The sequence below is a fragment of the Ruegeria sp. CDSC079 genome (assembly GCF_059610505.1).
On record NZ_JBXWNT010000010.1, the window covers coordinates 111,034 to 162,709 of the forward strand.

The 51,676-nt window shown below is 56.6% G+C and carries 52 protein-coding genes, 1 tRNA gene and 1 pseudogene (1 of these 54 cut by a window edge); 21 read left to right on the forward strand and 33 right to left on the reverse strand.

Annotated features, from left to right (window positions below):
- Positions 1-1,075 carry the 5' portion of a sensor histidine kinase gene (locus AC2FIC_RS17765; protein WP_142635991.1) on the reverse strand. The gene continues 329 nt to the left of window position 1, outside the view, so only the first 1,075 of its 1,404 coding nucleotides appear in the window; it begins with the start codon at positions 1,073-1,075; its stop codon lies off the left edge, out of view.
- A gap of 103 nt (positions 1,076-1,178) precedes the next feature.
- Positions 1,179-1,577: a MerR family transcriptional regulator gene (locus AC2FIC_RS17770; protein ID WP_496692733.1), complete on the reverse strand. Its 399-nt coding sequence runs from the start codon at positions 1,575-1,577 to the stop codon at positions 1,179-1,181.
- Between the two features lie 99 nt (positions 1,578-1,676).
- Between AC2FIC_RS17770 and AC2FIC_RS17775 the strand changes: the two genes are divergently transcribed.
- Positions 1,677-2,000 carry a hypothetical protein gene (locus AC2FIC_RS17775; RefSeq protein ID WP_496692734.1) on the forward strand — a complete coding sequence of 108 codons (324 nt, stop codon included), beginning with the start codon at positions 1,677-1,679 and terminating at the stop codon, positions 1,998-2,000.
- A gap of 4 nt (positions 2,001-2,004) precedes the next feature.
- Complete coding sequence (locus AC2FIC_RS17780) at positions 2,005-2,223, forward strand: GDCCVxC domain-containing (seleno)protein (RefSeq protein WP_496690570.1); 219 nt, start codon at positions 2,005-2,007, stop codon at positions 2,221-2,223.
- 365 nt (positions 2,224-2,588) lie between these two features.
- On the opposite strand, the gene AC2FIC_RS17785 is transcribed toward AC2FIC_RS17780, so the two are convergent.
- The 5 genes from AC2FIC_RS17785 to AC2FIC_RS17805 form a co-directional block, all read right to left on the reverse strand.
- Entirely contained in the window at positions 2,589-3,416 is an 828-nt protein-coding gene (locus AC2FIC_RS17785; protein ID WP_496689851.1) for an alpha/beta hydrolase, read from the reverse strand.
- 3 nt (positions 3,417-3,419) lie between these two features.
- Entirely contained in the window at positions 3,420-4,301 is an 882-nt protein-coding gene (locus AC2FIC_RS17790; protein WP_142638241.1) for a tryptophan 2,3-dioxygenase, read from the reverse strand.
- Between the two features lie 63 nt (positions 4,302-4,364).
- Positions 4,365-5,393 carry an L-threonine 3-dehydrogenase gene (gene tdh / locus AC2FIC_RS17795; RefSeq protein ID WP_496692743.1) on the reverse strand — a complete coding sequence of 343 codons (1,029 nt, stop codon included), beginning with the start codon at positions 5,391-5,393 and terminating at the stop codon, positions 4,365-4,367.
- A 14-nt stretch (positions 5,394-5,407) separates the two neighbouring features.
- Complete coding sequence (locus tag AC2FIC_RS17800) at positions 5,408-6,592, reverse strand: glycine C-acetyltransferase (RefSeq protein ID WP_496692735.1); 1,185 nt, start codon at positions 6,590-6,592, stop codon at positions 5,408-5,410.
- Between the two features lie 110 nt (positions 6,593-6,702).
- On the reverse strand, positions 6,703-7,266 hold the full coding sequence (locus AC2FIC_RS17805) for a helix-turn-helix domain-containing protein (RefSeq protein WP_271950762.1): 564 nt from the start codon (positions 7,264-7,266) through the stop codon (positions 6,703-6,705).
- Between the two features lie 118 nt (positions 7,267-7,384).
- Here AC2FIC_RS17805 and AC2FIC_RS17810 point away from each other — a divergent pair, with 118 nt between their 5' ends.
- Positions 7,385-8,560 carry an acetyl-CoA C-acyltransferase family protein gene (locus AC2FIC_RS17810; protein WP_496692736.1) on the forward strand — a complete coding sequence of 392 codons (1,176 nt, stop codon included), beginning with the start codon at positions 7,385-7,387 and terminating at the stop codon, positions 8,558-8,560.
- A 98-nt stretch (positions 8,561-8,658) separates the two neighbouring features.
- Here the strand turns inward: AC2FIC_RS17810 and ubiB are convergent, their stop codons facing one another.
- Both ubiB and ubiE read right to left on the reverse strand, forming a co-directional pair.
- Positions 8,659-10,188: a 2-polyprenylphenol 6-hydroxylase gene (gene ubiB / locus AC2FIC_RS17815; RefSeq protein ID WP_282022492.1), complete on the reverse strand. Its 1,530-nt coding sequence runs from the start codon at positions 10,186-10,188 to the stop codon at positions 8,659-8,661.
- Complete coding sequence (ubiE, locus tag AC2FIC_RS17820; RefSeq protein WP_496689847.1) at positions 10,188-10,940, reverse strand: bifunctional demethylmenaquinone methyltransferase/2-methoxy-6-polyprenyl-1,4-benzoquinol methylase UbiE; 753 nt, start codon at positions 10,938-10,940, stop codon at positions 10,188-10,190. The genes ubiB and ubiE overlap by 1 nt, the downstream gene beginning before the upstream one ends.
- An 86-nt stretch (positions 10,941-11,026) precedes the next feature.
- Here ubiE and mutM point away from each other — a divergent pair, with 86 nt between their 5' ends.
- From mutM to recF, 6 genes are all read left to right on the forward strand, one after another.
- Positions 11,027-11,878, forward strand: a complete 852-nt coding sequence (gene mutM / locus AC2FIC_RS17825) for a bifunctional DNA-formamidopyrimidine glycosylase/DNA-(apurinic or apyrimidinic site) lyase (RefSeq protein WP_496692737.1) — start codon at positions 11,027-11,029, stop codon at positions 11,876-11,878.
- A 65-nt stretch (positions 11,879-11,943) separates the two neighbouring features.
- Positions 11,944-12,720, forward strand: a complete 777-nt coding sequence (gene acuK / locus AC2FIC_RS17830) for an acryloyl-CoA hydratase (protein WP_142638228.1) — start codon at positions 11,944-11,946, stop codon at positions 12,718-12,720.
- Positions 12,721-12,947: 227 nt separating this feature from the next.
- Entirely contained in the window at positions 12,948-13,211 is a 264-nt protein-coding gene (rpsT, locus tag AC2FIC_RS17835) for a 30S ribosomal protein S20 (protein WP_142638226.1), read from the forward strand.
- A gap of 549 nt (positions 13,212-13,760) precedes the next feature.
- Positions 13,761-15,146, forward strand: coding sequence for a chromosomal replication initiator protein DnaA (gene dnaA, locus AC2FIC_RS17840; RefSeq protein ID WP_142638224.1), 1,386 nt, complete (start codon positions 13,761-13,763; stop codon positions 15,144-15,146).
- Positions 15,147-15,373: 227 nt separating this feature from the next.
- Positions 15,374-16,495 carry a DNA polymerase III subunit beta gene (dnaN, locus tag AC2FIC_RS17845; RefSeq protein WP_142638222.1) on the forward strand — a complete coding sequence of 374 codons (1,122 nt, stop codon included), beginning with the start codon at positions 15,374-15,376 and terminating at the stop codon, positions 16,493-16,495.
- A 39-nt stretch (positions 16,496-16,534) separates the two neighbouring features.
- Positions 16,535-17,629, forward strand: a complete 1,095-nt coding sequence (gene recF, locus AC2FIC_RS17850; protein WP_496692738.1) for a DNA replication/repair protein RecF — start codon at positions 16,535-16,537, stop codon at positions 17,627-17,629.
- Here recF and AC2FIC_RS17855 read toward each other — a convergent pair.
- Positions 17,626-18,192 carry a carboxymuconolactone decarboxylase family protein gene (locus AC2FIC_RS17855; RefSeq protein ID WP_496692739.1) on the reverse strand — a complete coding sequence of 189 codons (567 nt, stop codon included), beginning with the start codon at positions 18,190-18,192 and terminating at the stop codon, positions 17,626-17,628. The genes recF and AC2FIC_RS17855 overlap by 4 nt on opposite strands.
- 99 nt (positions 18,193-18,291) lie before the next feature.
- On the opposite strand from AC2FIC_RS17855, the gene AC2FIC_RS17860 reads away from it, so the two are divergent.
- Positions 18,292-18,864 carry a TetR/AcrR family transcriptional regulator gene (locus AC2FIC_RS17860; protein WP_496870198.1) on the forward strand — a complete coding sequence of 191 codons (573 nt, stop codon included), beginning with the start codon at positions 18,292-18,294 and terminating at the stop codon, positions 18,862-18,864.
- A 101-nt stretch (positions 18,865-18,965) separates the two neighbouring features.
- Entirely contained in the window at positions 18,966-21,383 is a 2,418-nt protein-coding gene (gyrB, locus tag AC2FIC_RS17865) for a DNA topoisomerase (ATP-hydrolyzing) subunit B (protein ID WP_142638216.1), read from the forward strand.
- Between the two features lie 111 nt (positions 21,384-21,494).
- Here the strand turns inward: gyrB and AC2FIC_RS17870 are convergent, their stop codons facing one another.
- The 3 genes and pseudogenes from AC2FIC_RS17870 to AC2FIC_RS17880 form a co-directional block, all read right to left on the reverse strand.
- Positions 21,495-21,785, reverse strand: coding sequence for an HNH endonuclease (locus AC2FIC_RS17870; RefSeq protein ID WP_496692744.1), 291 nt, complete (start codon positions 21,783-21,785; stop codon positions 21,495-21,497).
- A 36-nt stretch (positions 21,786-21,821) separates the two neighbouring features.
- A pseudogene (locus AC2FIC_RS17875) lies at positions 21,822-22,629 on the reverse strand (IS5 family transposase).
- Positions 22,574-23,167 (reverse strand): DUF6512 family protein, encoded by a 594-nt coding sequence (locus AC2FIC_RS17880; protein WP_496703745.1) that lies wholly within the window; start codon positions 23,165-23,167, stop codon positions 22,574-22,576. Before AC2FIC_RS17880 ends, AC2FIC_RS17875 begins: the two are co-directional and overlap by 56 nt.
- A 322-nt stretch (positions 23,168-23,489) precedes the next feature.
- Here AC2FIC_RS17880 and AC2FIC_RS17885 point away from each other — a divergent pair, with 322 nt between their 5' ends.
- Together AC2FIC_RS17885 and AC2FIC_RS17890 are read left to right on the forward strand one after the other, a co-directional pair.
- Positions 23,490-23,828, forward strand: coding sequence for a c-type cytochrome (locus tag AC2FIC_RS17885; protein ID WP_496693116.1), 339 nt, complete (start codon positions 23,490-23,492; stop codon positions 23,826-23,828).
- 417 nt (positions 23,829-24,245) lie between these two features.
- On the forward strand, positions 24,246-24,662 hold the full coding sequence (locus AC2FIC_RS17890) for a c-type cytochrome (RefSeq protein WP_496693115.1): 417 nt from the start codon (positions 24,246-24,248) through the stop codon (positions 24,660-24,662).
- Between the two features lie 140 nt (positions 24,663-24,802).
- Here the strand turns inward: AC2FIC_RS17890 and AC2FIC_RS17895 are convergent, their stop codons facing one another.
- Positions 24,803-25,171, reverse strand: a complete 369-nt coding sequence (locus tag AC2FIC_RS17895) for a hypothetical protein (protein ID WP_282022420.1) — start codon at positions 25,169-25,171, stop codon at positions 24,803-24,805.
- 621 nt (positions 25,172-25,792) lie between these two features.
- Between AC2FIC_RS17895 and AC2FIC_RS17900 the strand changes: the two genes are divergently transcribed.
- Both AC2FIC_RS17900 and AC2FIC_RS17905 read left to right on the forward strand, forming a co-directional pair.
- Positions 25,793-26,389, forward strand: a complete 597-nt coding sequence (locus tag AC2FIC_RS17900) for a TetR/AcrR family transcriptional regulator (RefSeq protein WP_496693114.1) — start codon at positions 25,793-25,795, stop codon at positions 26,387-26,389.
- A gap of 122 nt (positions 26,390-26,511) precedes the next feature.
- Positions 26,512-27,618 (forward strand): alkene reductase, encoded by a 1,107-nt coding sequence (locus AC2FIC_RS17905; protein WP_496693113.1) that lies wholly within the window; start codon positions 26,512-26,514, stop codon positions 27,616-27,618.
- 471 nt (positions 27,619-28,089) lie between these two features.
- Here AC2FIC_RS17905 and AC2FIC_RS17910 read toward each other — a convergent pair whose 3' ends face one another.
- The 7 genes from AC2FIC_RS17910 to AC2FIC_RS17940 all read right to left on the reverse strand — a co-directional run bounded on the left by AC2FIC_RS17910 (position 28,090) and on the right by AC2FIC_RS17940 (position 35,624).
- A complete protein-coding gene (locus AC2FIC_RS17910; protein WP_496870199.1) occupies positions 28,090-29,601 on the reverse strand; it encodes a mannitol dehydrogenase family protein in 1,512 nt (503 codons plus the stop codon).
- Positions 29,601-30,374, reverse strand: coding sequence for an L-iditol 2-dehydrogenase (locus AC2FIC_RS17915; protein WP_496693111.1), 774 nt, complete (start codon positions 30,372-30,374; stop codon positions 29,601-29,603). Before AC2FIC_RS17915 ends, AC2FIC_RS17910 begins: the two co-directional genes overlap by 1 nt.
- Positions 30,371-31,375, reverse strand: coding sequence for an ABC transporter ATP-binding protein (locus tag AC2FIC_RS17920; protein WP_142639543.1), 1,005 nt, complete (start codon positions 31,373-31,375; stop codon positions 30,371-30,373). Before AC2FIC_RS17920 ends, AC2FIC_RS17915 begins: the two co-directional genes overlap by 4 nt.
- 12 nt (positions 31,376-31,387) lie before the next feature.
- Entirely contained in the window at positions 31,388-32,218 is an 831-nt protein-coding gene (locus AC2FIC_RS17925; protein WP_142639541.1) for a carbohydrate ABC transporter permease, read from the reverse strand.
- A 12-nt stretch (positions 32,219-32,230) separates the two neighbouring features.
- Positions 32,231-33,097, reverse strand: coding sequence for a carbohydrate ABC transporter permease (locus AC2FIC_RS17930; protein ID WP_142639539.1), 867 nt, complete (start codon positions 33,095-33,097; stop codon positions 32,231-32,233).
- A 107-nt stretch (positions 33,098-33,204) separates the two neighbouring features.
- Entirely contained in the window at positions 33,205-34,506 is a 1,302-nt protein-coding gene (locus AC2FIC_RS17935) for an ABC transporter substrate-binding protein (protein WP_271951885.1), read from the reverse strand.
- Positions 34,507-34,598: 92 nt separating this feature from the next.
- Positions 34,599-35,624, reverse strand: coding sequence for a LacI family DNA-binding transcriptional regulator (locus tag AC2FIC_RS17940; protein WP_271951883.1), 1,026 nt, complete (start codon positions 35,622-35,624; stop codon positions 34,599-34,601).
- A 113-nt stretch (positions 35,625-35,737) separates the two neighbouring features.
- Between AC2FIC_RS17940 and xylB the strand changes: the two genes are divergently transcribed.
- Positions 35,738-37,174: a xylulokinase gene (gene xylB / locus AC2FIC_RS17945; protein ID WP_496693110.1), complete on the forward strand. Its 1,437-nt coding sequence runs from the start codon at positions 35,738-35,740 to the stop codon at positions 37,172-37,174.
- An 8-nt stretch (positions 37,175-37,182) separates the two neighbouring features.
- On the opposite strand, the gene AC2FIC_RS17950 is transcribed toward xylB, so the two are convergent.
- From AC2FIC_RS17950 to AC2FIC_RS17985, 8 genes are all read right to left on the reverse strand, one after another.
- Positions 37,183-37,701 (reverse strand): GNAT family N-acetyltransferase, encoded by a 519-nt coding sequence (locus AC2FIC_RS17950; protein WP_496693109.1) that lies wholly within the window; start codon positions 37,699-37,701, stop codon positions 37,183-37,185.
- Complete coding sequence (locus tag AC2FIC_RS17955) at positions 37,698-38,252, reverse strand: helix-turn-helix domain-containing protein (protein WP_496693108.1); 555 nt, start codon at positions 38,250-38,252, stop codon at positions 37,698-37,700. Before AC2FIC_RS17955 ends, AC2FIC_RS17950 begins: the two co-directional genes overlap by 4 nt.
- 112 nt (positions 38,253-38,364) lie before the next feature.
- Entirely contained in the window at positions 38,365-39,381 is a 1,017-nt protein-coding gene (locus AC2FIC_RS17960) for a Fe(3+) ABC transporter substrate-binding protein (RefSeq protein ID WP_496693107.1), read from the reverse strand.
- Between the two features lie 247 nt (positions 39,382-39,628).
- The gene (locus AC2FIC_RS17965; protein ID WP_271951874.1) at positions 39,629-40,195 is read right to left on the reverse strand and encodes a hypothetical protein; all 567 of its coding nucleotides are present in this window, start codon (positions 40,193-40,195) and stop codon (positions 39,629-39,631) included.
- Between the two features lie 20 nt (positions 40,196-40,215).
- The gene (locus AC2FIC_RS17970) at positions 40,216-40,737 is read right to left on the reverse strand and encodes a hypothetical protein (protein WP_142639525.1); all 522 of its coding nucleotides are present in this window, start codon (positions 40,735-40,737) and stop codon (positions 40,216-40,218) included.
- A complete protein-coding gene (locus AC2FIC_RS17975; protein WP_271951870.1) occupies positions 40,727-41,113 on the reverse strand; it encodes a hypothetical protein in 387 nt (128 codons plus the stop codon). The genes AC2FIC_RS17970 and AC2FIC_RS17975 overlap by 11 nt, the downstream gene beginning before the upstream one ends.
- A gap of 185 nt (positions 41,114-41,298) precedes the next feature.
- The gene (gene ykgO / locus AC2FIC_RS17980) at positions 41,299-41,424 is read right to left on the reverse strand and encodes a type B 50S ribosomal protein L36 (RefSeq protein ID WP_008562923.1); all 126 of its coding nucleotides are present in this window, start codon (positions 41,422-41,424) and stop codon (positions 41,299-41,301) included.
- 90 nt (positions 41,425-41,514) lie between these two features.
- Positions 41,515-41,589 (reverse strand) — tRNA-Val (locus AC2FIC_RS17985).
- Positions 41,590-41,737: 148 nt separating this feature from the next.
- Between AC2FIC_RS17985 and AC2FIC_RS17990 the strand changes: the two genes are divergently transcribed.
- Complete coding sequence (locus AC2FIC_RS17990) at positions 41,738-42,598, forward strand: N-formylglutamate amidohydrolase (protein ID WP_496693106.1); 861 nt, start codon at positions 41,738-41,740, stop codon at positions 42,596-42,598.
- A gap of 2 nt (positions 42,599-42,600) precedes the next feature.
- On the opposite strand, the gene AC2FIC_RS17995 is transcribed toward AC2FIC_RS17990, so the two are convergent.
- On the reverse strand, positions 42,601-43,854 hold the full coding sequence (locus AC2FIC_RS17995; protein WP_496693105.1) for a DNA polymerase IV: 1,254 nt from the start codon (positions 43,852-43,854) through the stop codon (positions 42,601-42,603).
- 359 nt (positions 43,855-44,213) lie between these two features.
- Positions 44,214-44,918, reverse strand: a complete 705-nt coding sequence (gene pyrF / locus AC2FIC_RS18000) for an orotidine-5'-phosphate decarboxylase (protein WP_496693104.1) — start codon at positions 44,916-44,918, stop codon at positions 44,214-44,216.
- Positions 44,919-45,057: 139 nt separating this feature from the next.
- Between pyrF and AC2FIC_RS18005 the strand changes: the two genes are divergently transcribed.
- The gene (locus tag AC2FIC_RS18005) at positions 45,058-45,390 is read left to right on the forward strand and encodes a hypothetical protein (RefSeq protein WP_496693103.1); all 333 of its coding nucleotides are present in this window, start codon (positions 45,058-45,060) and stop codon (positions 45,388-45,390) included.
- 125 nt (positions 45,391-45,515) lie between these two features.
- On the forward strand, positions 45,516-48,134 hold the full coding sequence (clpB, locus tag AC2FIC_RS18010) for an ATP-dependent chaperone ClpB (RefSeq protein WP_496693102.1): 2,619 nt from the start codon (positions 45,516-45,518) through the stop codon (positions 48,132-48,134).
- 53 nt (positions 48,135-48,187) lie between these two features.
- Here the strand turns inward: clpB and AC2FIC_RS18015 are convergent, their stop codons facing one another.
- Together AC2FIC_RS18015 and AC2FIC_RS18020 are read right to left on the reverse strand one after the other, a co-directional pair.
- Positions 48,188-48,811, reverse strand: coding sequence for a class I SAM-dependent methyltransferase (locus AC2FIC_RS18015; RefSeq protein ID WP_496693101.1), 624 nt, complete (start codon positions 48,809-48,811; stop codon positions 48,188-48,190).
- A gap of 46 nt (positions 48,812-48,857) precedes the next feature.
- Positions 48,858-49,673 carry a cyclase family protein gene (locus tag AC2FIC_RS18020; protein ID WP_496693100.1) on the reverse strand — a complete coding sequence of 272 codons (816 nt, stop codon included), beginning with the start codon at positions 49,671-49,673 and terminating at the stop codon, positions 48,858-48,860.
- A gap of 254 nt (positions 49,674-49,927) precedes the next feature.
- Here AC2FIC_RS18020 and msrP point away from each other — a divergent pair, with 254 nt between their 5' ends.
- Together msrP and msrQ are read left to right on the forward strand one after the other, a co-directional pair.
- Positions 49,928-50,830 carry a protein-methionine-sulfoxide reductase catalytic subunit MsrP gene (gene msrP, locus AC2FIC_RS18025; protein ID WP_282022431.1) on the forward strand — a complete coding sequence of 301 codons (903 nt, stop codon included), beginning with the start codon at positions 49,928-49,930 and terminating at the stop codon, positions 50,828-50,830.
- A gap of 4 nt (positions 50,831-50,834) precedes the next feature.
- Entirely contained in the window at positions 50,835-51,458 is a 624-nt protein-coding gene (gene msrQ, locus AC2FIC_RS18030) for a protein-methionine-sulfoxide reductase heme-binding subunit MsrQ (RefSeq protein WP_271951856.1), read from the forward strand.
- Positions 51,459-51,676: the final 218 nt, after the last annotated feature.

Consider the following 51,676-nt stretch of genomic DNA (forward strand, 5'->3'; position numbering starts at 1 on the left):
GGCTACCCAAAAGTGAAATATCCGGTCGCAACGGGCTGTGTTCGACGTGATCCTCTACGGCTCTCTTCACAACATCGACGAGTGACAAGCTGTCGATATCTGGCGCAGAAAGCCCTCGCGATATTGCACGAATTTCAGCCAGAGATTTTTGCAAAGACTGCTGAATTTCCTCTGCCTCTTTAGAACTTTCGGACTCTTTGGAAAACGCCGCCTCCAGTCTAAGGGCGGCGAGCGACAGATATTGCGCAGGACCATCATGTAGCTCGGCACCGAGATTTTTGAGGAACCGATCTGTTTGCGTGGCATATCTTTCTGACGCATCTACTACACGCGACCGCAGCCGGGCATTCTGCTCGGCCATCCTCTCACTTTCTGTCAGGCGCTGTTTAAGAAGAGCCCCCTGTCGTCGAATAGTTTTGTCGCCAATTGCGACAATGGAATACAGAACAATAGTACTTGCCAGAAATGCGGAACCGACGACCAACCAACTTGTTCGCCTGGCCTTGGCTAAGTCTAACTCAAGCTGATCAGCTCTTTCGTAGAACTCCGCAACTGCGATGATTTCGCCGGACCAAAGTTCGCGGATGGGGCTGTAAACTTCAAGTAGTGGTATCCCCAAAGCCGCCTCGGCGGCGCTCTCGGCATGATCAAGCTCTTTGAAAGAGCCGGAGATGTCACCGCTCCACGCCCGCCTTAAGTCATCCGTTGGATTGAAACGGTTTCCAATGATGTCTGTATCAGAGGCATGTACAATCACACCGCCTTGCTTCCAGAATTTGTAGGAGACAATGCGGTCACGCATTGGCTGGGTCATGAAAATCTCGTCCAGCGCCAGGCTCGCCTGCTCAGAAAGATGGTTGCCATGTGCCAATTCCTGGCTGAGCGGGGATACTACGCTTTCCATATATAGCGCAGCGGAATTGGCGGAGTTTTGCACGACTGCGTTCTGGATTCGATTTGACACCCAGACCCCGACGATTGCGGTAGCAGTACCCATCACGAAAATGCTGGCCGCAAGAAAGACTCGCGACAGCGACCAATTGCCAATCGTCAGGTCAGTTACTTTCGCTCTCATCGTGAAATCGACTATGAACTACAATCTGTTATCGCACCACAGACCTTGGTCTGACGTGATCTGGCTAAATCTCAGATCCTGCGCTTCCGTCCAGTGGCCAGAGTCAGATATCGTCCATCGTTCTCAGTCTTTGCAGCATCGGGCATTGAACGTTTCCGCTATCACAATTGGCCGTAAGCTCACTCAAGGCGTGCTCCAGGCGTCTGAGCTCACTAATCTTGCTTTGAACGCTGGCAATGTGTGCCTCGGCCAGTTCTTTCACTGATCGGCAGTCTTCGGCACTTCCTTCTGACAGCTCCAAAAGCGCCTTTGCGTCAGATAGAGGAAACCCCAGGTCACGGCACTTCTTCAAAAATCGAAGTCTTCCAACATCGCTTGCCGAATAGAGGTGACGATTGTTCAGAGCTCGTGCGGGTCTTGGTACGATACCTTCGCGTTCGTAATAGCGGATAGTTTCTATGCCGACCCCGCATTGCCGGGAAGCCTCGCCTATCGCAATCATGTGAAGTGCCTCCACTTGATCCTGTAGTTACTACAGGAGTTATACGCATTGAATGCTAGTGCCTCAACACAATCAAATCGCCTACCCAGGGAGCGAAAGATGAAAAAATATTTGACCCTCAGCTACCTGGGATCGGTTTCCGCTCTGGGGGTCGCGACATGCTGTGTTCTTCCAATGGCCATGATGTTGCTCGGCTTGGGTGGCAGTTGGTTGGCGATATTCGGAAAAATAGCGGCAGCAAGCTACTATGTTCTCGCCATCTCAACAGTGTTGGTCGCAGTTTCGTGGTTCGTAGCGCATCGAAACGGGACGTTGGCAAATCTGAAATGGTGGCTTGTCGGAAACACGGCGACTACCGCGTTGGCATGGGTCATCGTGTTCAATGAGGCTCAAATCAACGATTATCTAATCATGCAAATGTGAGACAATGACAAAACAAACTGTGGTGCTGGATAGCACTTTGACCTGCCCTCGGTGTGGGCACGTTGAAACCGAGAAAATGCCAACTGACTCGTGCCAGTGGTTTTATGAATGCAAATCATGCAAGGCAGTCTTGAAACCGTTAGAAGGCGATTGCTGTGTTTTTTGTTCCTACGCAACTGTCCCGTGCCCGCCAATTCAGTCAGGTGACTGCTGTTGTGGATAAGCGGGCCGCAACCGCAACATCAAAGAAAGGTTTTGATTGTCCGCATTGGCTCGTCGGCCAAAGTTTGCAAAGTCTGGTTTCTGCGCATCGCGACCATCAAACTCGCACAACTCTGCGCCATGGCTAACGGTAGCAAAGTCCGCGTCTCGCGAATTGCCTGACAAAACCTCGCTGCGCCCGGCACCAATAGCCGCTCTTTACGCCGCACTGCCGTGTTCAAGATGATGCCCGCGCAGCAATAAAATCAAATTCACAGATTGGCGCTCAAACCGGACACTTGCGGTACCGCCACAAATGCAGGGATATGGCGACTTGCGCAGTGCATGACGCAAAGGTCAGAATATTCTATCGCCCAACACCTATGATTACCGAGGAGCCGGCAGGAACGTGCTTGCGTGCATGATGATGTCGAAATGCTGCATCCCTTTCTGCAGATCAAAACTGACAGAATGCCCGCCTTTACGCAGCAATTCCGCATAGTCCCGGCTTTGACGAATGAATTCGGGTGTGTCGCGCTCGGCGACGGTTATATGGTAACGCGGACCGGGGGCGGGCAGGTGCAGAATGGGTGAGAGATCGTGTATTTCGACCGGGGTCAGTTGCAGCGGGTCATTCACCGGCGTCAGGCTGATCGGTTCAAGATCATAGACGCCGCTAATCAGAATCACCTCTCGTACCCGCAAGCCGGCGCGGGCTAGCGCATCGGCTGAAGTCGCCATCATCATGGCCGCCAGATGTGCCCCGGCGCTGTGCCCCGACAAGGTGATCTGCGCCGGATCGAACCCAAGGGCCGTCGCCTGTGATCCCAGCCAAAGCAGGGCATCGCGGCACTCTTTGATCATCTGATCCAGTCGGGCCTCAGGTGCGAGCGTATAGTTCAGCGTTGCAAAGGCTTGCCCGTTTTCCACCAGTGTAGGGGCCATCATCGCCGACTCACGCTGACTGAGCGCCTGCCAGTAACCTCCGTGAATAAAGACATGCAGCGGAGCGTTGGCCGTCGACGCAGGAAAGAAGTCGAGCACCTGTTCAGATGTTTCGCCGAAGGGCAGGTTTTCCCGGCATTCCATCCGGGCGCGGTTCTGCGCACTCAGCGCGGCGTAGCTTTCAAGATAGGGTGTCAGATCGCCGCCAACCATCGAACTGGGAGAATACTCCTGCTCCAGCTCTGTCTGAGTGAAACCACGATACAGCATCGCCTACTCCTGCCCGCTATACATCAATTCGGTGCGCACATCGTAGAGATCGTGAAAGAACCGCAAGTCCAGCGCTTTGCGCAGGAACGACACACCGCTGGACCCGCCTGTACCTGGCTGGTTGCCAATAACTCTCTCGACCGCTGTGACATGGTCAAACCGCCAGCGCTGGAACAGAGATTCAACGTCCATCAGCTTTTCGGCCAGCGCATAGAGGTCCCAATACTGATCGGTATTGTGAAACACCTGAGCCCAGATTTTCACCACGCGCGGGTCGCCGGAATATGGTTGTGCAAAGTCACGGTTCAGCAGGTCATCAGGCACGTCAAACCCTTGCCGGGCCAGCATGTGCAGCACTTCGTCGTAAAGCGAAGGCTTGGTCAGTGCGGCATCCAATAATTCCATGACTTCGGGATCATGCTGGTGAACCTTCAGGGTCGAGGCATCCTTGTTGCCCAGAATGAATTCAATCTGACGATAGCCATAGCTTTGAAATCCCGAGGAGCTGCCAAGTGCTTGCCGAAAGGTCATGTAATCGGCGGGGGTCATGGTCAGAAGCGTTTCCCACGCGGAAATCAACTGCCGCTGGATTGCTTTGACCCGGTCGAGATTCTTCATTGCCGGGCCAAATTCGTCCTCTTGCAGAAAGCGGCGCACTTCGACCAGCTGGTGATGCATCAGCTTCAGCCACAGCTCGCTGACCTGATGGATGATGATGAACAGCATCTCATCTGGTTGCGCGGGATCCTGAAACGTCTTTTGCAGATTCAGTAGGGTTTTGAGCTGCAGGAAATCGCCATAGCTCTTGCGGTGGGTTTCGGCGAAATCCGTGACCAGAGTGTCCTCGATCCCGCGTTCAAGATACCGGTTGTCCTTGTCGCTCATCTGCGCCTCCAAACACCTGAGTTCCCTCCTGTTTAGGGGGTGAAGCCGTTTAACGCCAGAGGGTTAGGTCCAATCCAGAACAACCTTGCCGGATCGACCTGATTTCATCTCGCCAAAGCCCTTGGCAAATTCATCAACCTTGAAACGGTGCGTGATCACTCGGCTGACATCCAAGCCGTTTTGTAACATGGCAATCATCTTATACCAGGTCTCGAACATCTCGCGCCCATAGACACCTTTGATGGTGATGGCCTTGAATACGATGCGGGACCAGTCCACGGGGGATTTTCCAGGTGGGATGCCCAGCAGAGCGATCTTGCCGCCCATCACCAGTGCCTCGACCATCTGGTCCAGTGCAATTTGTGAACCTGACATCTCAAGCCCGACGTCAAAACCCTGCTGCATGCCCAGTTCGGCGATCACGTCCTGCAATTCTTCTTTGGTCACATCGACAGGGCGCAATGTTGGCACGACATGCGCAGCCAGCGTCAAGCGGTCCGGATTGATATCGGTGATCACCACATGCCGCGCGCCTGCATGGCGGGCCACGGCGGCGGCCATGATGCCGATGGGGCCTGCACCGGTGATCAGCACATCCTCACCCAGCAGATCAAAGCTGAGTGCGGTGTGCACGGCATTCCCCAACGGGTCGAGAATGGCTCCGATTTCGTCGGGAATGTCATCGGGCAAAGGCACCACGTTGAAGGCAGGTAGTTTCAGGTATTGCGCAAAGGCACCCTGTTCGTTGACGCCGATTCCGCGCGTGCCGGGATCCAGATGGAACTTGCCAGCGCGGCTTTGGCGGCTGTCGGTTGTGATCAGGTGCCCCTCGCCGGAGCAGCGCTGGCCGATCTCAAGCCCGGTCACGTTGCGCCCGATCTCAACGATTTCACCGGCAAATTCATGGCCGGTGATCATCGGGGTGGGCACCGTGGCGGCGGCCCAGTCGTCCCAGTTCCAGATGTGGATATCGGTGCCGCAGATGCCGGTCTTGTTGATGCGGATCAGCACTTCATCAGGGCCGATCTCGGGCACCGGGGCCTGCACCATCCACAGCCCCTCCTCGGGCTTGGATTTTTCCAGCGCTTTCATCGTATTGGGTCGCATCAGATAATCCCCAGCTCTTTGCCGACCTTGCCAAAGGCGGCCAGCGCACGGTCCAGCTCATCCTTTGTCAGCGTCGCATTCATCTGCGTTCTGATCCGTGCCTTACCGCGCGGGACGACGGGGAAGAAAAAACCCGAAACATAAACGCCTTCGTCAAACAGCTTTGCGGCCATGTCCTGCGCCAGTTGTGCTTCGCCCAGCATTACCGGGATGATCGGGTGTTCGCCCGGTAGAAGGTCAAAACCCAACTTTTCCAATCCCGCGCGCCAATACTTGGCGTTGCCGAACAGTTGCGCGCGCAGCATGTCGCCCTCTTCGACCAGACGGATGGCTTCGATCCCGGCAGCAACGATTGAAGGCGGCAGCGAATTTGAGAACAGATAGGGCCGCGCCCGCTGCCGCAGCAGGTCGATCACTGGCTGCGGCCCGGCGATATAACCGCCGATTGCCCCCCCAAGTGCCTTGCCCAAGGTTCCCGTCAGAATATCCACAGCGACACCGAAATGATCCGGTGTACCAGCCCCGTTCGGACCCATGAATCCGGTGGCATGGCAGTCATCGACCATAACAATGGCGTCATATTTGTCCGCCAGTTCGCGGATTTTCGGCAAGTTAGCCAGATAGCCATCCATCGAAAACACACCGTCTGTCGCGATCATGATGTGACGCGCGCCGTCCTCGCGTGCCTGCTTCAGCCAGGCCTCCAGATCGTTCATGTCGTTGTTCAGATAACGATAACGTTTGGCCTTGCACAACCGTACCCCGTCGATGATTGAGGCATGGTTCAGACTGTCCGAGATGATGGCGTCTTCAGGCCCTAACAAAGGCTCAAACAGCCCTCCATTGGCATCAAAACAGGCGGCAAACAGGATCGCATCGTCCTTATTCAGGAATTGTGCCAGCTTCTGTTCCAGCTCACGGTGAATGTCCTGTGTGCCACAAATAAACCGGACCGAGGCCATGCCGAACCCTTTGGGCTCCATCGCATCTTTGGCGGCGGCGATCAGTGCCGGATGATCGGCCAGACCCAGATAATTGTTGGCGCACAGATTGATGACCTGCCTGTCGCCCACAGTAATCTCGCCGCCCTGGGGCGAGGTGATCATTCGTTCACGCTTGTACAGACCCTCCGCTTCGATCTGCACGAGGGTGTCGGTGACATGGGACAGGAATGCATCTGACATGGCGATCTCCGTTCAACTGAGTCGCATGTCTAACATAACGGATGAAATTCCCAAATAGGGGAATTACAGTATGAAGGAAAAATTTCCGTAAAGGCGGAAATGCGCCGATGTCAGGCGTTTTTGACGATCAGGAACACCCTTGCTGGCTTCTTGGCTGTAATTGAGTGCAGAACGTCCGCCGCGTATCGCGCGGTGTCGCCCTGGTTCAGTTCGCTGACGGCACTTCCCGAGGTGACGCGCACCGCACCTTCAAGCACCGTCAACTGTTCATGCGCGCCGCGGGCGTGTGGTTGGCTGTTCAGCGCGCCATCACTGTCAAAGCGGATATCGTAGACCTCGTGGCCACCGGCCTCTTCGGGCGGGGAGAGGATACGGATGCGGCAATTCTGGCCCATATTGTCGATGCTGGGCACTTCGTCGCTGCGCAGGGTTTCGATCTGATCGGCGTTATTGGCCTCTTCCAGCAGGCCAGCGAAATCCACCTGCAGGGCGCGGGTCAGGTTCCACAGGGTCGAGATCGTCGGGCTGCTTTCGCCGCGTTCAATCTGGCTGACCATGGATCGGGACACGCCGCTGAGATTGGCCACAGCTTCCAGCGACAGGCCTTTAGCGCGGCGGGCCTCTTTCAGGCGGGCGGGCAGGCGCGTCAGGATATCGTCTGAATTTTCCGTCATGACGGAATCTCATGCGCGTTTGGTGGCCTCATGTCAATTCCGCTTGTGACGGTACGTCCTATGGGACAGTTCCAATGGCTGGATGCATAGTGCCCGCAAATCCACGAGGAGAAGAGACATGAAAGATATCGTCATTCTTGATGGTGCGCGCACCGCGATTGGCACATTTGGTGGCGCTTTGGCTTCAACTGCGCCGATTGATCTGGCGACCGTTGTGACTGAAGCGGCGATGGAGCGATCTGGAGTTGCGCCTGAGCAAATCGGCAATGTGGTGTTTGGTCATGTCATTAATACCGAACCACGCGACATGTACCTGTCACGCGCCGCGGCCAAGCAGGCCGGTATCCCCGTTGAAACGCCCGCTATGAACGTAAACCGTCTGTGCGGGTCCGGTGCGCAGGCGATTGTGTCGGCGGTACAGTCCCTGATGCTGGGCGACGCTGAATTCGCTGTAGCTGGTGGCGCCGAAAGCATGTCGCGGAGTCCGTATATCGTGCCACAGGCGCGCTGGGGAGCGAAGATGGGCGATGTCACCTCGATGGATATGATGCTGGGTGCGTTGAACTGCCCGTTTGGCACTGGCCACATGGGCATTACGGCGGAAAACGTTGCTGATGAGCACCAGATCACCCGTGAGCAGATGGATGAATTCGCGATGGCCAGCCAAACCCGTGCGGCGGCTGCGCTGGAGGCGGGGTATTTCCAAAGCCAGATCACGCCGGTTCAGGTCAAGGTCAAGCGCGACATGGTCGATTTCATGGTCGACGAGCATCCCAAACAGACATCCGCCGAGGCGCTGGCCGGGCTGCGTCCTGCCTTCCGCAAGGATGGCCGGGTGACGGCGGGCAACGCGTCGGGCATCAACGATGGTGCGGCGGCAATGGTACTGGCCACGGCGGAGGCGGCCGAAAAGGCCGGCTTGAAACCCAAGGCACGCATTCTGGGCTATGGCCACGCAGGCGTACGCCCCGAGGTGATGGGCATTGGTCCGGTTCCTGCGGTGCAGAACCTGATGGCGCGGACGGGCCTGACGCTGGATGATTTCGATGTGATCGAAAGCAACGAAGCCTTTGCCGCGCAAGCGTTGGCCGTGAACAAAGAGCTGGGCTTGGATGCCGCCAAGGTAAATCCGAATGGCGGGGCGATTGCGCTGGGCCATCCGGTGGGTGCAACCGGTGCGATTATAACGCTGAAAGCCCTGTATGAGCTGGAGCGCACGGGCGGGTCCAAGGGTTTGGTCACCATGTGCATCGGTGGCGGTCAGGGCATTGCCATTGCCTTTGAGCTGCTCTGAAACCGAACCAAGCAGGGGGGCTGTCTGCCCCCCATCGCACCTATGGCGCAATTCCCCCCGAAGGTATTTTTGGCCAGCTGAAGCGGGCGGGATTGGGTTTAGCTGAAGCTTGTCAGCAATAGGACGAGGGCCGCGCCGGTAGCGGCACCAATGGTGGCGGGCAAGGCAACGGACCATAGGCGCGACCGGGTCGGCTCATCCTTTTGGGTTTGGGAAATCAATGCGTTTTCCACCAGCGCCGGAAGCCGCGGACCAAACCGGGCCAGAACCATTGCTGTTTTGCCAAGATCGCGAAGTGCGGCGCGGGGGCCGATGGATTGTTTGATGTAGTCTTCGACCACCGGCCGGGCGACTTCCCAGATGTTCATTTGCGGGTCGAGTGAGCGCGCGACGCCTTCGACCACAACCATTGTACGCTGAAGCAGGATCAGCTCGGTACGGGTTTCCATGCCGAAGCGTTCAGTGACTTCGAACAGATAGCTGAGCAACCGTCCCATTGAGATATGGGTGGCGTTCATACCAAAGATCGGCTCTCCAACCGCGCGCAGGGCACGGGCGAATTCATCGACGTCCTGATTGGCAGGGACATATCCGGCCTCGAAATGCACCTCGGCCACGCGCTTGTAGTCGCGGCGGATAAAGCCAAAGAGAATCTCGGCATAGACTCGGCGCGTGTATTCGTCGATATGGCCCATGATGCCATAGTCATAGGCAATGATATCGCTATTTGCCGCGACCTTTAGGTTACCCTGGTGCATGTCAGCGTGGAAATAGCCGTCGCGCAGAGCATGCAGCAGGAACAGGCGCAGCACGCGTTCGGCCAGATCGCGGCGGTCATGACCGGCTGCATCCAGTGCGCCATTGTCGCCCAGCGGGATGCCATCTGCCCAGCTGAGTGTCATTACCCGACGCGCCGACAGGGACCAGACCACGGGGGGCAACCAGAATCCGGCATCGTCCTTGGTGTTAGCGGCATATTCCGAGGCAGCCGAGCTTTCCAGACGCAAGTCCAGCTCGCCACGCACGACGCCGTCGAAATGTTCGATCACTTCCATCGGGCGCAGGCGGCGCGCGCCGGGGGCGAAGAGTTGCACGATTCGGGCAGCAAAATAGAACGCATCAACATCCTTGCGGAAGGCACGTTCGATCCCCGGCCGCAAAACCTTGACGGCGACATCCTCGCCTGTGCTGACCAACTTGGCCTTATGGACCTGGGCGATTGAGGCGGCCGCAATCGGTTCGCTGAACTCATCGAATATCTCGACGACGGGTTGACCAAGCTCTTTCTCGACCTCGGCCATGGCCTCGGCCTTGGAGAACGGGGGCAGTTTGTCCTGCAGCACGCGTAGCTGTTCGGCCAGTTCGTCTCCAACCACGTCGGGCCGCGTGGACAGAACCTGACCGAACTTGATATAGGCAGGTCCCAGGGCGGTGAGGGCACGGGTGGCTGGGGGCATCGACGGATCGCCTTTGTAACCCAGCCATTGAAAGGGTTTGCCCAGGGTGTGGGCCAGAACTCGCAGGGCACGTGGTGCTTCGAACGCGTCCAGAACGACATTCATGGCACCTGTCCGTTCCAGAGTCGCGCCGGTCCGGATCAAGCGGATGATATTGTGAGGGCCGCGCATCAGATTTTCCAGCCGGAATGCAGCGCGGCAATGCCCATGGTCAGGTTACGGTATTTCGCGTTGTCGAACCCGGCGGTGCGGACCATGTTCAGGAAAGTATCCTGATCCGGGAAATTACGGATCGATTCGACCAGATACTGATAGCTGTCAAAATCATTGGCGATCAGTTTCCCCATGCGCGGGATGACATTGAAACTATAGAGGTCATAGAGTTTCTGCAGCCCGTCATTGGGCAACTGGCTGAATTCCAAAACCATCAGGCGGCCGCCGGGTTTCAATACGCGGTAGGCCTCGTTCAATGCCTCTTGCGGGCGAGTCACGTTTCGGATGCCGAAGGAGATCGTGTAGACGTCAAAGGTGTTATCCTCGAACGGCAGGGCCATCGCATCGCCCACCACCCAATTCAGACTGTCTGACATCTGATCCGCCTCGGCCCGCTGTCGGCCTTCGATCAGCATCGGCTCGGTCAGGTCCAGAACGGTGGCATGGCCACGGCCTGCGCGTTTCAGGAACCGGAACGAGATATCGCCGGTACCGCCCGCCACATCCAGCAGGCGCTGACCGGGGCGTGGGGCCAGCCAGTCCATCATTGCGTCTTTCCAGATCCGGTGAATGCCCATCGACATGACATCGTTCATCACATCGTATTTTGAGGCGACCGAGTTGAACACGCCCTGCACGCGCCCGGCCTTGTCGGCCTCGCGCACGGTTTCGAACCCGAAATGAGTGGTCTTGTCGCTGTTGTCGGACATTTGCCTTGCCGTTTGTCGAATTTCGCCTCTGTTATAGGGCCATAAGAACCGGGCACAATGCGGCCCTTTGGAATAGGAGCCAGGAAATGCCCGAATTGCCCGAGGTCGAGACAGTAAGACGCGGCCTGTCCCCGGCGATGGAAGGTATCGTGATCGAACAGGCGGATGTAAATCGCCCCGATTTGCGCTGGCCGTTTCCTGACCGGATGGCCGAACGGCTGACCGGCCAGCGGGTCGATCGGTTGCGGCGGCGGTCCAAGTACATTCTAGCTGATCTTAGCAGTGGCGAAACGCTACTGATTCATCTGGGCATGTCCGGGCGGATGACGGTCTCGGGTGATCCGCTGGGCCAATTTGCGCATACCCATCCCATGCCCGAGAAACATGACCATGTGGTGTTCCACATGGCCAATGGTGCCCGGATCACCTTCAATGACCCACGTCGGTTTGGTGCGATGGACCTGCTACCTACGGCAACCGCCGAGCATCATAAGCTGTTATCGGTCCTGGGACCGGAGCCTTTGGGCAATGATTTTCATGAACAGCATCTAATCGAAGCGTTCAAAGGCAAGAACACACCGGTCAAATCAGCGCTGTTGGATCAGGGAATCGTTGCAGGACTGGGCAATATCTACGTCTGCGAAGCGCTGTATCGGGGTCGAGTGTCGCCACGTCGCAAAGCGGGACAGATTTCTTCAACCCGCGTTGCCGGGTTGGTTCCGATCATTCGTCAAGTGCTGCAGGAGGCGATCGAGGCAGGTGGATCGTCGCTGCGGGATTTCCGGCAAGCCGATGGAGAACTTGGATATTTTCAGCACAGCTTTGATGTCTACGGGCGCGAGGGTGCGCCCTGCCGGACAGGGGGGTGCGGGGCAGAAATCAAGAGAATCACCCAGTCCGGTCGCTCATCCTTCTATTGTGTGCAATGCCAAAGATAGCTTGATCCAAGTTTTTCGCGTGGTAAGGAATCGTACCTGAACGGAACAACCGGAAGCTTTAACTCATGGCTTTTGAGACGATCATCGTCGAAATCGAAGACCACGTCGCCCTCATCAAACTCAACCGCCCCGATGCGATGAATGCGCTGAACACTCAGTTGCTGGGTGAATTGTGCACCGCGTTGGAAGAGGCGGATGGAAACGACAAGGTACGCTGCGTCGTCATCACCGGCTCGGACAAGGCCTTTGCCGCAGGTGCGGACATCAAGGAAATGTCCGAGATGAGCTTTGTTGACGTCTTCACTGTCAACCTGTTTGCCGAGGCCAACGATCGTATCTCGGCCATCCGCAAACCTATCATTGCAGCAGTTGCGGGTTATGCGCTGGGCGGTGGCTGTGAATTGGCGATGCTGTGCGATTTCATCATTGCCGCCGATACTGCCAAGTTTGGCCAGCCTGAAATCAATCTGGGCGTTATTGCAGGGCTGGGCGGCAGCCAACGTCTGACCCGGTTCGTCGGCAAGTCAAAATCGATGGACATGAATCTGACCGGTCGCTTCATGGACGCGGAAGAGGCTGAACGTTCTGGTCTTGTCAGCCGGATTGTACCGGCCAAGAAGTTGATCGAAGAAGCCATTGGCGTGGCCCAGAAAATTGCCGAGAAATCGCAACTGTCGACCATGGCGGCAAAAGAGGCGGTCAACCGCAGCTATGAAGTGCCGTTGAGCGAAGGTATGTTGTTCGAGCGCCGGGTGTTCCATTCGATGTTCGCCACCGAGGACCAGAAAGAAGGCATGGCAGCCTTTCTGGAAAAACGCTCGGCTCAATTCCGGGACAAGTAAACCGGCCACGAAATATGTATCGAACAGGCGGGCTGAGCCCGCCTTTTTCTTGCCCGCGGTTCAGCAGCGAAGAATCGGCTTGGCAAAGCCTGAAAACTTGGCTATGCACCGCCGCTATACATGCGCGTGCGGCCCGCTTGGCCCGACTCACACTCGTGATTCTGATCCGGTGCGGATATCCGCGGCGCGCATTCTACATAACCGTACCGAACAAAGGTCAGAGACACATGGCAAATTCGCCCCAGGCAAAAAAACGCGCTCGTCAGAACGAAAAGCGTTTCGCCGTTAACAAAGCGCGTCGTTCGCGTATCCGCACCTATCTGCGCAAAGTAGAAGAAGCAATCGCATCCGGTGACAAGGACGCAGCAACTGCTGCTCTGCGCGCAGCTCAGCCCGAACTGATGCGCGGCGTCACAAAGGGCGTCTTCCACAAGAACACAGCCTCCCGCAAAATGTCCCGTCTGTCGGCCCGCGTCAAAGCGCTGGGCTGAGTCTTTATGTGACCTAGGGTCACGTAAGCATGGCTGAACTATTCCGAAGGGCGTCGCATATCGCGGCGCCCTTTTGCTGTTGCCAGAATACCGCGTCTTCACGTTGCCGAGAGATTCTTTCGCACAAAGACCCGAGTCAATATCAGAGTTTCGTTGCCGCAGACGTCGGCCTCTTGTTACCACTGATACAGCGATTCACTCGCTTGGGGGGACAGGCTGTTCCTGCGATTGTACTGACGGGCATCAGAGCGGTCGAGGAACGAATGTTGGCATCCGGATAAACCGGTTTGCTGATCTGCTGAGGGTCTTGGGGTAACCGAGGATCCGAGCCCTGTCTAAAGATAAGATTGCGAAGCGCAGGCCGCTTTTCGGGATATTCAGGTGCTGGATGTCACGAGTTTGGATTGTGCTGACTTTCAGGGACAAACCCGCCAAACTTCTGCGGTTTGGCGCAGGGTATCCTTTTGCGAGTGACATCGTGATCCGGGCGACCGGGGCTTAGTAATAAGGCCGACAGGCCAATAAAGAATGGGATGCGTGAGGCGCTTAATGACACAAGAGAAATGGGGACTACTGCGTAACAAACTGCTCAAGGCGATCGGAAAGAACAACTATACCACCTGGATCGAGCCTCTTGAATTCCAAGAGCTGCAGGACGGTGTAGCGGTGTTCTCGGTTCCGACGAACTTTATGGGCAATTATGTGAGCCAGAATTTTGCGGATCTTATCCTGTATGAGATGAACACCGCTGGAGAATCTGTACAGCGCCTCGCGTTCCGAGTGGCAGCGAACTCGCCGGTACGTCCTTCGAACGACGTGGCAACTGCGCCTGCCCGCGTTCAGGAAGCGCAAACGCAGACTTTATCCGCGACCGCGAATGATGCGTTGGAATCCCTGCAGGCGGCGCCGTTGGATTCTCGTTTCACGTTTGACAGCTTTGTGGTCGGCAAACCCAACGAGCTGGCCCATGCCGCCGCGCGTCGTGTGTCCGAAGGTGGCCCCGTGACTTTTAACCCGCTGGTTCTGTATGGCGGTGTCGGCCTGGGTAAAACCCACCTGATGCATGCCATCGCTTGGGAACTAAAGACCAAACATCCCGAATTGAATGTTCTGTACCTGTCGGCGGAACAGTTCATGTACCGCTTTGTCCAGGCGCTTCGGGAACGCCGGATGATGGACTTCAAACACCTGTTCCGTTCGGTCGATGTGCTGATGGTTGATGACGTCCAGTTTATCGCTGGAAAGGATTCGACTCAGGAAGAGTTCTTTCACACCTTCAACGCGCTGGTAGACCAGAACAAACAGATCATAATCTCGGCCGACCGCGCTCCGGGCGAGATCAAGGACCTGGAGGACCGTGTGAAATCACGCCTGCAATGTGGTCTGGTCGTTGATCTGCATCCCACTGATTACGAACTGCGTCTGGGCATCCTGCAAACCAAGGTTCAGCAATACAGCCGCACCTATCCTGACGTGACTATCGTAGATGGTGTGCTGGAATTCCTGGCCCATCGCATCTCGACCAATGTGCGTGTTTTGGAAGGGGCCTTGACCCGGCTATTTGCCTTTGCCTCGCTTGTCGGGCGCGAGATCGACATGGAGCTGACGCAGGATTGCCTGGCGGACGTGCTGCGCGCGTCAGAACGCAAGATTACCGTCGAAGAGATTCAGCGCAAAGTGTCAGAATATTACAATATCCGCCTTAGCGACATTATAGGCCCCAAGCGTTTGCGCTCCTATGCGCGCCCGCGTCAGGTGGCGATGTATCTGTGCAAACAGCTGACCAGCCGCTCTTTGCCCGAGATTGGCCGTCGGTTTGGCGGACGCGATCACACCACGGTCATGCATGGCGTCAAACGCATCGAAGAACTGAAGACAACCGATGGCCAAATCGCCGAAGACGTGGAAATGCTGCGTCGCGCGCTGGAAGCCTGAGTATCTTCTAGGCATTAAACAGGCGCCCCGGATCCTGATAGCCGGGGCGTTTTTTTGTGCGCAATAGTCCACGGTTGGCTATGAACTGTGACCGCAGGGTCACGCGCCTCTTGACCCTGCGGGCAAACCGACTCAGAAATCCATAAAAAATCCTTGTGCCTCAGGGCGGAGGCGCTAACGTGCCAGTCCCGCCCATTTTCGGCACGCAAGTCAGAGGAATTAAGGGTATGAAGATCAGCATCGAACGCGGCACCCTTCTCAAGGCCGTTTCCCAGGCCCAATCCGTCGTCGAACGACGCAACACGATCCCTATACTTGCTAATGTTCTGATCGAGGCCGAAGGCGATCAGGCCATGTTCCGCGCCACCGATCTGGATATCGAAGTGGTCGACAAGGCCCCTGCGCAGGTGGAAAAGGCCGGCGCCACCACGGTTGCCGCCACAACCCTGCACGAGATTGTGCGCAAACTGCCCGATGGCGCGCTGGTCACCCTGACCGCCGACAGTGCGGCAGGTCGTCTGACGGTTGAAGCCGGGCGATCGAACTTCTCTCTGGCGACTCTGCCGAAAGAAGATTTCCCAGTTATGGCCTCATCGGAATACCAGTCGAACTTTACGGCTTCGGCAGCATTGCTGCGCCGTTTGTTCGACAAATCGAAATTCGCCATCTCAACCGAAGAGACGCGGTACTATCTGAATGGCGTCTATATGCATGTTTCAGATGGCTCCGAAGGCGGCAAGGTGCTGCGCTGTGTGGCCACCGATGGTCACCGTCTGGCGCGCATTGACGCAGACCTTCCGGATGGGGCTGCGGACATGCCCGGCGTGATCGTGCCGCGCAAAACAGTGGGTGAGTTGCGCAAGCTGTTGGACGATGACGAGATGGATATCGCCGTTTCCGTCAGCGAAACCAAGGTGCGCTTTGCAACGCCGGATATCACGCTGACCTCGAAGGTGATCGACGGCACATTCCCCGACTACACACGGGTCATCCCGCAGGGCAACACGCGGCAACTGGAAGTGGATGCGGCTGAGTTTGCGCAGGCCGTCGACCGGGTTGCGACGGTCTCGTCGGAACGTTCGCGCGCGGTCAAGCTACAGCTGGACACGGATAAGTTGGTTCTTTCGGTCAATGCACCGGACAGCGGTGCAGCCGAGGAAGAATTGGCCGTCGCATATTCAGATGAACGGCTCGAGATCGGTTTCAACGCAAAATACCTGCTGGAAATTGCTTCTCAGGTAGATCGCGAAAACGCGGTGTTCCTGTTCAACTCCGCTGGTGATCCGACCCTGATGCGCGAAGGCAATGACCTGAGCGCGGTCTATGTGGTCATGCCGATGCGTGTCTGATCGGCTTTGGGGGCTGATCGCTGAGGAAAGAGAGGGGTCATGACCTTGGCCCTGACCGAACTGACGGTCTCGCATTTTCGCTCTCACAAACTGGCGCGTTTGTCGCTGGATGGCCGTCCGGTTGCCATTCACGGACCTAACGGCGCGGGTAAGACCAATATCCTTGAAGCTGTTTCGATGTTTTCACCCGGCCGCGGCATGCGGCGGGCCAGTGCAGCCGAGATGACGCGTCGGCCCGAGGCGCTGGGCTGGAAGCTGTCCGGTCTGCTGCAAGCGCAGGGCCAGAGCTATGAGATCGAGACTTGGTCCGAAGCTGGCGCAGCGCGGCAGGTTCGGATAGATGGCAAATCCGCCAGTCAGATCGATCTGGGCAAGCTGGCGCGGGTCGTCTGGCTGATCCCGTCGATGGACCGGCTGTGGATCGAAGGCGCCGAGGGGCGGCGGCGATTTCTCGATCGCATCGCGCTGAGCTTTGATCCCTCCCATGCCGAAGCATCCCTGATTTATGAAAAATCCATGCGCGAACGAAACCGGCTGCTGAAAGAGCAGGTGCGCGATGCCCATTGGTACGCGGCGCTGGAAGGGCAGATGGCCGAGACCGGACACCGCATCCATGTGGCGCGCATGGCCGCTCTGGATCATCTCCGCACAGCACAGGATCAGGCCGAAACGGGTTTTCCATCGGCTGATCTTGAGCTGGTTCAAACCGAAGGTGCCATGCCGGAAACGGCGGATGATCTGCGTGAGGCGCTGAATGAAAGCCGCTTTCGCGATCTGGCGGCGGGGCGCACACTGGTCGGGCCACACCGGTCTGACCTGTACGGCGTCTTTGCCGCCAAGGGCGTTCCGGCCAAGGATTGCTCGACCGGTGAGCAAAAGGCGCTGCTGGTCTCGCTGATCCTGTCCAACGCGCGCGCTTTGGCCGGGATGATCGGGGCACCGCCGATTGTGTTGCTGGATGAGGTTGCCGCCCATCTGGATGCCGGGCGCCGCGCCGCGCTTTATGAAGAGATTTGCGCGCTGGGCGCTCAGGCCTGGATGACGGGCACAGGGCCTGAGCTGTTTTCGGAATTAGGGGACCGGGCCCAGACCCTGGTTGTCACCGAAGGCGATGAGGGCTCGGTCGTCGATTAGGCCGGTTCGCTGACCTTACGTTCCCACAAGAAGCCGCGCATTACTTCGTCAACTGGGGTCTGTGCCATGTGGTTGACGTAGTTCGACATGGTTTTCTGCGCCAGGCCCAGCACCACGTCCAACACGGCGCGGTGCGAATAACCAGCGTCAAAGAAGGCTTGCAGCTGCGCCTCGGTGGGATTGCCACAGGTCTGCATCATCTGCAGCGTAAATGTCCGCAGAGCCTCGAGCTTGGCATTGGGCAGCGCGGTTTCGTTGCGCAGTGCCTCGGTGATGTCATCCGATACCTTCATCATCTTGGCGATGCCGGTATGGGCGGGCACGCAATAGTGGCACTCGTTTTCCACATTGATGGTCTGCCAGACGACGGTTTTTTCGTCATTGTCGAAATCGGTCTGCATGAAGAGGCCGTGCAGAACCTGATAGCCTTCCAGATGTTGCGGGCTTTCGGCCATCACTTTGTGCAGGCCGGGCAGGCGGCCAAAGGCGGCCTGAGATTTTTCCAGCAGAGGTTTGGACCCCTCAGGCGCAGTGGTCAGGTCGTGGGATGGGAAGTCGGCCATGTGGATGCTCCATTTTTTGATGTCTGAGTCGGAAATAGTCTTTCTTGAGCGATCACTCAAGTATATATTTGAGTAACCGTTCAAGAATTGGTGATGTTGATGCCCCGCAAACCCGCCTATGACCGAGACGCGCTGATCGCGCAGGCCCGCGACATATTCTGGCGCCATGGCTGGGCCGGGACGTCGTTGAAGGATCTGGAGCGCGAGCTGAAGTTGAAACCGGGCAGTTTCTATGCGGCCTTTGGGTCGAAAGACGCGCTTTATGCGCTGGCGCTGGAACGCTACACGCAGGAAGGTGTGGCGCGTCTGACAGCGCTGGCAGCAGACATCGGGCCGCTGGCCGCGTTAAAGACGCAGCCGCAGATTGTGATCGATTCCAGCCAAACGCCGGTGCAGGCCTGTATGCTCGCCAAGACCTTTGCCGAATTGCAGGCAAGGGATCACCAGCTAGCGCAGAAAGCCAGCCGGCATATGGCTGAGATGAAGCAATGTTTTGCAACGCTGTTTAGGCAGGCGCAACAGGCCCGAGAGATCGGTCCTGACCACGATCCAGAGCGGCTTGCGGCGCGCTATCAATCCGACCTGTTGGGCCTGCGATTGTCCGCTGAACGCAGCGACGTCAACGCCAAGGAAATCGCCGCAGATATCGCCGCAGACCTCGATCAGCTTTGATCGGCTGAAAATCCAAACTCTGGCACAAAATATTGGGGGATCGCGTGACATTCCCCACCAGAGAACGTATAAGTTACCAAAATAATATAGGTACTAACGGCATGTCCGAAGACGCACAGGCACCGCAAGAATACGGCGCGGATTCAATCAAGGTTCTCAAAGGCTTAGAGGCAGTTCGAAAGCGCCCAGGCATGTATATCGGCGACACCGATGACGGCTCGGGTCTGCACCATATGGTGTATGAGGTTGTCGATAACGGAATTGACGAAGCTCTGGCCGGTCATGCCGACCATGTGACAGTGAAAATTCACGCCGATTCCAGCGTCTCAGTCAGCGACAACGGTCGCGGAATTCCGGTGGATATCCATCACGAAGAAGGCGTGTCCGCCGCCGAGGTCATCATGACCCAGCTGCATGCGGGCGGTAAGTTCGACAGCAACTCGTACAAAGTGTCTGGTGGTCTGCACGGCGTGGGCGTTTCGGTTGTGAATGCGTTGTCCAACTGGTTGGAACTGCGCGTCTGGCGCAACGGAAAAGAACATGTCGCCCGGTTCGAAGGGGGCGAAACCGTCGAGCATCTGAAAGTGGTCGGCGAATGTGGCGACCGTACGGGGACCGAGGTGCGCTTTCTGGCCTCGACCGATACGTTCTCGAACCTCGAATACTCGTTCGAGACGCTGGAAAAGCGCCTGCGCGAGCTTGCCTTCCTGAATTCGGGTGTGCGGATCATCCTGGTCGACGAACGCCCCGCAGAACGGCTGGAAACTGAGCTGTTTTATGAGGGCGGCGTGAAGGAATTCGTCAAATACCTCGATCGATCAAAGTCGTCTGCCATGCCCGAGCCGATCTATATCAAGGGTGAGCGGGACGATATCGGTGTCGAAATCGCGATGTGGTGGAATGACAGCTATCACGAGTCGGTTCTTCCCTTTACTAACAACATCCCTCAGCGCGATGGCGGTACTCATATTGCGGGTTTCCGGGGTGCGCTGACCCGCACGATCAACAACTATGCCCAATCCAGCGGCATTGCAAAAAGGGAAAAGGTCAGCTTTACGGGCGATGACGCGCGCGAGGGCCTGACCTGCGTGTTGTCGGTCAAAGTACCGGATCCAAAGTTTTCCTCACAGACCAAAGACAAGCTGGTCAGTTCCGAGGTCCGCCCGGCGGTCGAAGGGATGGTGAACGAGAAGCTGGCTGAATGGTTTGAGGAAAATCCAAATGAAGCCAAAATCATCGTGGGCAAAATCATCGAGGCTGCTCTGGCCCGTGAAGCCGCACGAAAAGCCCGTGAACTGACCCGCCGCAAAACGGCGATGGATGTGAACTATCTGGCCGGCAAGCTGAAGGATTGTTCCGAGAAGGACCCGTCAAAGACCGAAGTTTTCCTGGTCGAGGGGGACTCGGCTGGTGGCTCGGCTCAGACGGGGCGGGATCGTTTGACACAGGCCGTGTTGCCGCTGCGTGGGAAAATCCTGAACGTGGAGCGTGCACGGTTCGACCGGATGCTGTCGAGCCAGGAAATCGGCAATCTGGTAATGGCGCTGGGCACGGGCATTGGCCGCGATGAGTTCAATATCGAAAAGCTGCGCTACCACAAGATCGTTATCATGACGGATGCGGATGTGGATGGTGCACATATCCGGACGCTGTTGTTGACCTTCTTCTTCCGGCAGATGCCAGAGCTGATCGAGGGCGGATACCTGTATATCGCGCAGCCGCCGCTTTATAAGGTCGCGCGCGGTAAGTCCGAGGTGTATCTGAAAGATCAGGCGGCATTGGATGACTACCTGATCAATCAGGGCGTCGAGGGTGCGGTGCTGAAACTGGGTTCGGGCGAGGAATTGTCCGGCCAGGACTTGGCGCGCGTGGTTGACGAAGCGCGCCAGCTGAAACGCGTTCTGGATGCATTCCCGACGCACTATCCGCGCCACATTCTGGAACAGGCCGCCGTGGCCGGTGCCTTTGTCCCCGGTGCGGTTGATGCCGATCTGCAAGGCGTGGCCGACAAGGTCGCAGCCCGTCTTGACCTGATCGCATTGGAATACGAACGTGGCTGGCAGGGTCGGATCACGCAGGATCACGGCATCCGCCTGGCTCGTATTCTGCGCGGCGTTGAAGAGGTGCGTACGCTGGACGGCCCGATGCTGCGCTCGGGCGAAGCGCGCAAGACCGGCAGCTTTACCCAAAGCCTGCAGGAGATCTATAACACATCCGCAACCCTGATCCGCCGCGACCGGTCGCAGGCCATCCACGGTCCGCTGGATCTGTTGCGTGCCATTCTGGAAGAGGGTGAAAAGGGCCTGTCCCTGCAGCGCTATAAGGGACTGGGCGAGATGAACCCAGATCAGCTGTGGGAAACCACGTTGGACCCGGATGCACGGACGCTGTTGCAGGTGCGGGTGAATGATATGCTCGAAGCTGATGACCTGTTTACTAAATTGATGGGCGATGTCGTGGAACCGCGCCGTGAATTTATACAGAAAAATGCTCTGAGCGTCGAAAATCTGGACTTCTGAATTTTTGTAGGGGCGCGCACAAACCTTCACGCACCCCATAAGTTTGCACGATTTGCTCATAAGCCTGCATTGTTTCGCGATAATGGTGCAGAGAAAAGTGAGCAAATCGCCTTACGCGGGTGCCGAAGGATAGATTTCAGCTTCTCCAGGATTGAACACCTGATCGCGATGCCAGATCAGGTTCTCCTTGTGCCCAGCAGTTAGACTAGAGATCCGCTTGGAATGTCCGGACAACGAGCTCAATGCCGGCGCGGACAGTTTACTCGAAAACCTAGGCGTCCCATCGTCCTTGAAAGTCACCAGACCCTTGTCGAATGCTGCGTCCCATAATGCTGACAGCAAAATTCCGTTGTGGACGTCCAACCGCTCAGCATCAGTTTCGCAGTCTTTCCACGGCTTAATGTGTGAGGCTCTAGGTCATGTTGACAAATGGCGGATCTAGAGGCGGATTGAAGTGATATCCACGAAGCCGAGGAAGCTTTCGGCTGTCTTATCATAGCGGGTAGCCACCCGCCGAGCATTCTTCAGTTTGTTGAAACATCTCTCGACCAGGTTTCTCAGCCGGTAGAGGGGCCAATCCAACCCAATGCGCCTCTTTCGGGACTTTCGCATTGGGATCACCGGTCGAATGCTTCGGCTGTGCAGCTCGGTGCGAATACGGTCGGCATCGTACTATTTGTCGGCCAGGAGCTCGACTGGCTCCGGCAGGTTGTCGTCCATAACCCGATCAAACCAAGATAGTCCGATGTCTGGCCGGGTTGTGATGTCAGTTCTCATCGGCAGCCCAGCGGCATTTACCCGGAGGTGGATCTTGGTCGTGAAGCCGCCTTTTGAGCGGCCAAACCCTGTTGCGGAGTCCCCCTTTTGCGCCCGCTGCCTCCCTCTCGGGACATTGCTGGCGCAATGCCCTGCCGGGCAATGGATGATGGGCACGAACCACTGCACTGTCGACCATCTGAAGAGCGTCAGGAACGATCCTGCTCCCGGTCAAGGCTTCCAGGATCTGTTCCCAGAGCCCCGCGAGAGTCCATCGGCGGAACTGTCGGTAGAAACTCGACCACTTCCCAAACTCCTCAGGCAGGTCTCGCCATGGGGCACCTGTACGTGCAATCCAGAAAACGCCATCAAGAAAAAGGCGATGGTTGGTAGGTTTGCGCCCGTTCGGGGCACGGACCGAAAGGATGAACCGTTCAAAGAACGCCCACTCCTCGTCCGGCATTAGACTTCGTGCCAAGCTGGCCTCCATCGCAGATACCGGCTTGAATAACGATCAGAGGTCGCTGTGAATCCCTTTCATCAACACGACCTAAGGTACTATAGGCGACGACTTGAACCCCAAAGAGAACCAGGCCGAATACATGGATGAGTTCACGAATTCGACCTTCATAATCAAGCATCAGAATTGACACGATCTGGCCGATGCAAATTGCTGCAACAAATAGTCCAATATCAAAAACCAAAAAGTTGCGCTCAAGTATCACTGTGTATGCCGTGAATACTGTCACAATCGAAATAGCAGTAATTGCGAGGCTAAATCCCTTAGCACTAAATACGTCCCTTCTTGTAAGTTGGGGTGGAAGCGGCATTAGGCAGGACCAAAAAAATCCTGGCCTAAAAGTCAGCTTTAAGTGTTCCCAAATTGACTCGTTGACAGCTGCCACAAGCGCCACTGGTGCCCAACTTCCCAGCAAAACATATGCAAAGTACAGCCCGGATCTGAGTAGGATCATCAGGATCGCCCCAATCGCTTCGAGCCAAACTATTCGGGAAGAGGGTTCCAGCATGTTTGGATCCCCCAATCCAGATTGTCGTATACTTTGCTTAGATTCTCAAAAGTGAAATGCCCACAGGACATAGAAGGTCTACAAATAGCTTTCACCGCCCATGGTGAGCGGCAATGCCCAAGTCCTTGTAAGAGTTTCTTAAAGTTGACCCTCATCGATTTTCAAACCGCAGTTGCGGTCATTGCCATGCGCTACAATAGACCGTAGGCTTGATTAAAAACCGGGGTAGAGCATGCACGCTAAAAGGTGGGTTATATTATCGGCTGGATTTATTGCTCTGGCCACGGCGTCGTGTTCAGACCTGTATCCTGACGCCGATGTCATGCCCACTCGCGCTGATGGAGCGGCCTTTTTCTCAGAAAACTGTACTTCTTGTCATGGTGTGGATGGTAGAGGCGGTGGCCCGGCAAGCAGCGGTCTTTCTGTTGCGCCAACAGATTTGACAACATTGAGCGCGAAGAACGGAGGCACTTTCCCTCAAGCACGCGCACTTAGCTACATCTACGGCGACCCGGAAAACAGCCATCTTGCTCGGGTTATGCCGGAGTTTGGCGGGGAAATGGTGGAAGACCTAGTTCCGGTTGAAATCGAGGGTGTCTTGACGCCCACTCCGCGGGAATTAGCGGGTTTATTGTTCTTCTTAGAAAGTATCCAACAGTAGATTAGTGATCTTGGCGTTAGATCAGAAATTGACAGTTTGTCGGTGTTCTGGATTTGCACCTTTTTTGACCAGGTGACTATTGCAGACCCAGCATTGTGAAGCGCCGTGGTCTGCTATGCGTAAGCAGTCACTCAAAATAATCTGGCCGAATTGGCGTGCCGAGCCCAATTCTGGCAAACTGCGAGTTGACATATGATTTATGTCAAAGAGCCGAGCACCGTCACATGCTAAATACCGAATGTTAAATGGTGAAGCTGTTCTGAGCTCGCTGCTGCCTGTCCCCATCAATCGGTTTTGGGCCACAGGATAGCGAACGTTATATGGTAAAGGACCGACGTTGACCGGAGGAAGATGTCGGTTCATTTTTGTTGTAGAAACTCTCGTTTAGCAAAGGACCTCCAGCTTATGAGGTACTTTATGATCGCTGCAAGCATGGGCATTTCTTCGGTTGCAACGATATCTGCGGCCGACGAGTTTTCGGACCTTGGGAAAGACCTTTTTGTCGAGCATTGCGCCAGGTGTCACGGAGTCGATGCGACAGGAGATGGGCCTGACGCCACTGATTTGAAAACACAGCCTGCTGATTTAACAAAGATTTCCGAACGCCGGGGGGGCGTGTGGCCCATGTTGGAGGTCATGTCGATCTTGGACGGTTATTTGAAATTACAAGAACCACGCGATGACATGCCGATAATCACCGAATTGAATGACGGCCCTGCTGTCGAATTCGATACGGGCAACGGTTTGGTTGCGCGTATTCCTTCCAGACTTATCGAAATTGCTGAGTATTTGGAGAGTATTCAGTCTCCGAAGCCGGAACGGTATGTTCCGTGAAGTTCTGCTCCACAGCTAAGTACGCTAAAGAGTGCTGCGTTGAGTGCCCTGATCTCGCTATTCTTGCCGGAGGCGGAAACAGCAAGGGAGACACGAATTTGCCAGATGCTGTACGACGTATGAGTGACCAGAAGCTAACACTAAGCTGCCATCAGACCACCAGCTTCGCCTGCGATATCGACTATGCAGTCATCGCCGGTCTGAATGCGATTTGCCGGACTTTCCCCTCGGAGTTCTGAATTGGGTGAGGTTAACCAGAATGCGCATTGCCACGGCGTCATTTCACGTGGCAGGGCTTTCAACACTTTTTCCATCAAAGGAAGCGGGGTTCCATCCTCAGCAAACTGGAAAGATGGATAGGCGTTGGCCCCTTTGTAAGGCAAAGAAAGTACCTTCCCGGTTCTTGTCCAGATATCGGCTATCCGCGTGATCTGCCAGGAGCCATTTTGCCATTGTGCGTGCACGCCGGCATCGTCCAACAACGAATACTCAAGCGCAAAATCATCCATCCGGATGTCATTGACTGCGCTACAATGTCCCTCGAAACTATGCAAATACATCTACTTACTCACCGAACTCGCTAACAACTCATGAAACGATACTGACAAGAAATCGTTCTAGCCAAAGTTAAGAAGTTCACATTGGGCGAATTAAACTTCAGCTAACCTCGTTTTTTTAATCTAGCGCGCTGAAATTATTGTTGGTTTGCTTACAATGGCTCGCCGTTCGTATGCTCGTAAAACCAGTTCTGAATTCGTGGCTTTGTTACTCATTGGGGTAGTAATCCTCACAAGTTGAGGGCATTGGCCATGGATCTACCGAACCAATCTCTGGTTTGTGAGTGATCAACATCTACGTATTGGACAAAGCCACCAGTCACTCTGTCCAGTGTTGGAAACGAGTACCGAGGGTGAACTTTCTTTTCTACGATCACGATCCTCTTCGTCTGACACTCCCGCAAAAAGACAAAAGGTCCCGATCCTAAGATTGGCGTGACACCAAGCGCGATGGGGAGGTTTTGCATTTCTACCGATCTAAATTCCTTTCTCAGGTCACAATACGGACTGATCATTCCAAAAATTCTCTACCGCCACCTTGAATTTCTGGACCGACCATTCCACATCTTGCTCATGAGCAAAGAAACTCTCGCAGTTGGCGACATCAAATCACCCGCAGGCCCGGGTAGGCCTCGCGCCTTTGACGAAGCTGAGGCTTTGGAAAAAGCCTTGTGCGTTTTTTGGCACAAGGGCTACGAGACCGCGTCCGTGGACGATCTGACCAAGGCCATGGGTTTGAGCCGTTCCAGCTTCTATGGAACGTTCGTCAACAAGCAGACTTTATTTCACAAAGCCCTCAGGCACTATTCAAGGCGTGGTTTGAAAAATCTGCGTGACGTTGCAGATGCGGGCGGAAATGACCCCGTTGGTGCGATAATGGAAGCTTTGGCGAACCCGCAAGGCGGTCGTGACGGCTGCATGCTGATCAATTGCCTAACGGAACTTGCCCCGCATGACAATGAAGTGGCGGCTCTCGGACGACAGCATTTGGAGAGTATTGACGAGATTATTGCAAGAGCGCTTGAGCCTTCGGATCCGGGACAGGTACTCGACAAGGCACGCGCCTTTGCCTCCCTTGCAATTGGCACGCTAGCCTTGCGCAAGGCGGGCATTCCCTCTGAGCAGATTTCGCAAACCCTGAAACAAGCCCGGTTGGTGATTTCGCCATAAGGCCTCCCGCTACAACAAGGAAATGAAACCTAACACAAACTCAATCAAGAGACAGTGACCCTAATATTGGACTAATTGGTCCAATAATATCTGAACGAAGTTTACCAAAGAAGGAAGCAGCAATGGCTGATGAAAAACTGTTCTCCGGCATCAAAGCTGGTGCAATCGAGCTGAAAAACCGCGTTGTCATGGCGCCACTGACCCGCAACCGGGCAAGAGCCGAAGATGACAGCGTCCATGAATTGCAGACCAAGTACTACGTGCAACGGGCGGGTGCTGGATTGATCATCACGGAAGCTTCGCAAATCTCGCCCCAAGGCAAAGGCTATGCCTGGACACCTGGCATTTATTCCGAAGCACAGATCGACGGCTGGAGAAAAGTGACTGAGGCCGTCCATGCTGAGGGCGGCAAGATCGTGATCCAGCTTTGGCATGTGGGCCGGATTTCGCATACCAGCTTACAGCCGGATGGTGGTGCCCCTGTTGCGCCATCTGCGATCGGCGCTAAGGCCAAGACCTTTGATGGTGAGCAGTTTGTCGAAACATCTGAGCCGCGGGCTCTGGCCGTCGAAGAAATTGCTGGCATCGTTGCTGACTACCGGAGGGCCGCGGAAAACGCCAAGGAGGCCGGTTTCGACGGTGTCGAGGTCCATGCAGCCAACGGATACCTTATCGATCAGTTCCTGAGGGACGAGTCCAACAAGCGTGAAGACGAATACGGCGGTCCTGTCGAGAACAGAGCACGGTTTCTGAAAGAGGTCATGGACGCAGTTGTTGACGTGTGGGGCGCCGACCGTGTTGGTGTCCGCCTAAGCCCGTTCTCGGACGCCAACAACATCTCCGACAGCGACCCGCAGGCGACATTCACTCATGCGGTCAAATTGCTGAATGGCTATGGGCTGGCCTATCTCCATCTTGTGGAGGGACAGACCGGCGGCCCCCGCGATATTCCGAAAGGTGGCGATCTGAAGATGCTCTATGATCTGTTTGACGGTGCGAAAATGGGCAACAACGCTTATGACCGAGACATGGCGATTGAAGCGGTTGAAACCGGAGCCGTCGATCTGGTGGCCTTTGGTCGGCCGTTTATTTCCAATCCTGATCTTGTCAACCGGTTGGAGAAAGGCGCCGCTCTGAATGAGCTCGATCCAACCACGCTCTACGGCGGCAATGAAAAAGGGTACACCGACTACCCGGCACTGGAAGAGGAAGCTGTTGCTGCAGAGTGATACATCGCTCTTAACTCTGTAGTGACAAGCAATACCAAGCAAAGTGAGCGCGTCGGTTTGGACGCGCTCACTTGGCAATTACGGAGATATCCATTCTTGAAGCGAGGATCTATCACAAGCCCTCGAAAGAACTGCTTCCCTATGATCAGGGTCGAATATTTCCAATAAGAATTTACTCTTGATTGAGAAACGCCCGGCTTTAGTTGAAGAAGATGTGTGGTGACTACGATCAATTGAGCGCGTTTCTCGAACCGCGCAATGTTATGGGCAAATCGTGCAAACTTGTGCGCAAAAGTCTTCAATTTTTGTGAGTAAAATCGATGGCGGCGATGCAGCGTTATGAGAACACCTAAAATTTTTATGGGTGCGCGCCAATTTGCAGTGTCAGAACCCCTGCGCTGCGTTTGCACGTGATACGTCACGGAACTGCGCGGTCTTGGCCCGCGACTGATCTCCATGTGTTTTGACCGGTTACTCTGACGTGGACGTCTGCGCGACGTAGTCTGCTATCGCAGCGCGGCTGCCATGTCTCCAGATCTTGGTCAGCCAAAAAGAAAAGGCCTGACCAAAGCGGGTATCACGGCCAATCTCGCCGTAATATTGATCCTGCTCGATCCACAGTTTCGGATCATCTCTGGACGCCAGCGCGATGTGCTGAAGAGCGTCCCAATGGGGGTCGTTTGGCGCAATTTCAGACCCATCCTCGCGCCTGCCTGCACACATCCGGCACCAGAATGCCTCGGCCAGGGCCAGCCCGCTGGGGGCAGGGCCCGAGGCAACTGCGTCACGCAGCGAAGGCAGCAAGAACCCGGGATGCCGTGAGGATCCGTCAAACGCGACACGGCGCGTGGTGTCATGGATGGCGGTGTTTGCAAATCGCTTTTCGACCAGATCAAGATATTCACTTGGTTTAGCGCCGGGGACGGCAGCGACATGCGGGAGGACTTCTTCTGCCTGAACTTTAGCGAAAAACGCCAGGATATCAGAGTCCTGCATGCATCGTGAAATCGTCGGGACGTTCAGGATTTCTCCGACATTCGCAAGCAGCTGATGACCGCCGTTCAAAATACGCAGTTTCATCGTCTCATAGCTATGAACATCGTGGGTCAGTGTGGCACCGACTTGTTCGAGCGGCGGACGCCCTGCGCAAAAATTGTCCTCGATCACCCATTGGCGAAAGTTTTCATGTGAGACAGGGACGCGGTCATCGATTCCAAGCCCGTGGCATTGCGAAACAACCTGCTCTGTCGTAGCGGGTACAATGCAATCCACCATCGAATTGGGAAATGCGCCATATTGGTCGATCCATGTGGCTAGATTCGGGTCAGACATACGCGCCAAACCAACAATGCAGTTTCGCAGGATCACCCCGTTGCCCTGAAGGTTGTCGCAGCTGAGCGTGGTAAAGGGTTTCAAACCCTCCTTCTTGCGCTGTCGAAGAGCTGCAACAATGGCGCCAAACGCGGTTCGCGGCTGGTCTGGATGGGCGGCATCGTATCGAATGTCTTCGTGATCGGCGTTGAACGCGCCGGTATTGGCGTCCAGAAAATAGCCGCCCTCGGTCACTGTAAGCGACACAATCCGGATGGACGGATCGGCCATCTGCCGGATCAGCGTCGCATTGCCCTCTTCGATTGGCAGGTAGTCGATCATGGCTCCGACAATTTCGGCGGATATTCCCTTTGGATCCAGCTCGATCAGTGTTGTCAGAAAGTCCTGCGCCAGCAACCTCTCTCGCATTTCGGCATCATAGCTGCGGACACCGGCCCCAATGATCGCCCAGTCCAGTGCTTGGCCCTGTTGCATCAACTGGTGGATATACCAGGCCTGATGCGCGCGGTGAAAATTGCCCAGCCCGATATGGACGATGCCGGGTTTCAGGTCTGTGGGCAGGTAATTCGGTGTCCTGACAGTCGCAGGCAAGTCTGCAAAGCTGTCGCGCCGCAGCCGCACCGGGGGATTTGCGTTTGCCAGAGGATCCATCAGCTCATCCAGTTCCCGCCGTCGACATTATAGGTTTGCGCGACGATATACAGCGCCTCGTCTGAGGCCAGAAACACGGCCATTCCGGTCAGGTCCTCGGCACGGCCCATTCGTCCGAGCGGCACCGCTGCGGCTACTTCGCGTTTCTTCTGCCCGGGCTCTTTGCCCTCATGCTTTGCAAAAAAGGCGTCCACACCATCCCAGTGTTCGCCATCGACAACCCCCGGAGCAATGGCATTTACGTTGATGCCGTGTTGGATCAGGTTCAGCCCTGCAGATTGGGTAAGCGAAATGATAGCGGCTTTGCTTGCGCAATAGACGGCGACCAGAGGCTCGCCCCGTCGTCCGGCTTGCGATGCCATGTTGATGATCCGGCCTTTGGTCCCGTGTTCGATCATGTGGCGCGCGACGGCCTGCATCGTGAACAAGGCGCCCGAGACATTGATGTCAAAGACGCGGTTGTAGTCGGCACGCTCGATTTCGATGATGGGTGCTGCGGTAAAGATGGCAGCGTTATTGATCAGAATGTCGATGGGACCGAAATGTGAAGCCGTCTTTGCCACCGCGGCATCGATGCTCTGCTGGTTGGTCACATCCGTCTCGATAGCCAAAGCGGCCTCACCGATTTCGGCGGCCGCGGCTTGCGCGCGCGCGCCGTCAATGTCGGCCAGCGCGACACGGGCCCCTTCGGCAACATAGGCTTTGGCAAAGGCCAGTCCGATGCCACGCGCGGCCCCGGTAATCAGGGCGGTTTTACCGACCAGACGTGTCATTCGATCCGCAGGCCCTTTGCGTCAAACCGATGGATCACATCCGCGCGTGGCGTCAGATAGATGCGGTCGCCGTGGTTGAAGCCAACTTCACCCCCCGCTCGTACGGTGATCGTGTCCGCAAGGCCGGTTTCGTGAATGTGGAAGAACGTGTCCGAGCCCAGATGTTCGGAAACCCCAACCACCCCGGACCAGGTGCCGGAACTGTCGGATACCTCCAGATGCTCGGGGCGGACCCCGATCGTGTGGGCGTCATGTTTCGCGGCCTCTTCGCCCGCAATGAAGTTCATTTTGGGTGATCCGATAAAGCCCGCGACGAATAGGTTTCGGGGAGTTTTATACAGCTCGAGCGGGCTGCCGACCTGTTCGATCACACCGGCCTGCAGCACGACGATCTTGTCGGCCATCGTCATCGCCTCGACCTGGTCGTGGGTCACATAGATCATCGTGGTTGCAAGGCGCTTGTGCAGCTCGCTGATTTCAAGCCGCATTCCAACGCGCAAGGCGGCGTCGAGGTTCGAGAGTGGCTCGTCAAACAGAAACGCCGCAGGCTCACGTACGATGGCGCGGCCAATGGCAACGCGCTGGCGTTGACCCCCGGACAGTTGGCCCGGTCGGCGATCCAGGTAATCGGTCAGGTTCAGGACATCAGCAGCGCCTTCTACGCGGCGGTCAATCTCGGCCTGATCCAGCTTGGCCATGCGTAGCGGGAATGCGATGTTCTTGCGCACCGTCATATGCGGGTACAGCGCGTAGGATTGGAACACCATTGCCAGACCGCGCTTTGCGGGCGGCACATCGGTGGCATCCGCCCCGTCAATGTCGATATTGCCCGAGGTGATATCCTCCAGCCCGGCAATCAGCCGCAACAAGGTGGATTTACCGCAGCCAGAGGGGCCGACGAAGACAGTGAACTCGCCATCTTGAATGGTCAGGTCCAGCGGCGGAATGACTTCAACGTCGCCAAATTTCTTGGTCACGGATTTGAGTTGAATGCGTCCCATGCGGAGTTTTCCTTATTTCACGGCGCCGAAGGTCAGGCCGCGGACAAGTTGTTTCTGGCTGAACCAGCCAAGGATCAGGATTGGTGCGATTGCCATGGTCGATGCCGCGCTGAGTTTGGCAAAGAACAGGCCCTCGGGGCTGGAGTAGCTGGCGATGAAGGCCGTCAGCGGTGCCGCGTCGACTGCGGTCAGGTTGAGGGTCCAGAACGCCTCGTTCCAGGCGAGGATAAAGTTCAACAGGATGGTCGAGGCGATACCGGGCACCGCCATCGGCGTCAGCACGTAAAGGATTTCTTCCTTCAGCGTTGCCCCGTCCATGCGGGCGGCTTCCAGGATCTCGCCGGGGATTTCGCGGAAATAGGTGTACAGCATCCAGACAATGATCGGCAGGTTGATCAGCATCAGAACCACCACCAGACCCGCGCGGCTGTCCAAAAGCCCAAGCCGGATGAACAGCAGGTAGATCGGGTATAGAACACCGACCGCAGGCAGCATCTTGGTGGACAGCATCCACAGCAGGATGTCCTTGGTGCGTTTTGATGGCACAAAGGCCATCGCCCAGGCGGCGGGCACCGCGATGATCACGCCCAATATGGTCGAACCGCCCGCGATGATGACCGAATTCCACAGGAACCGCATGTAATCCGAGCGTTCCTGAACGATGGCATAGTTTTCCAGCGTCCAGTCAAAGTTCAGAAACAGCGGCGGGCTGGCGATGGCCTGTGCTTCGGTCTTGAAGCTGGTCAGGATGGTCCAGAGGATCGGGAAAAAGATCAGCAGCCCAACGGCCCATGCCAGGGCGGTGTTAAGCGACTTGCGACGGGGTGTAACTGAGCGGCTCATATCGTTACCTCCTCACGCGTCCAGGTTCTTGCCGACGATGCGCATCAGGAAGATCGCAACGATATTGGCAAGGATGATTGCATAGACACCTCCGGCTGATCCAAGGCCGACGTTCTGGCCCTCTAGCACGCGCTGGAAGATCAGGTAGGTGAGTGTACGGGTGCCGAAGGCGCCGCCGGTGGTCACGAAGATTTCAGCGAAGATCGACAGCAGGAAAATGGTCTGGATCAGGATCACGATAGTGATCGCGCGGCTTAGATGCGGCAGGATGATATGGTAAAAGCGCTTGAGCGGTGGCGCGCCGTCCATTTCCGCGGCTTCCAACTGTTCACTGTCCAGCGACTGGATCGCGGTCAGCAGGATCAGCGTCGCAAATGGCAGCCATTGCCACGATACGATCATGATGATTGACGTCATCGACGCCTCGGATAGCCAGGAAACTGGCTCAGCCCCGAAAAAGCGCCACAGATGGGCCAGCAACCCGTTGACCGGGTCCATGAACATGTTCTTCCAGACCAATGCGGAAACGGTCGGCATCACAAAGAACGGTGCGATCACTAGGATGCGGACAACGCCTTGGCCCCACATCGGCTGATCCAGCAGCATTGCCAGAAGGATGCCCAGAACAACCGTGATGGCAAGCACGCCGCCGACGATCATCAGCGTGGCCTGAACCGCGGGCCAGAAGGAACTGGAGGAGACGAACCGGACGTAGTTGTCCAAGCCGACCCATCCCAGATCACCGCCACGCAGGGGCAGGTATTTCTTGAAGGAAAAATACAGCGTCATCGTCAGAGGCACGAGCATCCAGCCAAGAAGCAGGATCACTGCAGGTGCCATCATCAGGCGGGCAACTGATCGGGAATGTTGAGTAGCCATGACGCAAAACCTCTCTGTTCAGGCATAGCTCAGCCTGCGAGAAAAACGCGAGTTGTGGAAGGGTGAAGCGGGGGACAGACCTCTGTCCACCCGCTGGGAAGGAGGCCTTAGTAGCCTGCGGCTTCCATTTCTTCGGCAGTGAAGGCTTGCGCTTTGGCAAGAGCTTCTTCTACCGTTTGCTGCCCGGCATAAACTGCCGAGAACTCCTGGCTCACCTGCGTGGCGATACCTGCGAATTCCGGGATCGCTGCAAACTGAATACCAACGTAAGGCACTGGCTTTACAGTCGGATTGTTCGGATCAGCCGACAGGATCGAGTCCAACGTCATCTTTGCGAACGGAACCGCCTGATAGTCCGGATTTTCGTACAGCGACGTGCGTGCGCCCGGAGGCACGTTGGCCCAGCCTTCGTTTTCGGCTACGAGTTCGATGTAGTCTTTGGATGTTGCCCACTCGATGAACTGTTTGGCCGAGTCTGCTTGTTCCGTACCAGCCGGAATTGCCAGAGCCCACGCCCACAACCAATTCGAGCGCTTGCCAAGCCCCGTGTCGGGTGCAAGTGCAAAGCCGACGCTATCCGCGACTGTCGAGTCGGTCGGGTTGGTCACGAAAGAGGCCGCAACCGTTGCGTCGATCCACATGCCGCATTTGCCCTGCTGGAACAACGACAGGTTTTCGTTAAATCCGTTAGTGGCGTAACCTGCGGGGCCGGACTCGTTCATCATACCTACGTAGAAGTTCAACGTGTCAGCCCATTCAGGCTGATCGAACTGCGGCTTCCAATCTTCATCAAACCAGCGCGCACCAAAGGAATTGGACATCGCTGTGATGAAAGCACCGCCTTCGCCCCAACCGGCCTTGCCGCGCAGGCAAATACCGTTGATATCAGCGTCGCGATCGGTCATCGCAGCAGCCGCTTCGCGGATGAACTCCCAAGTCGGAGCGTCCGGCATTTCCATACCCGCTTTTTCCATCAGGTCAGTGCGATACATGATCATCGAGCTTTCGCCGTAGAACGGAGCCGCGTAGAGCGTTCCATCATGGCTAAGGCCGCCTGACATGGCGGGCAGGATGTCACCTACGTCGTATTCATCCGACAGCCCGTCCAGGGGTACCAGCCAGCCGTTCGCGCCCCAGATCGGCGTCTCGTACATGCCGATGGTCATGATGTCGAATTGGCCACCTTTGGTCGTGATATCCGTTGTCACGCGCTGGCGCAGCACGTTTTCTTCCAACGTAACCCACTCGACATCGATGCCGGTCGCTTCGGTGAATTTATCGGTATAGCCCTGCATCCGGATCATGTCGCCGTTGTTCACGGTCGCTATTGTTAAGGTATCCGCTTGGGCTGCTGCCGTGGCGACGAAAGTCATTGCTGTCGCCGCACGAAGTGCGTTCTTGAGATACATCCTTGTCCTCCCTGAGCTTGGATGTTGTTTGGACAGGGTAAGGGGAAAATTGTCGCGGCGTCAATAAAAACTTTACGCGCGTTAATTTTTGATCATGCGGAGTCTCTCAAAACAAGTCGTGCAGGAAACAGTGTTTCCGTCCTCTCGTTAAATTTCCCTCCATTTTCAATGAGTTCAAAGAGAGTTTCGACGCTGCGCCCCGCTACATTGTCGTAGTCATGGGCGGCCGTTGTCAAAGACGGGCAGGTAAACCTTGAGAAGGGATGGTCATCGTTTGAAGCGACCCGCAACGCGCAGTCTTTCTTGCGACCGACCCGAATCCCTTGTTCGTAACATGCCGAAAGAAACCCGATTGCCAGGCGGTCGTTGCTGCATAAAACCGAATCCGTTTTCAGCTCTTGCCGCTCCAGAACTCCGGCGGCTCCATGTTTGCCAATCTCTTCAAATGCCCAACCCTGGCCGTCGATACTAATGACATGTGGTTCAAAGCCGAGCTGTTCCATCACTTCAATATAGGCGTGGCGCCGCTTATTAGCATTCGGGTTTGCTGGCGTTCGCATCTCAAAAAATGACGGCGGTTCGCCGGTGCGGGTCATGTATTCGACGGTTTGTGAGACGAAGCTGAAATTGTCCGATCCGATAAACGCCGCGCCCAGGCCTTCTAGATTACTGTCAAACAGCACGGTCGGCACATTGGCGCAAAACTTCTCGATCGCTGACCGGTCCGAGGTACGCCCCAAAGGCGCCAGCAGCACCCCGGCAGGCTTCATGGATTTCAGCCCGTCGAGAATTTCGATTTCCAGCTTTGGGTCACCATGCGAGCTGAAAAGGGACGGGCGATACCCCGCAGCAATACAGCTTTGTTCCAGATAGCGCGCGATTTCGGCAAAGAACGGATCGGCAAGATAGGGAACCACGATGCCGATATTCTTGGTCAGCTTCCGATTCTGGTTCACCGCATAGATGTTGGGGCGATAGTCGAACCGCTCAAGCGCCTCTTCGATACGGAGCCGCGTTGTCGGCCGAACACTGTCCGGATCCTGAAAATACTTCGATACGGTAGGCCGAGAGATGCCGCTGAGGGCCGCAAACTCTTCCATGTTCCTGATCTTCGTCATGCCAGTCTGTTCGTCCGCCTTGATCTTATCATAGTTTTACATATTCTTTGCGCGCGCAAAAAAATCAATAGCCTGGCCGGTGACACCAGAATTATACAGGGCAAGGGGTGTAAATGTATCTCGGGATCGACATCGGAACCTCAGCGGTCAAGCTGGTCTGCGCGGATGCGGGGCGAATTCTTGCGACCTCTTCCGTGGGGATCGGGACGTCGTCGCCACAGCCCGGCTGGTCCGAGCAGAACCCGGAGATTTGGTGGCAGGCGACGCGCGATGCGTTGGGCCTGCTTGCCGGCGAAATTTCCCTGTCGGATGTGAAAGCAGTCGGATTGTCGGGGCAGATGCACGGGGCCGTGCTGTTGGACCGCGACCAATGCCCCATCCGTCCGGCGATTCTGTGGAATGACAGCCGCGCGGTCCGCGAATGCGACGACATTCGCGCGGCACAGCCGCAGGTTGGTCACATCGCAGGCGTCCTGCCCTTGCCCGGCTTTACGGCGCCCAAGATTGCCTGGCTGAAACGGCATGAAACGCACAATTATGCTCGACTCTCCCATATCCTGCTGCCCAAGGACTATGTCGGGTTCCGCCTGCATGGTGAGCTGGCGACGGATACCTCAGACGCTGCCGGGACGATGTGGCTGGATCAGGCCGCGCGTCGTTGGGATGCCAGACTGGCCGAAGCGACGGATGTTGCGGTGGATTGGCTGCCGCAGGTCTTCGACGGCCACACTGTTGTTGGCGCAGTGACAGCGCAAGCTGCAGCTGAGACCGGATTGAACTCCGGCGTGCCTGTCGTGGCCGGGGGAGGGGATGCGGCAACCGGTGCGGTGTCATTGGGCGCAACTGAACCTGGACGTGGGTTTATCTCGTTGGGGACATCCGGTCAGTTGTTTGTTGCGGATCGTAAATACAAGCCCAACCCCGAACGCTATGTCCATGCGTTTGCGCATACATTGCCCGACCGCTGGTATCAAATGGCGGCGATGCTGAACGGGGCAAGGCCCATTTCGTGGATTGGTGATCAGCTGGGGCTGTCCGCTGCCGAGGTTGTCGGGCTTGCTGAAACCGTCAGCGGTGATCGCGTGCCCATTTTCCTGCCCTATCTGACAGGTGAGCGCAGCCCCCTGGGGGACCCGCATATTCGAGCCTGTTTCTTTGGCCTTGAGGACGCTACAACGCGTGCCGAGATCTGCCGCTCGGTGGTCGAGGCAATCGCCTTTTGTTTTGCTGATGCGGCACAGAGTTTTGGCGACACCATTGACAGTTTGCCAGAGCTTGCAGCGATTGGCGGGGGCAGTCGATCTGATCTGTTGCTGGGTCTGATTTCAGCTGTAACCGAGAAGCCCATAGTGCGTTCAGTGGGGGCGGAGTCCGGCCCGGCCTATGGCGCCGCCCGGCTGGCGGCCTGTGCTGACGGTGCGCTGACCATAGCTGATCTGGCCGAGCAACCTGCGACGACGGACAGGTTCGAGCCTGTAGAAATGCATGCGTTATTTGAACGCCTGGGGCGGTTTCGGCGGCTCTATACTGCCGTTAGCACCGTGGACTGATCGCCCTCTCAGCTAAGGTCTTTGAACATGAAGGTTGTTGGTTCCAGCCGATCATTTTCCGGGCTGCGGCAGTAGTTCGGAATCTCTCCGGCAATTTCAAACCCAAGGCTTTGATAGAGGAGGAGCGACGGGTCCGTGCTGCGCGTGTCCAGCACCAAAAGGGACCGCCCCAGTTCGCGTGCCCGCGCCTCAACCGCCGCCATAAGCGCCCGCCCAATGCCCCGCCGTCGCGCGCGGGGATGAACAAGCAGCTTGGACACGTCGGCGCGATGCGCTTGGTTGGGCATCGCGGCAGGCACCAGCTGTGCGGTGCCGACAATCCGTTCGCCATCACGATAGACGAATATCTCGGCCGCGCCGGTCTGGATGTTTGGCCAGACATGGGACTGCCAATAGCGCAGCGCGTCGCCCGACGGAAATGGCTGAATGAACCCGATACTCGCCCCGTCATGCACGCAGGCGTGCAGTATCTCTGTCAGATCGTTCAGGGCTTGGTTCAGATCATTGGCCGCCAGTCGTAAGATCATATCAGCACCATCAGGTACCGAGCACCTCGGTCGGCTTGGGTTTCGAACCGTGTCGGGCCAGACAGGTGATAGCGCAGGCAATCCCCGCTCGTCAGATGATGCGCGGTTCCATCCACGGTCAGGGTCAGGCCACCGTCCAGCATGATCAGGTGATGCTCCTGCCCGTGTTTTGGCGGCGTGTCATAGGTGATCACAACGCCTGGGGGCAGATGGCCTTCCATGACCTCTCCGCCAAGACCCGCGGCCGGAGGGGAGACGGATCGGCGGGTAAAGCCGGTTTCGGGGTCGCGCCATTCGGGTTGATTTTCGAAGGGAACGCGGGGGGCGAAACTGTCCTCGACCATCATCAATAGACGCGACATCGGCAGCCCATAGGCCGCACATAACCGGCCCAGAGTTTCCGCGGTGGGGCTGACATCCCCCTTTTCCAAGCGCGACAGGGTGGCCCGGCTGACACCGCTGTGTTCCGCCAACTGATCCAGCGACCATCCCCGCGTTTGGCGAAGTTGATTCAGGTGGTTTGCAAGGCGGTCGGATAGGGTATCAGGCATGGCTCGTATATGGGAATCATTTCCGTATATGAGATTATTGACCAGAAAACATAACTTCACAATAGAAAAAGGGCGCAGAAAACTGCACCCTTCTGCTCGATAGAATGAAAGATTACTTCCAGCCGGCCTCGTTAAAGATCTTCTGTGCCTCGGGGATGTTTTTGGCGACCTGGGACAGGTTGATCTCGTCGGCTTTGAACTCACCCAGCGCTGCCACGTTATCCGCAAGGGCGACGCCTTCGACCGCCGGGAATTCGTCATTGCCGTTCGAGAAATAGACCTGCGCCTGATCGCTGGCGAGGTATTCTAGGAACTTGATCGCGTTGTCCTTGTTCGGGGCATTTGCCGCCACGCCGGCACCGGACAGGTTCATGTGCGCGCCTTCGGCTTCTTGCGCCGGGAACTGGACGCCGATCATGTCAATCTCAGTGCTCAGGCCTTTGACGTCTTTACGCATTGCACGGGCAAAGTAGTAGGAGTTCGAAACGGCGATCTCGCATTCACCCGAAACAATGCCGCGCAGCTGGTCAGTGTCGCCGCCTTGCGGTTCGCGCGCCATGTTCGCGACCATGCCTTCGGCCCAGGTCTTGGCGGTTTCCGCACCGTGGTTTGTGATGATCGAGGCCAGCAGGGTCTGGTTATAGGTGTTGCTGGACGACCGGATGCAGACCAAACCTTTGTATTCGGGCTTGGCCAGATCCAGATAAGACGCGGGCGGGTTGGTCACATCGGCCTTGTCAAAGAAGATGATCCGCGCGCGCTGCGAAAAGCCATACCACTGGTTGTCTTCGTCCTGCAGGTTGGCGGGAATACGTTCTTCCAGAACCGCGCTTTCGACCGGCTGCAGGATACCCGCGTTCTTGGCACGCGCCAGACGCGAGGTATCAACGGTCAGCAAGATATCCGCGGGTGAGTTCGCGCCCTCGGCCTCCATCCGAGCAATCAGCTCGTCCGCTTTGCCTTCGATGCGGTTGATGGTGATACCGGTGGCCTCTTCGAAATCGGAATAGAGGCGTTCGTCGGTGTCGTAGTGGCGCGAAGAATAAAGGTTCAGTTCGCCCTCGGCAGCGGCAGAGGTCGCGATCAGGGCCGTAAGGGCGGCGGCAACGCAGGTAGAGGATTTCAGCATCATGTGTCCCAACATTGAAAATCGGCGCGGGTAATAACCCGACTGAAATGGTCAATTAAACGATTCTCAGGGGGATGCAAGAAATTCCGACAAAATTAGTTGGTCAAATCACTGCCAACATGTCGCTGGCCCCGACCAAGTGGTGCGGCACAGCGGGGCCTTAGGGTCGGCAAAGCCGATCCTGGCTACGCCGTCATGGCTGGCCTAGTCGTGTTGATTTAAAAACTGAAAGATCGAGAGATGCTGCTTAGCGCTTTCTCTGTCTTTTTTCAGGTTCAGGTGGAGACGGGTCCGGGACAGGTGCGGGGGCCGGCTCAGGGTCTGGGTCGTCGGTCAACACCGGTTCTTTTTTCAGCATGACCTGTGTGACAGCTTCCATATATTTCTGCAGCAAGACCGGAGGATCGGCCGGGGCCAGTTTGATGGTCAGCCTGCTTGCACCTTCTTGGCTGTAAGCATAGCGCGAGGAATAGCTGGCATTGACCTGCGCTGCGACAGGGCCCCAACCACCTTTGACCGAAGCGCTGCCCGCTTTTTCGGTTTGCTTAGTCATTGAGATCGCCATTTTGACCTCAATTTCGGCTTCTTGCACCGCGTAGAATGCGGGTAGAAAGCCCATGGAAACCAAACTGAATTCTTTGGGGGGGCCATTGGGATTGGACAGGTCCGGAAGCTGGATCTTCTGATCGGCCATATATTTGGCGACATCTGTAGAATGTCGATCCAACTCGGTCTGCGACTCGGCAACGGAAAGCGCAAGCTTTTGAACCATTTCCGCAAACGGGACGTTTAGCAGTTCCTGCCCGATACTCATTTCCAATCTCCTCTGTTAATTCAGTCTTTCTCAATAATTTGCGTGGCGGTCCGCCTCCTGACGGAAAAAGTGACCTTGGATGCGTTCTGGCTGATCGCCTGTTTTCGGGCATTCGTCGCGATTTGGGCTTTGGTGCCGTCCTGACCCAACCCAACAACCGCTTCGACTTTGACGTTGTCGATGGTGAAATCACTGCTGCCATCAGACCCGGCGAGGATCTGTTCACCCAGGGCTTGCGAGAATTCCTGAGCGTTGACGACCTGTGTGTCAGGATCGTCCGCTCCCATTGCCGCGCGGCCCTCGGCCATCGGGTTCATCACCGGGTTACCCGCGCCCATCAACATGCCGCCGCTGCCTTCTTCCAGATCGTCGATCCGTTCTTGGAGGTCGTTGATCGTCTCGAGCAGCGCGACTTCGCGCGCCTCCATTGCCGTCATGCGGTTTTCAAGTGACTGAAGCAGAGTGGTGAATGCCTCGGGCATCTCGGTGACGCGGACATCTATGGGCGCTCTTTTGGGGGCTTTGACTTTCTTAGTTGCCATCATTGCCATCCAAAGATCTGCTCTCATCTACGGGACCGGGCGCGAAACGCATTCGCATCGTGGACGCGCTTTTGGAATCGAGCGTGTCTGTCTGAGTCAATTTCGGGCCAAAAATAAAGGTGCCAATCCTGCTGCGTTGGCCTTCTTCGGTGGAACTGCTCATCTCCATGACGACCTTCAGTTCCACATCGACATCCTGCATGTGATAAAAGACCGGCGGGATGCCAAGATCGCGCAGTTCCTGGGGATAGTTCTTCAGCGCTTTCAGCTGATCAATGCTAAGCTGTTCGGCCGCCTGGGCCACACTGCGGCCTATATCGGCTACCATGTCGGTCAGAGTTGTTCCGAATATCTTGTCCAGATCATCGTTGGCCAATCCGACCTCCCGTCATAAAATCACGGAAAGCGTAGCACGAGATCGCCCTATCACAACGTTGAATCTTAGAACCGAACTTTCTGAGCGAATTCCTGCAGTTCCGTCCGCATTACATCTGGTTGAAATGCCGGACAAAAAAAACCGCACCCGAAGGCGCGGTTCTTTGAATTCAGTATGTGCAGTTCTTAGCCCTGACGAGCTTTGAACCGACGCTGCGTCTTGTTGATCACGTAGACGCGGCCTTTGCGACGCACAACCCGGCAATCACGGTGCCGGTTCTTGAGCGAGCGGAGCGAGTTCTTGACCTTCATGGGTCTGTCTCCAATCTGCGGCGCCTTCATCAAGGACGTGGCCAGCGCCTGGGTTTGCGGGTGCCCCGGAAATCCGAAGCAGTGAGTTCATGGTGGGCGGTACAAGGATCGAACTTGTGACCCCTTCGATGTCAACGAAGTGCTCTACCGCTGAGCTAACCGCCCATGAAACCGTCGCGTGGCCAACCCCATAACGAAATGGGGCGCGGAACCCCGCGCCGGTAGCGGGGTCTATAAAAGGAGTCGCAAAAGGGTTCAAGGGGTTTGGTAGAACTATTTTCCGGTCTATGTTTGGTGCGAACAAGGAGTCGCCATGCAAAACGCTGCTTACCTACTGGATATGCCTGCCAAGCGCACGTCCTGTGTGGTTTTTTCCTCTCCGCATAGCGGTCGAAACTATCCAAATGGGTTGATGAAGCGGTCGGTTCTCAGCCAAGATGTGATTCGTTCTTCCGAGGATGCTTTTGTGGATCAGTTATTTTCATCAGCGGCGGACCATGGTGCGCCACTGATTTCGGCGATGATGCCACGCGCCTATGTCGATCTGAACCGCAGCGCAGAAGAGCTGGATCCAGCCCTTATTCAGGGCGCGCGCCGCCAAGGCCATAACCCGCGGGTAGCGTCCGGGCTGGGGGTGATTCCGCGTGTGGTCGCCAATGGTCGAGAAATCTATCGCGGTAAGCTGACCATGGATGAGGCGCGTCTGCGAATCGATACCTGTTGGCGTCCCTATCATGCCCGGATCAAATCGTTGCTGGCAGAATCGCATCAGGAATTCGGGCAGGCGATTCTGATCGACTGTCATTCGATGCCGCACGAAGCCGTGGCCCTTGCGTCCACAGTCAATTCCAGACGTCCCGAGATCGTGCTGGGGGATCGGTTCGGTGCCTCTGCAGCGCCAGAGGTCGTCGAACAGATAGAGGCCGCTTTCGTCTCGGCGGGTCTGAGCGTGGCCCGAAATACGCCGTTTGCCGGGGCCTATGTGACCCAGACCTATGGACGCCCCAGCCGCCACCAGCATGCTGTACAGATCGAGATCGACAGATCCCTGTATATGGATGAAAGCAGGATCGAGCCGAATGACAATTTCGCTGCCTTCAAAGAGACCCTGGGCGAAATCATCATGGTTATTGCGCGGATCGGGCCTGAGCCGCTGCAGCTTGCAGCCGAATAACCTCAGCGAAGGGCACGTCCTTTGACGATGGCATCCGTCCCAAAGCGGCGGCGAATCTCATCCGTTGCGCGTTCGGCCTGCGATCTGCGCGAGGCATCCGGGTCCAGCAGATCCCCTGAAATATCCGCCTGATCCTCGGGGCACAGATCCGACAGGCCACACCCCAACAGCCGATAAGGGCCCTGATCACCAACCTGATCGAACAGCGCCCGTGCTGTGCGATAGATCCGATCGGCGATCTGCGTGGCATCGCGAAGAGAAACGCGTCGTGTAATGAGTTTGTGATTGGCCCGTTTCAGTTTGAGCGTCACAACCCGCCCGGCCAGCCCCTTGGCCTTGGCCCGATCCGAGACTTTTTCGGCCATCCGCCAAAGGTGCCCATCCAGAATGTCGGCATTGGCCGTATCTTCAAAAAAGGTCGTTTCGTTGCTGATGGACTTCATCGGTTCATGTGCCGAAACCCGGCGCTTGTCCTGACCGCGGGCCAGATGCCACAGCCGGTAGCCCATGGAGCCAAACCGCGCGGTCAGATCCTCTTGGTCCCAGCGCAACAGGTCCGAGAACAAGCGTATGCCTGCGCGGTCCAGCGATTCCTGCGCCGCAGGGCCTATGCCCCAGATCAGGCGCACTGGCTTGTCGTTCAAAAACGCGGATGTCTCTTCCTCGCCGATCACCGAAAATCCGCGCGGCTTGTCCAGATCGGATGCGACCTTGGCCAGAAACTTGTTATGTGACAGCCCGATTGACCCGGTCAGCCCCAACTCGTCCTTCATCCGTTTGACCAATCGTGCAAGCATGACTGCGGGAGGCGCACCGTGCAGACGTTGCGTGCCGGATAGGTCCATGAACGCTTCGTCCAGCGAAAGCGGTTCAACAATCGGCGTCAGCTCGTCCATCATCGACCTGATTTGGCGCGAAGCCTCGGCATAGACCGACATGCGCGGTTTGATCACGACAGCGTCGGGGCATAGTTGCAACGCTTTGAACATCGGCATTGCCGAACGGACGCCGCGAATCCGGGCTACATAACAAGCCGTAGACACAACACCGCGCTTGCCGCCCCCGATAATGACGGGTTTGTCGGCCAACTCCGGATTGTCCCGTTTTTCGACAGAGGCGTAGAAGGCATCGCAATCCATATGTGCGATGGACAGGTCAAACAATTCAGGATGCGTTTTGATGCGCGGGCTGCCGCAGTCCGGGCAGCGGCGTTCCTTCGTCAGTTCTGTCAGGCAATCTCGGCAGAGGCCGGGCATTTTCTTTTCCCGTCTTCCATGCGGTCCGTAAGGTTCGGTGACTATATCATTCGCATGCCACGGGCAAAACCCGCACAGTGAGGGTAGGAACCAGATCTGCCAAAAGAAGGCCCCCCGCAAAGTGGCGGGGGGAGGTGACGGACCTCAGGAAGAGATGGTCCGCGGGGAGTATCACCTACTTAGATTCTCTCAAAATCGAATTTTTCGATAGAACCCAGTTCACACAGTGGAAACTCGTGTTTTGCATGTGTGTTTTGGGGCACAGGGACGATTTGGCGCGGATCGGGTGAAAAGTGACCTAAGGTCAACTGTTTGCGGGTTGTTCTTGCGAAAATTTAGCCTGATTTAGCCGGATTGCCCTAGTGTCGGGATAAGGAATTTAACTCTGCAAGCACCGCCTCTGCGGCGGCTTTAGGGTCTTGCGCCTGATAGATTGGGCGTCCCACTACGATGTGATCGGCGCCGTCACCGATGGCAGTTGCCGGGGTTGCGACCCGTTTCTGATCACCCAACGCGGCACCTGCGGGCCGAACGCCGGGTGTCACGATCAAGCGATTTTCGGCTTGGGGCAGGGCACGGATCAGCGCGGCCTCTTGCGGGCTGGCGATGACGCCATCGGCACCCGCCTCCAACGCTTTGGCCGCGCGTTCGACAACCAGGTCCTGGACATCGCCCGACTTCAGCAGGCTGGCATCCAGATCATCCCGGTTCAACGAGGTCAGGATGGTTACGGCCAGGATCTTGAGGTCTTTGCCAGACGCACCCTCTTTGGCGGCCCGCACCACGTGCGGGTCACCATGTACGGTCAGGAAATCCAAATCGAACTGTGCCAGACCGCGCACCGCATTTTCCACCGTATTACCGATGTCGAACAGTTTCATGTCCAGAAAGATGCGCTTGCCCTGATCCTGCTTTAACTCGTTCGCCAGGGCTAGCCCGCCCCCTGTCAGCATTCCCAGGCCGATCTTGTAGAATGAGACACTGTCCCCCAGCCGCTCGGCCAAGGCCAGACCGTCCAGGGCGTTGGGGACATCAAGGGCTACAATCAGGCGGTCATCGGACATTGGGGGCTCCTTTTTGGCAAACGTCTGCGTCCTAACGGTTTCGTGCGCTTCTGTCCATGCGCGCCTTGCGTGATTCAGATCACGGCAGAGGTTTCCGACTGTGCTATTATCGCGTTGTGCAACTGGGACGGAATTCGGAATGAGACAGTTTACGAAACCCACTATCGCAATCTGCGCGGGGCTGATGCTGGCCGGGTGTCAGGACATGGCGCTGGAAAAAGAGGCTGCTGATACAGTTCTGAGGTCTCCGACAAACGACAACCTCCGGCTGATTGGCGGTTATCGTTCGATGGATGATGACTGTCAGGTTACGGGGGAATCCGCCTTTACCGTGGATTTTCTGGATGACGCCGCCGATCTGGTTTCCTGCCCGATAGGCAGCGATGCGGCGCAATCGCTTGTCGATATGTACGGTGCGCGTTCTGTGGCGAAAACTGGGGGGTATACAGTTTATTCTGTGCCGCGTCGGTAGGTTGGATTCTGTTGGCAGACCCCTTGAACCGTGCAAGATATTTCCCAGATTGAATGTGAGGCCCAGACCGACGCGCGCTGCCAGGCGGGCGCGTCAAAACCGGGCGCTTAGAGAAGGAGCAAAATATGGACTTGAACAAGTTCACCGAGCGGGCACGAGGTTTCGTGCAGGCAGCGCAAACGATTGCGATGCGCGAGGGGCACCAGAGGTTGACCCCTGAACATATACTCAAAGCCTTGATGGACGATGATCAGGGGCTGGCCAGCAATCTGATCACCCGCGCAGGCGGAGCGCCCAGCCGTGTCGTTAACGCACTGGATGCGTCCATGGCCAAAATTCCCAAGGTCAGCGGCGATGCGGGCCAGGTTTATCTGGATGGTCAGACCGCCAAAGTTCTGGATGAAGCTGAAAAGATCGCCACCAAGGCAGGCGATAGTTTCGTGCCGGTTGAACGTATTCTGATGGCGCTGTGCATGGTGAAATCCAAAGCCAAGGATGCTTTGGAAGATGGCGCGGTGACGGCGCAGAAACTGAACGAAGCCATCAATGACATCCGCAAGGGCCGCACTGCTGACACCGCATCGGCGGAAGATGGTTATGACGCGCTCAAGAAATACGCGCGTGACCTGACCGAAGCGGCTGCTGAGGGCAAGATCGACCCGATCATCGGACGGGATGAGGAAATCCGCCGCTCGATGCAGGTTCTGTCGCGCCGCACCAAGAACAACCCGGTTCTGATCGGGGAACCCGGCGTCGGTAAAACCGCGATTGCCGAAGGTATGGCCCTGCGCATCATCAATGGGGATGTGCCGGAATCGCTAAAGGATAAAAAGTTGCTCGCGCTCGACATGGGTGCGCTGATCGCAGGTGCGAAATACCGTGGTGAGTTCGAAGAACGCCTCAAGGCGGTTTTGACCGAAGTGACCGAAGCCGCCGGTGAAATCATCTTGTTCATTGATGAGATGCACACGCTGGTGGGCGCGGGCAAATCCGACGGCGCGATGGATGCTGCCAACCTGATCAAGCCTGCGCTTGCTCGGGGTGAGCTGCATTGTATCGGTGCAACCACGCTGGATGAGTATCGCAAATACGTGGAAAAAGACGCGGCTTTGGCGCGCCGGTTCCAGCCGGTTGTGGTTCAGGAACCGACTGTCGAGGACACGATCAGCATCCTGCGCGGTATCAAGGAAAAGTACGAGTTGCACCATGGTGTGCGTATCTCGGACTCGGCTTTGGTGTCGGCAGCGACCCTGTCGCATCGCTACATCACTGATCGCTTCCTGCCCGATAAAGCTATCGACCTTGTCGATGAAGCGTCGGCTCGCTTGCGGATGGAAGTGGATAGCAAGCCCGAAGAACTCGATCAGCTGGATCGTCAGATTCTGCAGATGCAGATCGAGGAGCAGGCGCTGAAGCTCGAAGATGATGCGGCATCGAAGGATCGTCTGGAAACCTTGCAAAAGGATCTGGCCGATCTGCAGGAGCAATCCGCCGAGATGACTGCACAGTGGCAAGCCGAACGTGACAAGCTGGCTGGTGCGCGCGATCTGAAGGAACAGCTCGACAAGGCACGGGCCGATCTGGAAATCGCCAAGCGCGAAGGCAACCTCGCCAAGGCGGGTGAGCTGTCCTATGGCGTCATCCCCGAGCTTGAGAAAAAGCTGACCGAGGCCGAAAACGCCGAAAGCAGCCAGATGATGGCCGAGGAGACGGTGCGCCCCGAACAGATCGCAAGCGTTGTCGAACGCTGGACGGGAATCCCGACCTCGAAGATGCTGGAAGGCGAGCGCGAAAAGCTGCTGCGGATGGAAGACGATCTGCATTCACGCGTGATCGGTCAGGATGCAGCGGTGACCGCCGTGTCCAACGCTGTGCGCCGTGCTCGTGCAGGTTTGAACGACGAAGGCCGTCCGTTGGGTTCGTTCCTGTTCCTCGGACCAACCGGCGTGGGGAAAACCGAGCTGACCAAGGCGGTGGCGAACTTCCTGTTCGACGACGACAACGCGATGGTGCGCATCGACATGTCCGAGTTCATGGAAAAACACGCGGTTGCCCGTCTGATCGGCGCCCCTCCAGGCTATGTCGGCTATGACGAAGGCGGTGTGCTGACCGAAGCCGTGCGGCGCAGGCCCTATCAAGTCGTGCTGTTTGACGAGGTCGAAAAGGCGCATCCGGATGTGTTCAACGTGCTGTTGCAGGTACTGGATGATGGTGTGCTGACCGATGGTCAGGGCCGCACCGTGGACTTCAAGCAGACGCTGATCATCCTGACCTCGAACCTCGGCTCTCAGGCGCTCAGCCAGTTGCCCGACGGTGCCGACAGTGCACAGGCACGGCGGGATGTGATGGATGCGGTCCGGGCGCATTTCCGGCCCGAATTCCTGAACCGTCTGGACGAAACGATCATCTTCGACCGCCTGAAACGGGGTGATATGGATGGCATTGTCGATATCCAAATGGCGCGCCTGCAAAAACGTCTGGCCGCGCGGAAGATCGAGCTGGTTCTGGACGACGGGGCTAAGGAATGGCTGGCCAACGAGGGCTATGACCCGGTCTTCGGTGCTCGCCCGCTGAAACGCGTGATCCAACGCGCCTTGCAGAACCCGCTGGCCGAGGCGCTGCTGGCGGGTGAGATCAAGGATGGTGAGTCTATTCCGGTCACCGCCGGGGCCGAGGGCCTGATCATAGGCGATCGGCTGGGCACGTCTGAGCGACCACGACCGGATGATGCCGTGGTGCATTGAACCTAAACTGATTGTTGAATGGACCCGCTTGACTGGTGGGTCCATTCTTGAATTTACCCGCGTTTTTTTGCGACTAACCCCCGGCTTGTCCGAGAGGGTGGGCCAGATGGGAAAGAATAGACCGTTTCGCAATCAAAACCTGCTTCATCTAGCAGCTCTAAGATCTCCGCGCGCTGAAACGTTTTATGTCGCCATTGCAACCAGATGATGGCGTTACACCAATGTGGCTTTGATACCACCAAAAACAGGCGACCCCCCGGGCGCAGCAGACTGTGAATGTCTTGCAAGGCTTGGGACGGATCTGCGCAATGTTCAATCACATGGGCCGCAAGAGCTACGCCTACGGGGTCTAGATTGACATTGCCTAGCACCCCTTGGGCTAGTTCTGGTTCGACCCCCCGCGCCCGCAGAGCCTTTTGGCCTTGCCTGATCATCGCCGCGCTGGGTTCAAGTAAGGTTATCCTGGCCGGCTTTCCGTGGACCGCTACCCAGGCCTCGGCGAAGGACGCAGTGCCAGCCCCAATATCGACCACATGTGTCACTTCGTCAGCGACAGGCAATCCCGAGGTCAGGAATTCTAGGTAGCCATCATAGTACCCAAGCGCGCGCATCTTGTCCCGCCACCGGGGCGCGGCTGTATCGTAGCGATGCGTGATTTCGGCAATGGGTTTGGGCATCGGTCCGTGCTTTGAAGGTATGCTGCATCACTAGTGCATCGTGGCTTTAGACCAACGCGAATATCCGTGCCGGACCTCCGGTGCCGCCAGCATGTTTCGGTGCGCCGATGACCAGCGTGGCCCCCGCGGCCGGAACCCGATCCAGGCCCGCAAGGCATTCGATGCCAAACCGGCCCGAGGGCAGCCAGGCATAGTGGGTGGCGAAATCAGCGGACATGCCGTGATCCAGCGACAGGGTATCCACCGCAATCGACCGCGCGCCGGTGTCTTCCATTAACATCTGCGCCGCTTCGACGTGAAACCCGGGATAGTGCTGCGCCTCACCGTCGAAATTGCGGAACCCGTCCGTGGCGGTCTTGCCGGACCAACCGGAATGCATCGCCACGCAAGCGCCGTCGGGGATGTCTCCGTTGGCCGCAATCCACGCCTTCAGATCGTCCGGGGTAACGCGGGTGTCGGCGTCTTCGGCCGCGCGGGCGGCGATATTGACGACACAAAGCGGTGCAACCAGATCAGTCACCGGTATCTCATCGACCGACATACCATCCGCGGAAAAATGCAGAGGCGCATCTATATGCGTGCCGGTATGTTCGTTGATCGACAAATGGAACAGGTTAAAGCCGTGATCCGCGAAGTTGAACGCCTGTTCGGCCGAAATGCCGGGTTCGCCTCCCCAAGTTGGAAAGTCGGGGCTGAGCGTATGGGTCATGTCCTCGACCCCGCCATGACCTGCGGCCAGCGCTGCTGGTGCAATCGCTCCGGTGGTCGCAGCCGCAACGCTCGTGGCGGCCGCAGCTTTGAAGAAACTCCGCCGCGACAGCATTCTGTCTTTGACGGCATTCATAACGCAGATGTCACACATTCTTCTTCTCCCACTGGTGGATTTCAATCGTTGGATGGGTCGTCCATCTTTTCCCTTGTTGGTAATACCTGCGGCCCAGCCTGCATTTTTGAGGCCTGCGTTGTAAAGGTGGTGACCACAGGTGGTGCCGCGACAACAGCCTCACCCCCCTGATACGTTACAAACTGGTCGCTCAATCGTGAGGCCTGTTTCCTTGGCTCTGTGCTATCAGCGGACTACCTCACCTCAGAGGATGTATGAAGACGGAGACTTAGATGGCGCATCGCTGGACCAACACATTGACACATGCCGACGTCACCCCCCGGGCGGCGTTTCTGAACCGGCGTCAGATGATGGCCGGGATGGCGGGTGTCGGATTGGCAGGGCTGGCGCAGGGGGCAGCCGCGCAAGAGGTGCTGGAGCCGAATACCTGGGAAGAGATCACCGGCTATAACAATTATTACGAGTTTGGTACGCGGAAAGAAGATCCTGCAAAATACGCCTATACTCTTGTTACTGAGCCGTGGAGCATCAAGATTGACGGTCTGGTGGACAAGCCCGGCGATTACAATTTCAAGGACATCCTGTCCGAAATGACCGTCGAAGAACGGATATACCGGTTTCGCTGTGTCGAGGCATGGTCGATGGTGATCCCTTGGAACGGGTTTGAACTGGCCGACCTGCTGAACATGGCCGGTGTTCAGGAAGGCGCCAAATACGTGGCCTTTGAAACCGCTTATCGTCCAGATGAAATGCCGGGTGTTCAGTATCCGGTTCTGGACTGGCCGTACCGTGAAGGTCTGCGGCTGGACGAAGCAATGCACCCGCTGACCCTGATGGCCACTGGTATTTATGGCCGGCCGATCCCGAACCAGAACGGCGCACCGTTGCGTCTGGTGGTTCCGTGGAAATACGGGTTCAAATCCATCAAGTCGATCGTTCGCATTACGGTGTCAGATGTTGAGCCGCCGACAAGCTGGAACATGGCCGGTCCGCGCGAATATGGTTTCTATAGTAACGTGAACCCCAATGTGGATCACCCGCGCTGGTCGCAGGCCTCGGAACGTCAAATCGGCGGTGGGCTGTTTGCCAAGCGCATCCCGACGCTCATGTTCAATGGCTACGAGGACGAGGTCGCCGGGCTTTACGAAGGCATGGATCTGTCCAAGCATTATTGAGAGTATGAGCGCGCTGAACCAGATATTCCGTCGGATCCCTGTTTGGGCCGTCTATTTGCTGGGGGTCCTGCCGGCACCCTGGCTGTTCTATCAAGGGCTGACCGGAGGTTTGGGTGCCGACCCGATTGAGGCTCTTGAGCATAAGTACGGCAAACTGGCATTGCAGTTTTTGATTGTTGTTCTGGCTATATCGCCCCTGCGCAGGTTTGTCGGCGTGAACCTGATCAAGTTCAGGCGGGCGCTGGGCGTTTTGACATTTATATATATCAGTCTGCATCTTTTGGTTTGGCTGGTATTGGATGTGCAGGCCCCCGGGCAGATCTGGGCGGACATCCTGAAGCGCCCCTATATAACTGTGGGTATGGCGGCATTTGTTCTGACGCTGCCACTGGCCGTGACGTCGAACAACTTTTCAGTACGGCAGCTTGGCCCGGGCTGGCGCGCGCTTCAGCGTTTGGTCTATCCGGCAGCAGTTCTGGGGGGCGTGCATTATGTAATGCAGGCCAAAGGATTTCAGATCGAACCCTTGATCTATTTGTCCGTGATTTTGGCTTTGCTTGCTTTGCGCCTACCGATCTCGACCCTGATGAGCCGATTCCGGGGTGCGATTCCGCCCGACTCGGCCTGAGTCTGCCGGTAAGCCTGTGCGAAACACTATTTTCCGTACGCATCTTGGCGGTTGGCCGCCGTATTTGGGCCTGGTACTATTTGTAAGTATTTGTTTTATTTCATTAAATAATAGTTCTGAAGATTTTCGCGAGTTTCGGGAATTTTCTGCTTGCGGTGTATGTTTGTAATGCTTAGAACCCCCTTCACCGGCGCTGCTGAGGCGCTTGTGACACACTG

Excerpts from the sequence above, each read along its gene's own strand:
- AC2FIC_RS17880 (WP_496703745.1), bottom strand. The coding sequence starts at position 23,167 with ATGCTGGAACCCTCTTCCCGAATAGTTTGGCTCGAAGCGATTGGGGCG.
- AC2FIC_RS17800 (WP_496692735.1), bottom strand. The coding sequence starts at position 6,592 with ATGTCAGATGCATTCCTGTCCCATGTCACCGACACCCTCGTGCAGATC.
- AC2FIC_RS18015 (WP_496693101.1), bottom strand. The coding sequence starts at position 48,811 with ATGCCCAAACCCATTGCCGAAATCACGCATCGCTACGATACAGCCGCG.
- AC2FIC_RS17925 (WP_142639541.1), bottom strand. The coding sequence starts at position 32,218 with ATGAGCCGCTCAGTTACACCCCGTCGCAAGTCGCTTAACACCGCCCTG.
- AC2FIC_RS17885 (WP_496693116.1), top strand. The coding sequence starts at position 23,490 with ATGCCCACTCGCGCTGATGGAGCGGCCTTTTTCTCAGAAAACTGTACT.
- ykgO (WP_008562923.1), bottom strand. The coding sequence starts at position 41,424 with ATGAAGGTCAAGAACTCGCTCCGCTCGCTCAAGAACCGGCACCGTGAT.
- xylB (WP_496693110.1), top strand. The coding sequence starts at position 35,738 with ATGTATCTCGGGATCGACATCGGAACCTCAGCGGTCAAGCTGGTCTGC.
- rpsT (WP_142638226.1), top strand. The coding sequence starts at position 12,948 with ATGGCAAATTCGCCCCAGGCAAAAAAACGCGCTCGTCAGAACGAAAAG.
- AC2FIC_RS17965 (WP_271951874.1), bottom strand. The coding sequence starts at position 40,195 with ATGAGTATCGGGCAGGAACTGCTAAACGTCCCGTTTGCGGAAATGGTT.
- AC2FIC_RS17855 (WP_496692739.1), bottom strand. The coding sequence starts at position 18,192 with ATGGCCGACTTCCCATCCCACGACCTGACCACTGCGCCTGAGGGGTCC.
- AC2FIC_RS17890 (WP_496693115.1), top strand. The coding sequence starts at position 24,246 with ATGATCGCTGCAAGCATGGGCATTTCTTCGGTTGCAACGATATCTGCG.
- AC2FIC_RS17940 (WP_271951883.1), bottom strand. The coding sequence starts at position 35,624 with ATGACGAAGATCAGGAACATGGAAGAGTTTGCGGCCCTCAGCGGCATC.
- AC2FIC_RS17960 (WP_496693107.1), bottom strand. The coding sequence starts at position 39,381 with ATGCTGAAATCCTCTACCTGCGTTGCCGCCGCCCTTACGGCCCTGATC.
- tdh (WP_496692743.1), bottom strand. The coding sequence starts at position 5,393 with ATGAAAGCGCTGGAAAAATCCAAGCCCGAGGAGGGGCTGTGGATGGTG.
- dnaN (WP_142638222.1), top strand. The coding sequence starts at position 15,374 with ATGAAGATCAGCATCGAACGCGGCACCCTTCTCAAGGCCGTTTCCCAG.
- AC2FIC_RS17995 (WP_496693105.1), bottom strand. The coding sequence starts at position 43,854 with ATGCCCGGCCTCTGCCGAGATTGCCTGACAGAACTGACGAAGGAACGC.
- ubiB (WP_282022492.1), bottom strand. The coding sequence starts at position 10,188 with ATGCGCGGCCCTCACAATATCATCCGCTTGATCCGGACCGGCGCGACT.
- AC2FIC_RS17780 (WP_496690570.1), top strand. The coding sequence starts at position 2,005 with ATGACAAAACAAACTGTGGTGCTGGATAGCACTTTGACCTGCCCTCGG.
- acuK (WP_142638228.1), top strand. The coding sequence starts at position 11,944 with ATGGCTTTTGAGACGATCATCGTCGAAATCGAAGACCACGTCGCCCTC.
- AC2FIC_RS17910 (WP_496870199.1), bottom strand. The coding sequence starts at position 29,601 with ATGGATCCTCTGGCAAACGCAAATCCCCCGGTGCGGCTGCGGCGCGAC.
- AC2FIC_RS17955 (WP_496693108.1), bottom strand. The coding sequence starts at position 38,252 with ATGCCTGATACCCTATCCGACCGCCTTGCAAACCACCTGAATCAACTT.
- AC2FIC_RS17900 (WP_496693114.1), top strand. The coding sequence starts at position 25,793 with ATGAGCAAAGAAACTCTCGCAGTTGGCGACATCAAATCACCCGCAGGC.
- ubiE (WP_496689847.1), bottom strand. The coding sequence starts at position 10,940 with ATGTCCGACAACAGCGACAAGACCACTCATTTCGGGTTCGAAACCGTG.
- AC2FIC_RS17810 (WP_496692736.1), top strand. The coding sequence starts at position 7,385 with ATGAAAGATATCGTCATTCTTGATGGTGCGCGCACCGCGATTGGCACA.
- clpB (WP_496693102.1), top strand. The coding sequence starts at position 45,516 with ATGGACTTGAACAAGTTCACCGAGCGGGCACGAGGTTTCGTGCAGGCA.
- AC2FIC_RS17915 (WP_496693111.1), bottom strand. The coding sequence starts at position 30,374 with ATGACACGTCTGGTCGGTAAAACCGCCCTGATTACCGGGGCCGCGCGT.
- AC2FIC_RS17970 (WP_142639525.1), bottom strand. The coding sequence starts at position 40,737 with ATGGCAACTAAGAAAGTCAAAGCCCCCAAAAGAGCGCCCATAGATGTC.
- AC2FIC_RS18005 (WP_496693103.1), top strand. The coding sequence starts at position 45,058 with ATGAGACAGTTTACGAAACCCACTATCGCAATCTGCGCGGGGCTGATG.
- AC2FIC_RS17990 (WP_496693106.1), top strand. The coding sequence starts at position 41,738 with ATGCAAAACGCTGCTTACCTACTGGATATGCCTGCCAAGCGCACGTCC.
- AC2FIC_RS17805 (WP_271950762.1), bottom strand. The coding sequence starts at position 7,266 with ATGACGGAAAATTCAGACGATATCCTGACGCGCCTGCCCGCCCGCCTG.
- mutM (WP_496692737.1), top strand. The coding sequence starts at position 11,027 with ATGCCCGAATTGCCCGAGGTCGAGACAGTAAGACGCGGCCTGTCCCCG.
- AC2FIC_RS17860 (WP_496870198.1), top strand. The coding sequence starts at position 18,292 with ATGCCCCGCAAACCCGCCTATGACCGAGACGCGCTGATCGCGCAGGCC.
- AC2FIC_RS17785 (WP_496689851.1), bottom strand. The coding sequence starts at position 3,416 with ATGCTGTATCGTGGTTTCACTCAGACAGAGCTGGAGCAGGAGTATTCT.
- AC2FIC_RS17895 (WP_282022420.1), bottom strand. The coding sequence starts at position 25,171 with ATGGATGATTTTGCGCTTGAGTATTCGTTGTTGGACGATGCCGGCGTG.
- AC2FIC_RS17905 (WP_496693113.1), top strand. The coding sequence starts at position 26,512 with ATGGCTGATGAAAAACTGTTCTCCGGCATCAAAGCTGGTGCAATCGAG.
- AC2FIC_RS17935 (WP_271951885.1), bottom strand. The coding sequence starts at position 34,506 with ATGTATCTCAAGAACGCACTTCGTGCGGCGACAGCAATGACTTTCGTC.
- AC2FIC_RS18020 (WP_496693100.1), bottom strand. The coding sequence starts at position 49,673 with ATGTGTGACATCTGCGTTATGAATGCCGTCAAAGACAGAATGCTGTCG.
- recF (WP_496692738.1), top strand. The coding sequence starts at position 16,535 with ATGACCTTGGCCCTGACCGAACTGACGGTCTCGCATTTTCGCTCTCAC.
- AC2FIC_RS17930 (WP_142639539.1), bottom strand. The coding sequence starts at position 33,097 with ATGGCTACTCAACATTCCCGATCAGTTGCCCGCCTGATGATGGCACCT.
- pyrF (WP_496693104.1), bottom strand. The coding sequence starts at position 44,918 with ATGTCCGATGACCGCCTGATTGTAGCCCTTGATGTCCCCAACGCCCTG.
- msrQ (WP_271951856.1), top strand. The coding sequence starts at position 50,835 with ATGAGCGCGCTGAACCAGATATTCCGTCGGATCCCTGTTTGGGCCGTC.
- AC2FIC_RS17775 (WP_496692734.1), top strand. The coding sequence starts at position 1,677 with ATGAAAAAATATTTGACCCTCAGCTACCTGGGATCGGTTTCCGCTCTG.
- AC2FIC_RS17950 (WP_496693109.1), bottom strand. The coding sequence starts at position 37,701 with ATGATCTTACGACTGGCGGCCAATGATCTGAACCAAGCCCTGAACGAT.
- AC2FIC_RS17770 (WP_496692733.1), bottom strand. The coding sequence starts at position 1,577 with ATGATTGCGATAGGCGAGGCTTCCCGGCAATGCGGGGTCGGCATAGAA.
- msrP (WP_282022431.1), top strand. The coding sequence starts at position 49,928 with ATGGCGCATCGCTGGACCAACACATTGACACATGCCGACGTCACCCCC.
- AC2FIC_RS17920 (WP_142639543.1), bottom strand. The coding sequence starts at position 31,375 with ATGGGACGCATTCAACTCAAATCCGTGACCAAGAAATTTGGCGACGTT.
- dnaA (WP_142638224.1), top strand. The coding sequence starts at position 13,761 with ATGACACAAGAGAAATGGGGACTACTGCGTAACAAACTGCTCAAGGCG.
- AC2FIC_RS17790 (WP_142638241.1), bottom strand. The coding sequence starts at position 4,301 with ATGAGCGACAAGGACAACCGGTATCTTGAACGCGGGATCGAGGACACT.
- gyrB (WP_142638216.1), top strand. The coding sequence starts at position 18,966 with ATGTCCGAAGACGCACAGGCACCGCAAGAATACGGCGCGGATTCAATC.